This is a genomic window from Pantoea sp. Tr-811 (assembly GCF_011752535.1).
Classification (GTDB): Bacteria; Pseudomonadota; Gammaproteobacteria; order Pseudomonadales; family Pseudomonadaceae; genus Aquipseudomonas.
Map to the genome: position 1 here is coordinate 114,758 of NZ_VWXJ01000014.1, position 56,498 is coordinate 171,255.

The 56,498-nt window shown below is 63.5% G+C and carries 54 protein-coding genes and 1 tRNA gene (1 of these 55 cut by a window edge); 20 read left to right on the top strand and 35 right to left on the bottom strand.

Going from position 1 to position 56,498, the window contains the following annotated elements; translation table 11 throughout:
* The 4 genes in view from F3J44_RS20580 to F3J44_RS20595 are tightly spaced (at most 10 nt apart) and all read left to right on the top strand, a layout consistent with a single transcriptional unit that may run on beyond the window.
* Window positions 1-409, top strand: the end of a protein-coding gene (locus tag F3J44_RS20580) for an ABC transporter permease subunit (protein WP_167275481.1). Its footprint begins 602 nt before the window's first position; only the last 409 of its 1,011 coding nucleotides appear in the window; its start codon lies off the left edge, out of view; it ends in the stop codon at window positions 407-409.
* A 10-nt stretch (window positions 410-419) separates the two neighbouring features.
* A complete protein-coding gene (locus F3J44_RS20585; protein ID WP_167060603.1) occupies window positions 420-1,346 on the top strand; it encodes an ABC transporter permease subunit in 927 nt (308 codons plus the stop codon).
* A gap of 10 nt (window positions 1,347-1,356) precedes the next feature.
* On the top strand, window positions 1,357-2,325 hold the full coding sequence (locus F3J44_RS20590) for an ABC transporter ATP-binding protein (RefSeq protein ID WP_167275484.1): 969 nt from the start codon (window positions 1,357-1,359) through the stop codon (window positions 2,323-2,325).
* Complete coding sequence (locus F3J44_RS20595) at window positions 2,325-3,293, top strand: peptide ABC transporter ATP-binding protein (RefSeq protein ID WP_167060609.1); 969 nt, start codon at window positions 2,325-2,327, stop codon at window positions 3,291-3,293. The genes F3J44_RS20590 and F3J44_RS20595 overlap by 1 nt, the downstream gene beginning before the upstream one ends.
* A gap of 221 nt (window positions 3,294-3,514) precedes the next feature.
* Here the strand turns inward: F3J44_RS20595 and F3J44_RS20600 are convergent, their stop codons facing one another.
* Window positions 3,515-4,603 (bottom strand): hypothetical protein, encoded by a 1,089-nt coding sequence (locus F3J44_RS20600; RefSeq protein WP_370526770.1) that lies wholly within the window; start codon window positions 4,601-4,603, stop codon window positions 3,515-3,517.
* A gap of 27 nt (window positions 4,604-4,630) precedes the next feature.
* Here F3J44_RS20600 and F3J44_RS20605 point away from each other — a divergent pair, with 27 nt between their 5' ends.
* The 4 genes from F3J44_RS20605 to F3J44_RS20620 all read left to right on the top strand — a co-directional run bounded on the left by F3J44_RS20605 (window position 4,631) and on the right by F3J44_RS20620 (window position 8,408).
* A complete protein-coding gene (locus tag F3J44_RS20605) occupies window positions 4,631-5,431 on the top strand; it encodes a nuclear transport factor 2 family protein (RefSeq protein WP_167060612.1) in 801 nt (266 codons plus the stop codon).
* 64 nt (window positions 5,432-5,495) lie between these two features.
* Entirely contained in the window at window positions 5,496-6,902 is a 1,407-nt protein-coding gene (locus F3J44_RS20610; protein WP_167275486.1) for an FAD-binding oxidoreductase, read from the top strand.
* Window positions 6,903-6,934: 32 nt separating this feature from the next.
* A complete protein-coding gene (locus F3J44_RS20615; RefSeq protein ID WP_167060620.1) occupies window positions 6,935-7,276 on the top strand; it encodes a cupin domain-containing protein in 342 nt (113 codons plus the stop codon).
* Window positions 7,277-7,328: 52 nt separating this feature from the next.
* Window positions 7,329-8,408 carry a polyamine ABC transporter substrate-binding protein gene (locus F3J44_RS20620; protein WP_167060623.1) on the top strand — a complete coding sequence of 360 codons (1,080 nt, stop codon included), beginning with the start codon at window positions 7,329-7,331 and terminating at the stop codon, window positions 8,406-8,408.
* A 116-nt stretch (window positions 8,409-8,524) separates the two neighbouring features.
* On the opposite strand, the gene F3J44_RS20625 is transcribed toward F3J44_RS20620, so the two are convergent.
* The gene (locus F3J44_RS20625) at window positions 8,525-10,108 is read right to left on the bottom strand and encodes a peptide chain release factor 3 (RefSeq protein WP_167060626.1); all 1,584 of its coding nucleotides are present in this window, start codon (window positions 10,106-10,108) and stop codon (window positions 8,525-8,527) included.
* A 537-nt stretch (window positions 10,109-10,645) separates the two neighbouring features.
* On the opposite strand from F3J44_RS20625, the gene F3J44_RS20630 reads away from it, so the two are divergent.
* Genes F3J44_RS20630 through F3J44_RS20645 form a run of 4 tightly spaced genes read left to right on the top strand, consistent with a single transcriptional unit; the run spans window position 10,646 to window position 14,091 of the window.
* Window positions 10,646-11,359, top strand: coding sequence for an ABC transporter permease (locus F3J44_RS20630; protein ID WP_167060629.1), 714 nt, complete (start codon window positions 10,646-10,648; stop codon window positions 11,357-11,359).
* Between the two features lie 13 nt (window positions 11,360-11,372).
* The gene (locus F3J44_RS20635; protein ID WP_167275489.1) at window positions 11,373-12,287 is read left to right on the top strand and encodes a glycine betaine ABC transporter substrate-binding protein; all 915 of its coding nucleotides are present in this window, start codon (window positions 11,373-11,375) and stop codon (window positions 12,285-12,287) included.
* Entirely contained in the window at window positions 12,284-12,937 is a 654-nt protein-coding gene (locus F3J44_RS20640; RefSeq protein ID WP_167060635.1) for an ABC transporter permease, read from the top strand. Before F3J44_RS20635 ends, F3J44_RS20640 begins: the two co-directional genes overlap by 4 nt.
* A complete protein-coding gene (locus tag F3J44_RS20645; protein WP_167060638.1) occupies window positions 12,934-14,091 on the top strand; it encodes a betaine/proline/choline family ABC transporter ATP-binding protein in 1,158 nt (385 codons plus the stop codon). The genes F3J44_RS20640 and F3J44_RS20645 overlap by 4 nt, the downstream gene beginning before the upstream one ends.
* 108 nt (window positions 14,092-14,199) lie before the next feature.
* Here the strand turns inward: F3J44_RS20645 and F3J44_RS20650 are convergent, their stop codons facing one another.
* The 3 genes from F3J44_RS20650 to F3J44_RS20660 all read right to left on the bottom strand — a co-directional run bounded on the left by F3J44_RS20650 (window position 14,200) and on the right by F3J44_RS20660 (window position 18,202).
* Complete coding sequence (locus F3J44_RS20650; RefSeq protein WP_167275491.1) at window positions 14,200-16,626, bottom strand: TonB-dependent siderophore receptor; 2,427 nt, start codon at window positions 16,624-16,626, stop codon at window positions 14,200-14,202.
* Window positions 16,627-16,733: 107 nt separating this feature from the next.
* Entirely contained in the window at window positions 16,734-17,696 is a 963-nt protein-coding gene (locus tag F3J44_RS20655; RefSeq protein ID WP_167275493.1) for a FecR family protein, read from the bottom strand.
* 17 nt (window positions 17,697-17,713) lie between these two features.
* A complete protein-coding gene (locus F3J44_RS20660; RefSeq protein WP_167275495.1) occupies window positions 17,714-18,202 on the bottom strand; it encodes a sigma-70 family RNA polymerase sigma factor in 489 nt (162 codons plus the stop codon).
* A 506-nt stretch (window positions 18,203-18,708) separates the two neighbouring features.
* On the opposite strand from F3J44_RS20660, the gene F3J44_RS20665 reads away from it, so the two are divergent.
* Window positions 18,709-19,872: a type III PLP-dependent enzyme gene (locus F3J44_RS20665; protein ID WP_167060650.1), complete on the top strand. Its 1,164-nt coding sequence runs from the start codon at window positions 18,709-18,711 to the stop codon at window positions 19,870-19,872.
* Between the two features lie 45 nt (window positions 19,873-19,917).
* On the opposite strand, the gene F3J44_RS20670 is transcribed toward F3J44_RS20665, so the two are convergent.
* The 3 genes from F3J44_RS20670 to F3J44_RS20680 all read right to left on the bottom strand — a co-directional run bounded on the left by F3J44_RS20670 (window position 19,918) and on the right by F3J44_RS20680 (window position 22,015).
* On the bottom strand, window positions 19,918-20,430 hold the full coding sequence (locus tag F3J44_RS20670) for a hypothetical protein (RefSeq protein ID WP_167275498.1): 513 nt from the start codon (window positions 20,428-20,430) through the stop codon (window positions 19,918-19,920).
* 151 nt (window positions 20,431-20,581) lie between these two features.
* Complete coding sequence (locus tag F3J44_RS20675; protein WP_167275500.1) at window positions 20,582-21,331, bottom strand: tetratricopeptide repeat protein; 750 nt, start codon at window positions 21,329-21,331, stop codon at window positions 20,582-20,584.
* A gap of 3 nt (window positions 21,332-21,334) precedes the next feature.
* Window positions 21,335-22,015 carry a Fe2+-dependent dioxygenase gene (locus tag F3J44_RS20680; RefSeq protein WP_167060659.1) on the bottom strand — a complete coding sequence of 227 codons (681 nt, stop codon included), beginning with the start codon at window positions 22,013-22,015 and terminating at the stop codon, window positions 21,335-21,337.
* Between the two features lie 220 nt (window positions 22,016-22,235).
* On the opposite strand from F3J44_RS20680, the gene F3J44_RS20685 reads away from it, so the two are divergent.
* Complete coding sequence (locus tag F3J44_RS20685) at window positions 22,236-24,533, top strand: TonB-dependent siderophore receptor (RefSeq protein WP_167060662.1); 2,298 nt, start codon at window positions 22,236-22,238, stop codon at window positions 24,531-24,533.
* 222 nt (window positions 24,534-24,755) lie between these two features.
* On the top strand, window positions 24,756-27,308 hold the full coding sequence (locus tag F3J44_RS20690) for a sulfite reductase flavoprotein subunit alpha (RefSeq protein ID WP_205300020.1): 2,553 nt from the start codon (window positions 24,756-24,758) through the stop codon (window positions 27,306-27,308).
* 76 nt (window positions 27,309-27,384) lie between these two features.
* Here the strand turns inward: F3J44_RS20690 and F3J44_RS20695 are convergent, their stop codons facing one another.
* The 21 genes from F3J44_RS20695 to trmJ all read right to left on the bottom strand — a co-directional run bounded on the left by F3J44_RS20695 (window position 27,385) and on the right by trmJ (window position 46,188).
* Complete coding sequence (locus F3J44_RS20695; protein WP_205300030.1) at window positions 27,385-28,158, bottom strand: amidohydrolase; 774 nt, start codon at window positions 28,156-28,158, stop codon at window positions 27,385-27,387.
* A gap of 5 nt (window positions 28,159-28,163) precedes the next feature.
* On the bottom strand, window positions 28,164-29,312 hold the full coding sequence (locus F3J44_RS20700; RefSeq protein ID WP_167275507.1) for a pyridoxal phosphate-dependent aminotransferase: 1,149 nt from the start codon (window positions 29,310-29,312) through the stop codon (window positions 28,164-28,166).
* A gap of 283 nt (window positions 29,313-29,595) precedes the next feature.
* A complete protein-coding gene (gene der / locus F3J44_RS20705) occupies window positions 29,596-31,059 on the bottom strand; it encodes a ribosome biogenesis GTPase Der (protein ID WP_167060674.1) in 1,464 nt (487 codons plus the stop codon).
* 117 nt (window positions 31,060-31,176) lie between these two features.
* The gene (bamB, locus tag F3J44_RS20710) at window positions 31,177-32,319 is read right to left on the bottom strand and encodes an outer membrane protein assembly factor BamB (RefSeq protein ID WP_167060677.1); all 1,143 of its coding nucleotides are present in this window, start codon (window positions 32,317-32,319) and stop codon (window positions 31,177-31,179) included.
* Window positions 32,320-32,961, bottom strand: a complete 642-nt coding sequence (locus tag F3J44_RS20715) for a tetratricopeptide repeat protein (protein WP_167060680.1) — start codon at window positions 32,959-32,961, stop codon at window positions 32,320-32,322.
* Between the two features lie 38 nt (window positions 32,962-32,999).
* Entirely contained in the window at window positions 33,000-34,289 is a 1,290-nt protein-coding gene (gene hisS / locus F3J44_RS20720; protein ID WP_167060683.1) for a histidine--tRNA ligase, read from the bottom strand.
* Between the two features lie 24 nt (window positions 34,290-34,313).
* Window positions 34,314-35,423 (bottom strand): flavodoxin-dependent (E)-4-hydroxy-3-methylbut-2-enyl-diphosphate synthase, encoded by a 1,110-nt coding sequence (ispG, locus tag F3J44_RS20725; protein WP_167060686.1) that lies wholly within the window; start codon window positions 35,421-35,423, stop codon window positions 34,314-34,316.
* A 3-nt stretch (window positions 35,424-35,426) separates the two neighbouring features.
* Window positions 35,427-36,452: a RodZ domain-containing protein gene (locus F3J44_RS20730; RefSeq protein ID WP_167275509.1), complete on the bottom strand. Its 1,026-nt coding sequence runs from the start codon at window positions 36,450-36,452 to the stop codon at window positions 35,427-35,429.
* Window positions 36,449-37,210: a type IV pilus biogenesis/stability protein PilW gene (pilW, locus tag F3J44_RS20735; protein WP_167275512.1), complete on the bottom strand. Its 762-nt coding sequence runs from the start codon at window positions 37,208-37,210 to the stop codon at window positions 36,449-36,451. Before pilW ends, F3J44_RS20730 begins: the two co-directional genes overlap by 4 nt.
* An 11-nt stretch (window positions 37,211-37,221) precedes the next feature.
* Window positions 37,222-38,367, bottom strand: a complete 1,146-nt coding sequence (gene rlmN, locus F3J44_RS20740; protein ID WP_167060696.1) for a 23S rRNA (adenine(2503)-C(2))-methyltransferase RlmN — start codon at window positions 38,365-38,367, stop codon at window positions 37,222-37,224.
* 28 nt (window positions 38,368-38,395) lie between these two features.
* Window positions 38,396-38,821 carry a nucleoside-diphosphate kinase gene (gene ndk / locus F3J44_RS20745; RefSeq protein ID WP_023533373.1) on the bottom strand — a complete coding sequence of 142 codons (426 nt, stop codon included), beginning with the start codon at window positions 38,819-38,821 and terminating at the stop codon, window positions 38,396-38,398.
* Window positions 38,822-38,910: 89 nt separating this feature from the next.
* Entirely contained in the window at window positions 38,911-39,111 is a 201-nt protein-coding gene (iscX, locus tag F3J44_RS20750; protein ID WP_167060699.1) for a Fe-S cluster assembly protein IscX, read from the bottom strand.
* A 10-nt stretch (window positions 39,112-39,121) separates the two neighbouring features.
* A complete protein-coding gene (gene fdx, locus F3J44_RS20755; RefSeq protein ID WP_110735783.1) occupies window positions 39,122-39,463 on the bottom strand; it encodes an ISC system 2Fe-2S type ferredoxin in 342 nt (113 codons plus the stop codon).
* A gap of 3 nt (window positions 39,464-39,466) precedes the next feature.
* Window positions 39,467-41,329: a Fe-S protein assembly chaperone HscA gene (gene hscA, locus F3J44_RS20760; protein WP_167275514.1), complete on the bottom strand. Its 1,863-nt coding sequence runs from the start codon at window positions 41,327-41,329 to the stop codon at window positions 39,467-39,469.
* Window positions 41,330-41,371: 42 nt separating this feature from the next.
* Window positions 41,372-41,893, bottom strand: a complete 522-nt coding sequence (gene hscB / locus F3J44_RS20765) for a co-chaperone HscB (protein WP_167060705.1) — start codon at window positions 41,891-41,893, stop codon at window positions 41,372-41,374.
* Between the two features lie 8 nt (window positions 41,894-41,901).
* The gene (gene iscA, locus F3J44_RS20770) at window positions 41,902-42,225 is read right to left on the bottom strand and encodes an iron-sulfur cluster assembly protein IscA (protein WP_003248536.1); all 324 of its coding nucleotides are present in this window, start codon (window positions 42,223-42,225) and stop codon (window positions 41,902-41,904) included.
* Window positions 42,226-42,260: 35 nt separating this feature from the next.
* Window positions 42,261-42,647 (bottom strand): Fe-S cluster assembly scaffold IscU, encoded by a 387-nt coding sequence (gene iscU, locus F3J44_RS20775; RefSeq protein ID WP_007929523.1) that lies wholly within the window; start codon window positions 42,645-42,647, stop codon window positions 42,261-42,263.
* Window positions 42,648-42,693: 46 nt separating this feature from the next.
* Window positions 42,694-43,908, bottom strand: coding sequence for an IscS subfamily cysteine desulfurase (locus F3J44_RS20780; protein WP_167060708.1), 1,215 nt, complete (start codon window positions 43,906-43,908; stop codon window positions 42,694-42,696).
* A 46-nt stretch (window positions 43,909-43,954) separates the two neighbouring features.
* Entirely contained in the window at window positions 43,955-44,446 is a 492-nt protein-coding gene (gene iscR / locus F3J44_RS20785) for a Fe-S cluster assembly transcriptional regulator IscR (protein WP_008092572.1), read from the bottom strand.
* A gap of 179 nt (window positions 44,447-44,625) precedes the next feature.
* Complete coding sequence (gene cysE / locus F3J44_RS20790; protein ID WP_167060711.1) at window positions 44,626-45,414, bottom strand: serine O-acetyltransferase; 789 nt, start codon at window positions 45,412-45,414, stop codon at window positions 44,626-44,628.
* A 3-nt stretch (window positions 45,415-45,417) separates the two neighbouring features.
* Window positions 45,418-46,188, bottom strand: coding sequence for a tRNA (cytosine(32)/uridine(32)-2'-O)-methyltransferase TrmJ (trmJ, locus tag F3J44_RS20795; protein ID WP_167060714.1), 771 nt, complete (start codon window positions 46,186-46,188; stop codon window positions 45,418-45,420).
* Window positions 46,189-46,339: 151 nt separating this feature from the next.
* Between trmJ and suhB the strand changes: the two genes are divergently transcribed.
* A complete protein-coding gene (gene suhB, locus F3J44_RS20800) occupies window positions 46,340-47,158 on the top strand; it encodes an inositol-phosphate phosphatase (protein WP_152956689.1) in 819 nt (272 codons plus the stop codon).
* A 169-nt stretch (window positions 47,159-47,327) separates the two neighbouring features.
* Here suhB and F3J44_RS20805 read toward each other — a convergent pair whose 3' ends face one another.
* The 6 genes from F3J44_RS20805 to queA all read right to left on the bottom strand — a co-directional run bounded on the left by F3J44_RS20805 (window position 47,328) and on the right by queA (window position 53,393).
* Window positions 47,328-47,870 carry a glycine zipper 2TM domain-containing protein gene (locus tag F3J44_RS20805; RefSeq protein ID WP_167275517.1) on the bottom strand — a complete coding sequence of 181 codons (543 nt, stop codon included), beginning with the start codon at window positions 47,868-47,870 and terminating at the stop codon, window positions 47,328-47,330.
* Window positions 47,871-47,989: 119 nt separating this feature from the next.
* The gene (gene secF / locus F3J44_RS20810; RefSeq protein ID WP_167060720.1) at window positions 47,990-48,898 is read right to left on the bottom strand and encodes a protein translocase subunit SecF; all 909 of its coding nucleotides are present in this window, start codon (window positions 48,896-48,898) and stop codon (window positions 47,990-47,992) included.
* A gap of 10 nt (window positions 48,899-48,908) precedes the next feature.
* Complete coding sequence (gene secD, locus F3J44_RS20815; protein ID WP_167060723.1) at window positions 48,909-50,771, bottom strand: protein translocase subunit SecD; 1,863 nt, start codon at window positions 50,769-50,771, stop codon at window positions 48,909-48,911.
* Window positions 50,772-50,835: 64 nt separating this feature from the next.
* The gene (gene yajC, locus F3J44_RS20820) at window positions 50,836-51,171 is read right to left on the bottom strand and encodes a preprotein translocase subunit YajC (protein ID WP_056795769.1); all 336 of its coding nucleotides are present in this window, start codon (window positions 51,169-51,171) and stop codon (window positions 50,836-50,838) included.
* A 42-nt stretch (window positions 51,172-51,213) separates the two neighbouring features.
* Window positions 51,214-52,329, bottom strand: a complete 1,116-nt coding sequence (tgt, locus tag F3J44_RS20825) for a tRNA guanosine(34) transglycosylase Tgt (RefSeq protein WP_205300035.1) — start codon at window positions 52,327-52,329, stop codon at window positions 51,214-51,216.
* A gap of 14 nt (window positions 52,330-52,343) precedes the next feature.
* On the bottom strand, window positions 52,344-53,393 hold the full coding sequence (gene queA, locus F3J44_RS20830; protein ID WP_167060728.1) for a tRNA preQ1(34) S-adenosylmethionine ribosyltransferase-isomerase QueA: 1,050 nt from the start codon (window positions 53,391-53,393) through the stop codon (window positions 52,344-52,346).
* A 108-nt stretch (window positions 53,394-53,501) separates the two neighbouring features.
* Between queA and F3J44_RS20835 the strand changes: the two genes are divergently transcribed.
* The 4 genes from F3J44_RS20835 to F3J44_RS20850 all read left to right on the top strand — a co-directional run bounded on the left by F3J44_RS20835 (window position 53,502) and on the right by F3J44_RS20850 (window position 56,193).
* A tRNA-Leu gene (locus F3J44_RS20835) sits at window positions 53,502-53,586 on the top strand.
* A 207-nt stretch (window positions 53,587-53,793) separates the two neighbouring features.
* A complete protein-coding gene (locus tag F3J44_RS30400) occupies window positions 53,794-55,014 on the top strand; it encodes an integrase arm-type DNA-binding domain-containing protein (protein ID WP_167275522.1) in 1,221 nt (406 codons plus the stop codon).
* On the top strand, window positions 55,001-55,855 hold the full coding sequence (locus F3J44_RS20845; protein ID WP_167275525.1) for a hypothetical protein: 855 nt from the start codon (window positions 55,001-55,003) through the stop codon (window positions 55,853-55,855). Before F3J44_RS30400 ends, F3J44_RS20845 begins: the two co-directional genes overlap by 14 nt.
* A gap of 113 nt (window positions 55,856-55,968) precedes the next feature.
* Window positions 55,969-56,193, top strand: a complete 225-nt coding sequence (locus F3J44_RS20850; RefSeq protein WP_205300021.1) for an AlpA family transcriptional regulator — start codon at window positions 55,969-55,971, stop codon at window positions 56,191-56,193.
* The last annotated feature ends 305 nt before the right edge of the window (window positions 56,194-56,498 follow it).

Genomic DNA, 56,498 nt, shown 5'->3' on the forward strand with positions numbered 1-56,498 from the left:
CCTGATCCTGCCGGCCATCGTGCTCGGCACCATCCCGCTGGCGGTGATCGCCCGCATGACCCGCTCCTCAATGCTTGAAGTGCTGCGCGAGGACTACATCCGTACCGCCCGCGCCAAGGGCCTGTCCCCGGCCCGGGTGGTATTCGTGCATGGCCTGCGCAATGCGCTGATCCCGGTACTGACCGTGTTCGGCCTGCAGGTCGGCACGCTGCTGGCCGGCGCCGTGCTGACCGAAACCATCTTCTCCTGGCCGGGCATCGGCAAATGGCTGATCGAAGCCATCGGCGCCCGTGACTACCCCGTGGTCCAGAACGGCATCCTGTTGATCGCCTGCCTGGTGATCCTGGTCAACTTCGTCGTGGATATCCTCTACGGCCTGGCCAACCCACGCATCCGTCATCAGCGCTGAGGCCTTCGCCATGACTACCCCGATTGCAAAATCCGTCACACCGGCAAGCCCGGTGGACCAGAGCCTGCTCTACCCCTCGCCGTACAAGGAATTCTGGCAGGCCTTCGCCCGCAACAAGGGCGCGGTAATGGGCCTGGCCTTCATGTGCCTGGTGGTGTTCTGCGCACTGTTCGCGCCATGGGTCGCCCCGCATGACCCCAGCGAGCAGTACCGCGACTTCCTGCTGACCCCGCCGGTGTGGCTGGACGGCGGCACCTGGCAATTCATCCTCGGCACCGACGAGTTGGGCCGCGACCTGCTGTCGCGGCTGATCCAGGGCGCACGGCTGTCGCTGCTGATCGGCCTGTCGTCGGTGGTGATCTCGCTGATTCCGGGCATCCTGCTGGGCCTTCTGGCCGGCTTCTTCCCGCAGGTGCTGGGCCCCTCGATCATGCGCCTGATGGACGTGATGCTGGCACTGCCATCGCTGCTGCTGGCCGTGGCCATCGTCGCTATCCTCGGCCCTGGCCTTATCAACACCGTGATCGCCATCGCCATCGTGTCCCTGCCTTCCTACGTGCGCCTGACCCGCGCCGCGGTAATGGGCGAGCTGAACCGCGACTATGTGACTGCCGCCCGCCTGGCCGGCGCCGGGCTGCCCCGGCTGATGTTCGTCACCGTGCTGCCCAACTGCATGGCGCCGCTGATCGTGCAGGCCACCTTGAGCTTTTCCTCGGCAATTCTCGACGCCGCCGCCCTGGGCTTCCTGGGCCTTGGCGTACAGCCGCCAACCCCGGAGTGGGGCACCATGCTGGCCTCGGCCCGCGACTACATCGAGCGCGCCTGGTGGGTGGTAAGCCTGCCCGGCCTGACCATTTTGCTCAGTGTGCTGGCAATCAACCTGATGGGCGACGGCCTGCGCGATGCGCTGGACCCGAAACTCAAGAACGCCGCCTGAGGAGAACGCCATGTCACTGTTGCAGATCAACAACCTGAACGTGCGCTTCGGCGACGCCAACGCGGTGCCTGTGGTCGACGGGCTGGACCTGGCCGTGGACGCCGGCGAGATCCTGGCCATCGTCGGTGAGTCTGGCTCGGGCAAGTCGGTCACCATGATGGCCCTGATGGGCCTGATTGATGCCCCCGGGCGCATCACGGCCGATGCCCTGACCTTCGACGGCACCGACATGCTCAAGCTCAGCGGCCGCCAGCGGCGCAAGGTGGTGGGCAAGGACATCGCCATGGTCTTCCAGGACCCGATGACCGCCCTGAACCCCAGCTACACGGTCGGCTACCAGATCGAGGAAGTGCTGCGCCAGCACCTGGGCCTCAAGGGCAAGGCGGCGCGCCAGCGTGCCCTGGAGCTGTTGAAGAAAGTCGAGATCCCGGCTGCCGAAAGCCGCCTGGACGCCTACCCGCACCAGCTGTCCGGCGGCATGAGCCAGCGCGTGGCGATCGCCATGGCGATTGCCGGCGAGCCCAAGCTGCTGATTGCCGACGAGCCCACCACAGCGCTGGACGTGACCATCCAGGCGCAGATCATGGAACTGCTGGTGAACCTGCAGAAGGAGCGCAACATGGCGCTCATCCTGATCACCCACGACCTGGCCGTGGTCGCCGAAACCGCCAAGCGGGTGTGCGTGATGTACGCAGGCCAAGCCGTGGAAGTGGGCCAGGTGCCCGAGCTGTTCGATGTGCCCGCCCACCCCTACAGCGAAGCGCTGCTGGCGGCGATTCCCGAGCACAGCATTGGCGCCGAGCGCCTGGCTACCCTGCCCGGCATCGTGCCGGGCCGCTACGACCGGCCGGTGGGCTGCCTGCTGTCACCGCGCTGCCCGTATGTGCAGGACAACTGCCGGCGCCAGCGCCCGTCCCTCGATCCCCAGGCCCATGGCCTGGTGCGTTGCTTCTACCCGCTGAACCAGGAGGTGGCGTGATGGCCGTCGTTCTCACTGCCCGGGAACTGACCCGGCATTACGAAGTGTCTCGCGGGCTGTTCAAGGGCCATGCCACGGTGCGCGCGCTCAATGGCGTGTCGTTCGAACTGGAGGCTGGCAAGACCTTGGCGGTGGTAGGTGAATCCGGTTGCGGCAAGTCGACCCTGGCGCGGGCCCTGACCCTGATCGAGGAACCCTCTTCCGGCTCGCTGCAAATTGCCGGCACCGAGGTCAAGGGCGCCAGCAAGACCGAGCGCAAGCAACTGCGCCGCGACGTGCAGATGGTGTTCCAAAGCCCCTACGCCTCGCTCAACCCGCGGCAGAAGATCGGCGACCAGCTGGCTGAGCCGCTGTTGATCAACACCTCACTGAGCAAGGCCGAACGCCGCGAGAAAGTGCAGAAGATGATGGAGCAGGTGGGCCTGCGCCCCGAGCATTACCAACGCTACCCGCACATGTTCTCCGGTGGCCAGCGCCAGCGCATCGCCCTGGCCCGGGCAATGATGCTGCAACCGAAGGTGCTGGTGGCCGATGAGCCGACCTCGGCGCTGGACGTGTCGATCCAGGCCCAGGTGCTGAACCTGTTCATGGACCTGCAGAAGGAGTTCAACACCGCCTACGTGTTCATTTCGCACAACCTGGCGGTGGTGCGGCATGTGGCGGATCAGGTGCTGGTGATGTACCTCGGGCGGCCGGTGGAGATGGGGCCCAAGGAGGATATCTACGACAAGCCTCTGCATCCGTATACCCAGGCATTGCTGTCGGCGACGCCGGCAATTCACCCGGACCCGTTGAAGCCGAAGATTCGCATTGCCGGGGAATTGCCTAACCCGCTGAACCCGCCGGATGGGTGCGCGTTTCACAAACGCTGCCCGCATGCGACCGAGCGCTGTGCTGCCGAGGTGCCGGTGTTGCGGCAGGTGAGCAGCCGGCAGGTGGCTTGCCATTATGCCGAGCAGTTTCTCTAGGCGTTAGATTGCGGGGCTGCTGTGCAGCCCATCGCGACCTGCGGTCGCTCCTACCAAAAACCGCGATCAACATGATGATCCCTGGTAGGAGCGACCGCAGGTCGCGATGGGCCGCAAAGCGGCTCCCTATGTCAATGCATGAAAATCGCGATCAGGATGATGACGGGAATAGGCACCCCAAGCATCCACAGCAGTAATGAGCGCATGTCGGTTCTCCTGGCTTAACGTTGAACGGTACGGTGAGTCACATATTCCCCTTCCAGCCACAGCACGTGGTCGCGACGACGGCCACCGAACAGCGCTGCAAGGCTTGCGAAGAACGCGCCGCACAGCAGCGCGACAAAGGTCCACAGGGCTGTCCACGCGGCCACCTTGGCTGCCTTGTCAGCCGCCTGCTTGGCATCCACTTTCAGCTGCTGCACCTGGGCCATCACCTGATCGACACGCGCCTCTGCTTCCGGCACGGTCAGGCGGGTGCGCTGCGCCACCAGTTGCGCAAGGTAGGCACGGTCCTCTGCCGGCAAGGCACCGTCACTGGCAAAGCCCTTGGCCAAGATGCGCGCGGCTACGCCGTTGGCCGCATCCTCGCTCACCGGTGCAGGCCCGTCGCCACGGAACAGGCTGTCGACGAAATACCCCATCGAATTGCTGTTCTTGTCTGCGGCTGCGGCGCCCCCTGCGGCGGCTGTGACAGTCGCTGCCTGCGACGCCGCACTAGCGCCCGCACCGACCAGATTGCCCGCGGTTCCCAGTACCAGCATCGCTGCCACCAGGGTCGCCACCGCCCAGGACAGGAAGCCGTGTGCAGTGTCGCGGAAATACACCTCATCGCCATGCAGGTTCGCCCACTTCACCCGTAACCGGCCCGCCATGTAGCCACCCAGGCCCGAGGCGATGATCTGCGTGAGCAGCAGCCAGACGATGGTGGAAATGCCCAAGGCCTTGGCGCTCGCACCTTCACCGGCCCAAGGGGAGGTGGCTGCAAAGCCCAATCCCGCCCCCAGCACCACAAGGATCAGGGACAAGGCAGCGGCCGCGGCAGCACCAGCGAAGATCGCCGCCCAGGACACGCCTGAGCGGCTTTGGGAATCGACAACGGGGTAGTCGGCAGAGGGGATCATGATGTGTTCGCCTGTATTTGGGTTGTTAGCGAGAATTCCATTCGCGCAGTAACCATTGCAGCGGCTATGCCAGTTGTGACAAAAAATGACATTCAAGAAAATCAATGAGTTAGCACTCAAGATCGCATCACAACCGTGCAAAATGCGCGAATCGCCAATCTGCATCAGGTGTTCTGCATTCTTGTCCACGCCCCCAAGCCAAGGCATGATTCGCTCATGACCCTGCCCGACACCCCCGCCCAGACCCCGCTCACTGCCGACACCGTGCTGCGCTACCACCTGTGCTGGAAACACCGCGACCTCGACGGCGTGATCGCGCTTTACCACCCCGAGGTGCAGTACCACGATTTCTTCCAGAACCGCGTGCTCGGCCATGGCGAACTGCGCGACTACGTGCGCGCCTGCCTGCCCCGTGAAGCGGGCGAGGACATCGTCCACAGCGACCGCATCCGCGTCGACGGCTGCACGGCGTTCATCCAGTACCAGGTCACGGTGCAGGGCGGTGACGGCCTGGTGGCGTTCCAGTCCAGTGAAGCGATCACCGTCAAGGACGGCCTGATCTGGCGGGTCAACGAGTACGCCACCCTGGTGCGCCAGGGCGGCCAGGGCCTGGCCAGCAGCGGCCCGCGCCCGGCCACCAGCCGCCTTGGGTTGTCGCCACGGCAACTGTCGACCATGGCCCAGGACCTGGAGCACTACTTCCTGCGCCAGCGCCCCTACCTCGACCCGGAACTGGACCTGCAGCAAGTGGCCGACGCCAGCGGCTACAGCCGCAACCAGATCTCCTACCTGCTCAACCAGGTGCTGGGGCAAAGCTTCTACCGCTACGTCAACCAGGCGCGCCTGCAGCATCTGATGGCCAGCCTCGACGACGACAGCGTCGAAGCGCCCATCGACGAGCTGGCGTTCAACGCAGGCTTCAATTCGCTGTCGGCGTTCTACAAGTGCTTCCGCGAACACACAGGCCTCACCCCCAAGGCTTACCTCAAGCAAATTTCCCTGCGTGCACGCACGTAAGACAGCCATCGGCCAACCCTTCTAGGATCGCCCACAGACCTTGACGGATGTGGAGCAAAACCCGATGCAACCCCTGCGCACGCTCAGCCTGTGGATGGACCAGCTCGACGAGCCGCTGTGTGCGCGGCCGGCCCTGCGCCAGGACCTTGAAGTCGATGTGTGCATCATCGGCGCCGGCTACACCGGCCTGTGGACGGCCTACTACCTCAAGCGCCAGGCGCCGCAGCTGAACATCGCGGTGATCGAGGCCAACATTGCAGGCTTCGGCGCCTCTGGGCGCAACGGCGGTTGGCTGATGGGCAACCTGCTGGGCGAAGACCGCCTGCTCGCCACCCTGTCGCCGCAACAGCGCCGCGCCAGCATCGACTTGCTGCATGGCATTCCCGATGAAGTGCACAGCGTGCTGCAACGCGAAGGCATCGACTGCGACTACCGCAAAGGCGGCGTGCTGTACTGCGCCGCACGCTACCCTGAGCAGGAGCGCGGCCTACGGGCCTACCTCGACGACCTCTATCGCCAGGGCATGACCGAGGACGACTACCGCTGGTTGCGCCCTGAACAGCTGGATGCGCAGCTTCGCGTCAGCAATGCCTATGGCGCCATCTACAGCCCGCACACCGCGACCATCCACCCGGCCAAGCTGGCCCGTGGCCTGGCCCGGGCGGTGCAAGCGCTGGGCGTGCCCATCTACGAAAACACCCCGGCCGTCGACTGGCAGCCCGGTGAAGTGCGTTCGCCGCTGGCGCGTATCCGCTGCCAGTGGATGGTGCCCGCCGTCGAGGGTTACGCCGCCAGCCTACCGCCCCTGGGCAAGCACCAGTTGCCGGTGCAGAGCCTGCTGGTGGCCACTGAGCCGCTGCCGGAATCCACCTGGGAACAGATCGGCCTTTCCCAGGGCCAGGCCTTCAGTGAAAGCAGCCGCCAGGTCACCTACGGCCAGCGCACGGCCGACAACCGCCTGGTATTCGGCGCCCGTGGCGGCTACCGCTTCGGCGGCCGCCTGCGCGAGCAGTTCAATTTGAACGAGCAGGAGATCGAGCTGCGCCGTTACTTGTTCGGCGAACTGTTCCCGCAGCTCAAGCATGCCCGCATCACCCATTCCTGGGGCGGCAACCTGGGCATGGCGCGGCGCTTTCGCCCGCACATGCTGTGCGACCGCCAGCGCGGCATTGCCCTGGCCGGCGGCTATGGCGGCGAAGGGGTGGGCGCCACCAACCTCGCTGGCCGCACCCTGGCGGCGTTGATGCTCAACCAGCACAACGCCCTGACCGCACAGCCCTGGGTGCTCGACAACCGCCCACTGTCGAGCCTGGCCAGCTGGCCGCCCGAGCCGTGCCGCTGGCTGGGCTACAACGCGATCATCCAGAGCTTCGTCCACGAGGACCGGACCCTCGCCAACCCCGCCAGCGCGCCCTGGAGGCGGCGCCTGGCCAGCTCGCTAGCGGACTTCATGGAAGGCTTCATGCACTGATTTCCCTAACCCCGATACAGGATCCACCGGCCATGAGCATCACCCAGTTCAAACACACAGACAGCGCCGTGCTCGACAGTTCCAGCCCGGTCGCGGTGCCCCTCGGCGAGCCTGTCGCGGTGACCTCGGTCACCTGCGTGGAACGCAGCGACGGCGTCGAAACCGGCATCTGGGAGTGCACCCCCGGGCGCTGGCGGCGGCAGATCGTGCAGCAGGAGTTCTGCCATTTCATCAAGGGCCGTTGCACCTTCACCCCAGACGGTGGCGAGCCCCTGGTCATAGAAGCCGGAGACGCCCTGATGCTACCGGCCAACAGCACTGGCACCTGGGATATCCAGGAAACCGTGCGCAAGACCTACGTACTGATTTTCTGATCCGCTGATCGCCTGCCTTCGATAACAACAGACAAAGCAAGGTAAACCCGACATGCGCACGCTCCTCCTCGCCCCCCTGATGCTGGCCGCCAGCATCGCCAGCGCCGCCGAAACGGTAAAGATCTACAACTGGTCCAGCTACGTCGCCCCCGACACGCTGAAAAACTTCCAGCAGGCCAGCGGCATCGTGCCGACCTACGACGTGTACGACAGCAACGAAACCCTCGACGGCAAGCTGATGACCGGCAACTCTGGCTACGACGTGGTGTTTCCTTCCAACCACTTCATGGCCCGGCAGATCCAGGGCAAGGCCCTCAAGCGCCTGGACAAGTCGCAGTTGCCCAACTGGCACAACCTCAACCCGGTGCTGCTCAAGGCGCTGGAGGTCAACGACCCGGGCAACCAGTACGGCTTTCCGTACCTGTGGGGCAGCACCGGCATTGGCTACAACATCGACAAGGTCAAGGCAGTGCTAGGCGATAACGCGCCGGTAGACTCCTGGGACCTGATCTTCAAGCCTGAATACATGAGCAAGCTGAAAAGCTGCGGCGTCGCCGTGCTCGACAACGGCCCCGAGTTGCTACCGATCGCCCTGCACTACCTGGGCTTGCCGCACCACAGCCAGAACCCGGCCGACTACGACAAGGCCAAGGCGCTGCTGATGCAGGTGCGGCCGTACATCAGCTACTTCCATTCCTCGAAGTACACCGGCGACCTGGCCAATGGCGATATCTGCGTGGTGGTGGGGTTCTCGGGCGATGTGCTGCAGGCGAAGAACCGCGCCGAAGAGGCCAGGAACGGGGTGAAGGTGGGGTATTCGATCCCCAAGGAGGGTGCGCCAATGTGGTTCGACATGGTGGCCATGCCCGCCGATGCGCCGGATGAGAAAGCCGGGTATGCCTACATGAACTACCTGCTTGAGCCGCAGGTGATGGCCAATATCAGCAACCACGTGCAGTACGCCAACGGCAACCTCAAGGCAGACGGCCTGGTGGAGCCAGCGATGAAGGGCAATACGATGATTTACCCGAGCGAGGATGTGATGGGCAAGCTGTATGCCCTGGAAGCGATGCCGGCGAAGATCGACCGTATCAGGACGCGGATCTGGACCAGTATCAAGGCCGGGAATTGAAATGGGGCTGCTTTGCAGCCCTTCGCGGGGCAAGCCCGCTCCTACAGAGGTTCATATTCCCCTGTAGGAGCGGGCTTGCCCCGCGAAGGGCCGCAAAGCGGCCCCCGCTTCACTTATTAATGGTGCTCGCGGGTAGCGCGGAACTTGATATCCGGCCAGCGCTCTTCCATCAGCGCCAGGTTGACCCGGGTCGGCGCCAGGTAGGTCAGGTGGCCGCCACCGTCGATGGCCAGGTTTTCCATGGCCTTGTTCTGGAATTCCTCAAGTTTCTTCTTGTCGTCACAGGCGATCCAGCGCGCCGACCACACGGTGATCGGCTCGTAGGCGCACTCGACCTTGTACTCTTCCTTCAGGCGGCTGGCGACCACGTCGAACTGCAGCACACCGACCGCACCGAGGATGATGTCGTTGCTGCGCTCGGGGAAGAACACCTGGGTCGCGCCCTCTTCTGCCAGCTGCTGCAGGCCCTGGCGCAGTTGCTTGGATTTCAGCGGGTCTTTCAGGCGCACGCGGCGGAACAGTTCCGGGGCGAAGTGCGGAATACCGGTGAAGCCCAGCGCCTCGCCTTCGGTGAAGGTATCGCCGATCTGGATGGTGCCGTGGTTGTGCAAGCCGATGATGTCGCCAGCGAAGGCCTCTTCCAGCTGCTCACGCTCGGACGAGAAGAAGGTCAGCGCATCGCCGATGCGCAGGTCCTTGTTCAAGCGCACATGGCGCATCTTCATGCCCTTCTCGTACTTGCCCGAGCAGATGCGCATGAAGGCGATGCGGTCGCGGTGTTTCGGGTCCATGTTCGCCTGGATCTTGAACACGAAGCCGGTGAATTTCTCCTCGACCGGCTCCACGGTACGCTCGTGGGCGACACGGCCCAGCGGGCGCGGCGCCCAATCGACCACCGCGTCGAGCACGTGGTCGACGCCGAAGTTGCCAAGCGCAGTACCGAAGAACACCGGGGTCAGCTGGCCGTTGATGAACTCGTCCTGGTCGAACTCATGGCAGGCACCTTGCACCAGCTCCAGCTGCTCGACGAACGAATCGTACTGGTCGCCCAGGTGGGCACGGGCTTCGTCGGAGTCCAGTTTCTGGATGATCTTCGCTTCGGTGCGCTCGTGGCCGTGGCCCGGGGTGTAGACGATGATGTAGTCACCGGTGAGGTGGTACACGCCCTTGAAGTCGCGGTAGCAACCAATCGGCCAGGTGATGGGCGCCGCCTTGATCTTCAATACCGCTTCGATCTCGTCGAGCAGTTCGATCGGGTCGCGGATGTCACGGTCGAGTTTGTTGATGAAGCTGACGATCGGCGTGTCGCGCAGGCGGCACACGTCCATCAGGGCGATGGTCCGCGGCTCTACACCTTTACCGCCGTCAAGCACCATCAGCGCCGAGTCCACCGCGGTCAGGGTACGGTAGGTGTCTTCGGAGAAGTCTTCGTGGCCGGGGGTGTCGAGCAGGTTGATCATGTGCTCGCGGTACGGGAACTGCATCACCGAGGTGGTGATGGAGATGCCGCGCTGCTTCTCCATTTCCATCCAGTCGGAGGTGGCGTGGCGGTCGGACTTGCGCGACTTCACGGTACCGGCGACGGCAATGGCCTTGCCCATCAGCAGCAGCTTCTCGGTGATGGTGGTCTTACCGGCGTCGGGGTGGGAAATGATTGCGAAAGTGCGGCGCTTCGCGACTTCGGCGGCCTGGTTGGTCATGGGAAATCGCCTGACTGGGGGATTTAAAAGGGGCGATATCATACCTGAACTTGGGCCTGGACCAAAATCGGCCGCATCAGCGGTTGCAGGCCCGGCCTCTTCGCGGGGCAAGCCCGCTCCTACAGGTTGACGATCCCCTTGTAGGAGCGGGCTTGCCCCGCGAAGAGGCCGGACCTGCAAACGAATTCAGCAAACAATCGCTTTATCACGACAAAAGGCCACAGGGCAGTTATTTCAACGCCTACAGCGCATTAACCCGCTGTTTTCTCGCGCCAGATTTCCACCTCCCCAGTGATTAACGCTGGCCAAATGCCGCCTCAGATGGGAACCTTTACGCCCACGGAGACGTCCACTCCCCTGCAACCCGCTTCGGTTGGGGACTGGTTTCATCAGCATTTTCGGGCCCGACGGGGTTCGGCTCATGGCCTGATCGCAGCCTTCGGTTGCTTCACGCTGCTACTCGCGAACACACCACCTGCCGCCAGGATTGGCCGGCTACCAAGAAGTGTGCTCGCCGACAACACAAGGAGTCCGCCTGTGGCTAAACGCTACGGAAAGGGGCTGTTGGGATGCGCCACCGTGCTCGTCATCCTGGCCCTGCTGGTCCACTGGATCGGCATCGACACGATCGCGCGGTATCGCGACGATCTTGGGTTCTACCTGCAAGCGCACCTGGTACTGGTGCTGGCTTCGATGGCGGCGGCGTTGGCCGTGGGCATCCCCGCTGGCATTGCCTTGAGTCGACCGCACCGGGTCGACAAAGCCGAGCGCTTCATGCAGTTCTTCAACGTTGGCAACACCATTCCCCCCCTGGCCGTTCTGGCCATCGCCCTGAGTATCCTGGGCATCGGCGCCGGGCCCGCGATCTTCGCGCTGTTCCTCGCCTCCCTCCTGCCCATCGTGCGCAACACCTACGAGGGCCTGAAAAATGTCCCCGCCTCGCTCAAGGAAGCCGCCACCGGCATCGGCATGACCCCGCGCCAGCAACTCTGGCAGGTGGAGCTGCCCAACGCCGTGCCGATCATCGTTGGCGGTGTGCGCGTGGCCCTGGCGCTGAACGTCGGCACCGCACCGCTGGCCTTCCTGATCGGCGCCAACAGCCTGGGCAGCCTGATCTTCCCCGGCATCGCCCTGAACAACCAACCGCAGCTGCTGCTCGGCGCCGCCTGCACCGCCCTGCTGGCGCTGGCGCTGGATGCGGCGGTGAGTTTCGCCAGCAAGCGCTGGCTGGAACGTGGCCTGGCGGGATAACGAGAGGGAACCCATGAAAAAGACAATCGCCTTGCTGCTGGGCGCGGCCCTGCTGTTCGCAGGGTTTGCCCAGGCGGCGCAAAAACCGCTGATTCGCATCGGCGCGCGGGTGTTCACCGAACAGACCGTGCTCGCCGAAATTACCGCGCAATACCTGCGTGCCAATGGCTTCGAGGTGCGCGTTACCAGCGGCCTTGGCAGCAGCATTGCACGCCAGGCCCAGGAAACCGGCCAGCTCGACCTGATGTGGGAGTACACCGGCGTGTCGCTGGTGTCGTACAACCATATCGACGAGCGCATGCCCGACGCTGCGGCCACCTATGCCAGGGTCAAGGAACTGGATGCCAAAAAGGACCTGATCTGGCTGACCCCGTCGAAGTTCAGCAACACCTACGCCCTGGGCCTGCCCAAGCAGGTGGCCGAGGCTTATCCACAGATCAACACCATCAGCGACCTGAACCAGGTGCTGCGTGACGAAAGCCAGCGCAAGCACCTGGTGGCGCTGGACACCGAGTTCGCCAACCGCCCGGATGGCCTGGTGGGCCTGAAGCAGATGTATGGCCTGCAAGTGGGCCGCGCCAACATCCGCCAGATGGACGCCGGGCTGGTCTACACCGCCATGCACAACAACCAGGTGTTCGCGGGCCTGGTGTACACCACCGATGGGCGCCTGAATGCGTTCAACCTCAAGCTGCTCGAAGACGACAAGCACTACTTCCCCGACTACACCGCCGCCCCAGTCGTGCGCAAGCCAGTGCTCGACGCCAACCCGCAACTGGTCGGCCTGCTCAAGCCACTGGCCGAACAGCTCGATGACGAAACCATGCGCCAGCTCAACGCCAAGGTCGACGTCGAACACCAGAACCCGAGCGCAGTGGCCGCGGCCTTCCTGCGTGACCACCCCCTGACCGCCGAGGTACAGCCATGAGCCTGCTCGACACGTTCGCCCACCTCGACTGGGCCCAGGTGCTGCAGCTGACCTGGCAGCACATCATGCTGGTCGGCGTTGCCGTGGGCCTGGCGATCGTCGTTGGCGTGCCGCTGGGCATCCTGATGACCCGCTTCCCGGCCGTCGCCGGCCCGCTGCAGGCCAGTGCCACGGTGCTGCTGACCATTCCGTCGATCGCCCTGTTCGGCCTGCTGCTGCCGTTCTACTCCAAGTTCGGCCAGGGCCTGGGGCCGCTGCCGGCGATCACCGCGGTGTTCCTCTATTCATTGCTGCCGATCCTGCGCAACACCTACCTGGCCCTGACCAACGTCGAGCCCGGCATCCGTGAAGCGGCGCGCGGTATCGGCATGACCTTCGGCCAGCGCCTGCGCATGGTCGAGCTGCCGATTGCAGTGCCAGTGATCCTCGCCGGCGTGCGCACCGCCGTGGTGATGAACATCGGCGTGATGACCATCGCCGCCACCATCGGCGCCGGCGGCCTTGGCGTGCTCATTCTCACCTCCATCAGCCGCAGCGACATGTCGATGCTGCTGGTCGGCGCGGTATTGGTCAGCCTGCTGGCAATCATCGCCGACCTGCTCCTGCAAACCCTGCAACGTGCCCTGACTCCAGAAGGACTGCGCTCATGATCGAACTCAAGCACCTCAGCAAAACCTTCGACGTCAACGGCAAGGCCGTGAAGGCCGTCGACTCGGTCAGCCTGACCGTCAACGAAGGCGAAATCTGCGTGTTCCTCGGCCCCTCGGGCTGTGGCAAGAGCACCACGCTGAAGATGATCAACCGCCTGATCACGCCAACCTCCGGCCAGGTGTTCATCAATGGCGAGGACACCAGCGCCCTGGACGAAGTGACCCTGCGCCGGCAGATCGGCTACGTGATCCAGCAGATCGGCCTGTTCCCCAACATGACCATCGAGGAGAACATCACCGTGGTCCCACGCCTGCTCGGCTGGGACAAGCAAAAATGCCACGAACGCGCCCGCGAGCTGATGCACATGATCAAGCTCGAACCCAAGCAGTACCTGCAGCGCTACCCGCGCGAGCTGTCCGGTGGCCAGCAGCAGCGTATCGGGGTGATTCGCGCCCTGGCGGCCGAGGCGCCGGTGCTGTTGATGGACGAGCCGTTCGGTGCGGTCGACCCGATCAACCGCGAGATGATCCAGAACGAGTTCTTCGAAATGCAGCGGGCGCTGAACAAGACCGTGATCATGGTCAGCCACGACATCGACGAGGCGATCAAGCTGGGCGACAAGATCGCCATCTTCCGCGCTGGCAAGTTGCTGCAGCTGGACCACCCGGACACCTTGCTGGCGCACCCGGTGGATGATTTCGTGAGCAACTTCGTTGGCCAGGACAGCACCTTGAAACGCCTGCTGCTGGTGCGCGCCGAGGACGCGGCAGACAACGCGCCGTCGGTGAGCCCGCAAACGCCGGTGAGCGATGCGCTGGAACTGCTCGACGAGCATGACCGCCGCTACGTGGTGGTGACCGACGAACAGAACAAGGCGCTGGGCTATGTGCGCCGGCGTGACATGCACCGCCAGCAAGGCACGTGCGGGGAGTTCCTGCGCCCGTTCAATGCCACGGCATCGCATGACGAGCATTTGCGCATCCTGCTGTCGCGGATGTACGAGTTCAACCGCGCGTGGTTGCCGGTGCTCGATGCCGAACAGGTGTTCCTCGGCGAGGTGACCCAGGAGTCGATTGCCGCTTACCTGAGCTCGGGGCGTTCGCGCGGGGCCAAGACCAGCATCGTTTCCCCGGCTGAGGTGGTGGCTTCCTGAATTGCTGGGGGCGCTTTGCGCCCCAATCGCGACCTTTGGTCGCTCCTACATTGGCCCGGTAGGAGCGACCGGAGGTCGCGAAGGGCCGCACAGCGGCCCCGGCTTGGCTCAGAACCCTACACTGGCCTGCACATAGAAGGTACGCGGTTCACCCACATACAGCCCGGCATTGTTGTCGCTGGAGCGGGTAAAGTACTGCTTGTCGAACAGGTTCTTCACCCCCGCCGCCAACTTCAGGTTGGACAGCTGCGGCCCGAAGTCATACCCACCACGGGCATGCCAGGTCACGTAACCCGGAATATCGCCATACTGCCCATCGGCACTCGGCTCAGTGATGTAGTCGCCGCTGAAGCTGCCATCGGCATTGATCCCGGTGCCCGGCGCACGCTGCTTGCTCTGGGCATAGGCATCGAGGTTCCAGGTCCAATGGTTCACCGCGTAACGCACGCCGGCCGTGGCCACCTGGCGTGAATAGAACGGCAGGTCGCGGCCCTTGAAGCCGGGGATGTCGCCCTCATAGGTGGCGCGGGTAAAGGTGTAGCCCCCCGACACCGACAGCCCTTCCAGGCGCGGGTCCAGCGCGGCCAGGTCGTAGCGCACCGAGGCCTCGATGCCCTGGTGCTTGGTCGCCCCCAGGTTGGTCCAGCCCACATCGTTACTGATGTACTGCAGCTCGTCATCGAAGTCGATGTAGAACGCCGTCAGCTCACCGGCGAAGGCGCCGTTGTCGTAGCGCGTACCCACCTCATAGGTCTTGGCCTTCTCCGGCTCCAGGCCATTGGCCGTGCTGTCGCCCGCGCCGCCCTGGCCCAGCTGGAAGTACTGCAGGCTGCCGAACGACGTCTCGTAGTTGGCGAACACTTTCCAGGCATCGGAGAGGTGGTACATCACGCTCAGCGCCGGCAGCGGCTCGTTGCTGGTGATGCTGCGGTTCTTCTCCGGCACCGGCTTGCCGTTGGTGCCCAGCACCGGGCGGTCGCGCCAGTCGGTGTTGATGTGCTCGAAACGGATGCCGGGGGTGATGGTCCAGTTGCCGACGTCGATCTTGTCATCGATGTAGTAGGCGCTGGCCTCGGTGCCGCCGCTGCGGTCCTGGAACACATGGCCGTCGGAGGTTGGCGTTACGGTCGGCACGTTGTCGATCAGCGCCAGGCGCGAAGACTGCTCGCGCATGGCTTCCTTGAGGTAGCGGTAGCCAACGCTGACTTCCTGGGTGGTGGGGCCGGCGAAGAAGATCCGCGACACCCGCGGCTCGATGGCGAAGGTGTGGTAGTTGCGCGGGTACGACGACAACGTCTTCATGTCGCGCGCGGCGATGGCGCTGCCGCGAAAACTGTCGGTGTAGTAGGTCAGCACCTCGAACTGGGTGGCCTCGTCGAGCTGGCGCTGCCACTTGAACGACACATCCTTGCGCCGCCCGGCGAAGTAGTCGTAGTCGCGCAGCGACTGGTACGGGTTGCGGTCGTACTGGGCCTGGGTCAGGCCGCCGGGCATGTCGGCGCGGCCATCGTAATAATGAAAGTTGAGCCAGAACTCGTCGACGTCGGTGGGCGCCCAGTGGGTCTTGAGGATGACGTCGTCGATGTCGTTGCCGTTGTTGCTCTGGCGGTAGCCGTTGCCGTTCACCCCGGTGTACAGCAAGGCCACGCCCATGCCGTTGTCGGCCGTGCCGCCAACGAACGCCGACTCGGTGTGTTTCCAGCCGCCATGGCGGGAGGTTTCCAGGGTGGTGCCCAGCTCAGCCGAGGCCTTTTCCGGAATGGCCCGGGTCACGAAGTTGATCACCCCGCCGACGTTCTGCGGGCCATAGCGCACGGAACCGGCGCCGCGTACCACATCGATGCTGTCGAGGTTGCCCGAGGAAATCGGCGCCATCGACAACTGCGGCTGGCCATAGGGGGCGAATGCCGCCGGAATGCCGTCGATCAGCACCGTGGAGCGTGGCGACAGGCGCGAGGTCAGGCCGCGCACGCCAACGTTCAGCGACAGGTCGCTGCCGCCGGTGCCGTTGGAGTCCTGCACCTGCACACCGGGGATGCCGCGCAGCACATCGCGCACGTTCATCGCCCCTTGCTCGACCATGGCCTCGCGGCGCACCACGGTGCGCGCACCGGGGTGGTTCTGCACCACGGCCTGGTCGGCATCGCCCAGCCAGTCACCGACCACCTTGATGTCGGTGGGCGCCAGCTCCAGGCTGGCGCTGCCAAGGTCGAGCGCAGGCAAGGGCTTGATCACCACGGTGTCCTGGGACATTTCAAAGGTCAGGCCACTGCCTTGCAGCAACTGCTGCAGCGCTTGTACCGGGGCCAGGCTGCCCGACACCGCCGGTGCCTGCTTGCCCGCCACCAGTTCAGGGCTGAAGAACAGCTGGAGGTTGGTTTGCTGGCCCAGTTGGTTCAGCGCCGAAGCCAGCGGCTGGGCCTGGATCTGCAGGGTGCCGCCGGCTTGCTCGGCATGGCTGTTGACGGCCACGGTGCTGACGGCCAGGGCCAGCGCCAAGGCGCTCAGGCGTGGAAAAGGTTTGTTGTTGTTCACGTCGTCGAAACATCCACAAGAAGGAATAAACGCCAACCGCATGCGAATGGAAATGCTTGGCAGTTGCAGCTGGCGGGGAAGACGAACGAGCGGAAAAAAACCTGAATCTATTTCGCGATTATTTCGCGCGAGCCATCGGCATGGGCCTTGATCGCCACCGGCAGGATGCTCGGCAGGGCGCGCAGCAGCGCGTCGGTGTCGTCGGTGCTGAAGGTGCTGGATAGGCGCAGCTGGGCCACCTTGCCCGGGGCGACCCGCAGCGGCTCGGCACGGTAGCGGGAAACCTCAGCCACCACCTCGGCCAAGCTGGCGTTGTCGAACACCAGTTTGCCCTGGCGCCAGGCCGTCAGGGCACCGGCGTTGACGGAATAAGGCGCACTCACCGTGCCGTGGGCATCGATGGCCGAGCCCTGCCCTGCGCCCAATTGCGCCACCGAAGTAGCACTGCCCTGCACCCTGACCGAACCTTGCTCCACCACCACCCGGGTGGCGGCCGGGTCCAGGCGCACATCGAAGCGGGTGCCGGTCACGGTCACGCTGCCCTGGGCGGTGTCGACCACGAATGGCCGGCTGCTGTCGTGGGCAACGATGAACATGGCTTCGCCAGCATCGAGCCGAACCTGCCGGCGCCCGGCGCTGAACGCCACCTGCAACTGCGTGGCGCCGTTGAGCTCCAGGTGCGAGCCGTCGGGCAGTTCCACCTGGCGGCGTTCGCCCAAGGCCGTTTGAAGGTTGGCGTGATGGTTGAGCTGCTGGTAGTGCCAGCCACTCCAGCCCAGCCCCAGCGCCAGCACCGCCACACTGGCCGCCAGGGCCTGGCGCAGCAGGCGCCGGCGCGGCAGTTGCGCCACCGGGTCAGGCTCGCACAAGGCCTCCAGGCGCTGGCGCGGAATCAGGCTGGCGGCGCTCCACAGCGTGGCCAGCGCATCGTATTCGGCGCGGTGCGCCGGGTCGGCGGCCAGCCAGGCGCGCAGCTGTTGTTGCAGCGCCGCGTCGTGGGGGGCGTCCTGCAGGCGGACGAACCAGGCCGCCGCCTGTTCACGGGCGGTGTCGCTGCCGTGCGGTTTCATGGAAAAGCTCTCCTGACTCATCGTGCCGACACATCCAGGTGCTCGCGCAGATGCCGGAGCGTGCGAATCATATACTTTTCCACCATGTTCTTGCTCAAGCCCATGCGCTCGGCGATTTCCGCCTGGGTCAGGCCTTCGAGCTTCTGCCAGATGAACACCCGCCGACAATTGAGTGGCAACTCGGCCAGGGCACGCTCGACGCTATCGGCCAGTTCCAGGGCATGCACGTAGGCTTCGGGGTCATCGCTTGCCAGCGCGCCCTGGGCGAAGGCTTCCTGCTCCAGGGCCTGGCGCCGGTCCTCGCGGCGAAAGCCGTCGACGGCGATGTTGCGCGCGGTCTGGTGCAGGTAGGCACGCGGCTGCTCGACCTGCTCGCGCGGGTTTTCCAGCACCCGGACGAAGGCATCGTGAGTGAGGTCCTCGACCTGCTGGCGACTGCGCAACTTGCGCGTCCAGGTGCCGATCAGCTCATGGTAATGGTCGAGGAAGCCTTTGTGTCCGGACACGGTCTGGGTCGTCAGGGAGGCGGGAAAGGGTGCGAATAGTAATGTTTCTCATCCATAACGGCAATTCTGCCCGACGGTAACAAAAAATTTATCGTCTTTTTCATGCACGGCAGTGCCAGGAACATGTGGCCATAAATATGAACACCACAGGCCCTTTCGCGGGCAAGCCCGCTCCTACAAGGAATGCGAAAACCCTGTAGGAACGGGTTTACCCGCGAGGGGGCCAAGGTGGTCCATTCCACAATTTTTTACGCTTGAAACACCGTGGGGAACATCAGGCGGTCACGCGAGTCGGTTATTCAAATGGCAGGGCGTCGATCCACGGCGATCACGCCCGGATTGCCTGTTGATTCTGCATTCTTCACGCCCTAAAGTGCGCGCCGAACGTCCATGCTGGAAACGATCCATCCGGCTCAAGTACTGAGTAGGCGAACCAAAGTGGGGATACGGAGGACGTTCAGTTTGCAGCCACTTAATCTTTCAGTTTGCCAATGGAGTCCCTGAGCATGTCGATCCAGGTCGAAGACTATTTCGCGCGTGACACCTTCCAGAAAATGAAGGCGTTCGCCGACAAGCAGGAAACCCCGTTCGTACTCATCGACACCCAGATGATCAGCCAGGCCTATGACGACCTGCGCGCCGGGTTCGAATTCGCCAAGGTTTACTACGCGGTCAAGGCCAACCCGGCCGTCGAAATCATCGACCTGCTCAAAGAGAAAGGTTCGAGCTTCGACATCGCCTCGATCTACGAGCTGGACAAGGTGCTGAGCCGCGGTGTCAGCGCCGACCGCATCAGCTACGGCAACACCATCAAGAAGTCCAAGGACATCCGCTACTTCTTCGAGAAGGGTGTGCGCCTGTTCGCCACCGACTCCGAGGCCGACCTGCGCAACATCGCCAAGGCCGCGCCGGGTTCGAAGGTGTACGTGCGTATCCTCACCGAAGGCTCGACCACCGCCGACTGGCCGCTGTCGCGCAAGTTCGGCTGCCAGACCGACATGGCCATGGACCTGCTGATCCTGGCCCGTGACCTGGGCCTGGTGCCCTACGGCATTTCCTTCCACGTAGGCTCCCAGCAGCGCGACATCAGCGTGTGGGACGCGGCCATCGCCAAGGTCAAGGTGATCTTCGAGCGCCTGAAGGAAGAAGACGGCATCGAGCTCAAGCTGATCAACATGGGTGGCGGCTTCCCGGCCAACTACATCACCCGGACCAACAGCCTGGAAACCTACGCCGAAGAAATCATCCGCTTCCTCAAGGAAGACTTCGGTGACGACCTGCCGGAAATCATCCTGGAGCCAGGCCGTTCGCTGATCGCCAACGCCGGTATCCTGGTCAGTGAAGTGGTGCTGGTAGCACGCAAGTCGCGTACCGCCGTCGAGCGCTGGATCTACACCGACGTGGGCAAGTTCTCCGGCCTGATCGAAACCATGGACGAAGCCATCAAGTTCCCGATCTGGACCGAGAAGAAAGGCGAAGCTGAAGAAGTGGTCATCGCCGGCCCTACCTGCGACAGCGCCGACATCATGTACGAGAACTACAAGTACGGCCTGCCGCTGAACCTGGCCATCGGTGACCGCCTGTACTGGCTGTCGACCGGCGCCTACACCACCAGCTACAGCGCCGTGGAATTCAACGGCTTCCCGCCGCTGAAGGCTTACTACCTGTAACGCAAGAACGGGGCCGCAAGGCCCCGTTCTTTTATCGGCGCAGGCTCAAAGCACGCGATAATCCTTCACCTCGAAGCTGAACGCAGGATTCGAGCCACGGGTACCCACATACCCTTTGTCGACATGCTTCACATCGTTGCCCTTGTGGTCGGCGATCTGAATCACCATGCCCTCGCCTGGCTGCCCACTGATGATCTTCAAGGCCCAGGCAACATGGTCGCCTGTATTACCGTAAAAACCCAGGTAGCCATTCCTGCTGGTGTCCAGCCGCTTGCCCGCATAGGACTTCGGGCTCTGGCAGCTGATTCTGAACTGCTGGGTAGCTTCATCAAGCAGCTCGAAGCGCAACGTGACATCAGACGCTTTGGAAAAATCAGCGTCGAACTCCTTTACCAGCCACCCCGCCCCCGCCATATCCAAACCGCCCGAGGCATAATCATCTTCGATCACCATCAACCTTGAGTCGGCCGAAAGCCCACTCCAGTAATCGCTACTACTCGGTTGCCCCAAAATTTTGAGGCTGGCAGTGAAAGACTGTTTCAACTTGGATTCATTCACGACGTAACTCCCGTTGCATTGCAGTGGCGAGCGAAGCGCTACAGGGGCACAAGCGCCTGTCTCTTCGCGCTATGGATGAGCGACCATCCTCACTGCCAACTGCGCAACAGGTAACCCGGAAAACTGCCCGCAATGCCACGGGTGCACAGGCTCAAACACCCCGCCGCTCAACCTCCTCGGCATAACGCGCGGCAAAGCTCATCAGCAGCGGCCCGGCGCCCTGCAAGGTCACCAGGGCGCTGCGCAGGAAGTTCAGGTTCCCTTCGACCCGCGCCCGCTCCAGCCAAGCGCCGGCCTCGGCCATCTCGCCGCGCTCGGCCAGCACCATGGCCAGGCTGAACATCCCGCGAAAATCCCCCGCCTCGGCCGAGCGGCGATACCAGCGCACCGCCCGCACCGGGCTGGCGGCGGTGGCGATGCCGTGCTCCAAGTAGCGCCCGTACAAGTTCATCGACTTGGCGTGGCCCATTTGCGCGGCCTTCTCGTAGCAAGTCAGCGCCTGGGCCTGGTTGGCCGGCAAGCCACGCCCGGTGGCCAGCAGGTTGCCCAGGTTGTAAAGGCCCCAGTCCAGGCCTGCGTCAGCTGCCTGGGCATAATGGATGGCCGCTTGCGACGGATTCTGCTCGCCGCCCCAGCCATGCTCCAGGCAGCGCCCGAGCATGTTGTGCGCCATGGCGCTGCCGCCCTGGGCGGCGATGCCGAACCAACGCCGGGCGACGCCGGCATCCTGCTCGATGCCACGGCCATCGAGCAGGATCTGCCCGAGCAGCAGCTGCGCCTCGACCACGCCCTGCCCCGCCGCTGCCAGAATCGCCTGGGCGGCCTTGCCGGGGCTTTCTTCGAGCATCGCTTGCAGGCCCGCCACATCCACCACTTCTTCACGTCGCAACTGATAGGACACGGTTCAGACCTCGGCCCAGCGGCGCAGCAGGTTGTGGTAGGTGCCGGTCAGTTGCAGCAGGGACGGGTGGTCCGGCACGTCGGCGGTGAGTTGCTGGATGGCGTTGTCCATCTCGAACAACAGCGCCCGCTGGCTGTCCTCGCGCACCAGGCTTTGGGTCCAGAAGAACGCGGCATAGCGCACGCCACGGGTCACCGGGTTGACCTTGTGCAGGCTAGTGCCGGGGTACAGCACCAGGTCACCGGCGGCCAGCTTCACCTGTTGTTCGCCATAGGTGTCCTGGATCACCAGCTCACCTCCGTCGTAGCTGTCCGGGTCGCTGAGAAACAGCGTGGAGGACAGGTCGGTGCGCACCCGCTCCGGGCTGCCCTTGGGCTGGCGCAGGGCGTTGTCGATGTGGAAACCGAAGTTGCCGCCTTCGCGGTAGCAGTTGATCAACGGCGGGAACACCTTGTGTGGCAACGCCGCGGACATGAAACGCGGGGTCTGCCACAGGCGGTCGATCAGCGCGCTGCCGATCTCCTTGCCCAGCGGGTGGCCTTCGGGCAGTTGCAGGTTGTGCTTGGCCTTGGCCGACTGGTACCCGGCGGTAACCTTGCCATCGGCCCAGTCGGTCTGCTCCAGGGCCTCGCGAATACGGGCCAGTTCAGCGGCGTCGAACAACCCTGGGATATGAAGCAGCATGGCGGCCCACCGTTAAGATCTGTAAAGACGTCAATGATATTGATTCCCTTTTACGCGGCACAAGCCCTTGGCGTGCCTTAGACGATTCAGCGTCGGTAAAACGTAAAGAGAATTTGTAAAGATTGTAAATTTCTAGCGAATGGTAACGAGTCTCAATTGTGCCTTACAATCCCTTACATTAACATCCGCGGCCTTCACACCTTGGGGAAGGTCTACAACAATGCGTCAATACGTACCATCTGCAGTCAGCTCGCCACGCCTGATCGTGACCGCCATCGGCGTCGCCCTCAGCGCTTCGACCGTTTACGCCGCCGAACCGGCCGCCACCAGCGCCATCACCCTCGACGCCACCAGCGTCAATGGCAAGGCTGAGCAGGCCAGCACCGACTACAAGGTCGATAAAGCCGCTTCGCAGAAGTACACCGCACCGTTGGTGGACACCCCGCGCTCGGTGACCGTCATCCCGCAGCAAGTGATCAAGGACACCAACGCCCTGACCCTGCAGGACGCCCTGCGTACCGTACCCGGCATCACCTTCGGCGCCGGCGAAGGCGGCAACCCGCAAGGCGACCGCCCGTTCATCCGTGGCTTCGACGCCCAGGGTGATACCTACCTGGACGGCGTGCGCGACACTGGCGCGCAAACCCGCGAAATCTTCGCCATTGAATCGGTAGAAGTGGCCAAGGGCCCGAACTCGGCCATCGGCGGCCGTGGCGCTGCCGGCGGCACCATCAACCTGGTGAGCAAGCGCGCACACCTGGGCAACTCGCTGGACGGCGCCTGGACCTGGGGCAGCGACCAGACCCAGCGCTACACCTTCGATGGCAACTACCAGTTCAGCGACACCGTTGCCGGCCGCCTGAACCTGATGACCCACGAAAGCAACGTTGCCGGCCGCGACAAGGTCAACTACGACCGCTGGGGCATCGCCCCGTCCCTGGCCTTCGGCCTGGGCACCGCCACCCGCGTGAACCTTGACTACTACCACCTGGAAAGCGACGACCTGCCGGATTCGGGCATTCCTTACAGCATTCCAACCGCAGGCAGCGGCGCGCGCACCTCGGCGCACCCGAGCAAGCCGAACGACGGCGGCGACAGCGACAACTTCTATGGCCTGACCGGGCGCGATTTCCGCAAGACCCGCGTCGACATCGCCACGTTCGCCTTCGAGCACGACCTGACCGACTCGCTGACCATCAAGAACACCCTGCGCCACGGCAACAGCATGCAGGACTACATCCTGACCCAGCCCGACGACAGCAAGGGCAACGTCAACAACGGCAGCGTCTGGCGCCGTGCCAACAGCCGTGTCGGCAACACCGCCACCACCACCAACCAAACCGACCTGTTCGGCGAGTTCTACGTGGGCGGCCTGAAGAACAGCTTCTCCACCGGTATCGAACTGAGCCGTGAAGAGAGCGACCGTTCCTCGTACAACGTCAACACCGACACCACCCCAGGCTCGCCAGCCAGCTCCAGCACCAACTGCACCCCGGGCATGATCGGCGCCAGCAGCGGCTACAACTGCACCTCGCTGGGCAACCCGAACCCGGACGATCCTTGGAACGGCGCGATCTCGCGCAACTACGCCGGCACCACCACCAACAGCAAGACCCGGGCGATCTACGTGTTCGACACCCTGGAGCTGACGCCTGACTGGCTGTTGAACATGGGCCTGCGCTACGACCACTTCGACACCGACTACAAGACCTTCAACGCCGCCGGCACCACCACTGCCAAAGGCAAGGACGTCAGCGAGTTCGTCACCGGCCAGCTGGGCCTGGTGTGGAAACCGGCCGAGAACGGCAGCATCTACGTGTCCTATGCCACCTCCGCAACGCCGCCAGGCGCCCTGCTCGGCGAAGGTATGGAAGGCAACCCACTGGGCGGCACGCCAGACCGTAACGGCAACCTGCTGGGCAGCGACATGGAGCCGGAAGAAACCACCAACTATGAAATCGGCACCAAGTGGAACCTGCTGAACGAGCGCCTGTCGCTGGCAGCCGCGCTGTTCCGCACCGAGAAGGAAAACGCCCGCGTCCAGGTGAACACCAACACCTACGAAAACATCGGCGAAACCCGCGTACAGGGCATCGAGTTGTCGGCCAGCGGCAAGATCACCGACAAGTGGCAGGTGTTCGCCGGCTACACCTACATGCAGGCTCGCCAGATCGACGGCGGCCCGCTGGGCAAGGCCAACGACGGCAACCAGCTGCCGAACACGCCGAACAACAGCGCAAGCCTGTGGACCACCTATTCGATCACGCCGAAGCTGACGGTCGGTGGCGGTGCGTTCTACGTGGATGACGTGTACGGCAGCGTGGCCAACACCACCATGGTCGACAGCTACGTACGCTACGACGCCATGGCCGCCTACAAGCTGACCAAGAACGTCGACCTGCAGCTGAACGTGCAGAACCTGACCAACGAGGTGTACTACGACAAGGCCTTCTCCACCCACTTCGCCAACCAGGCGGCCGGGCGGACTGCACTGTTGACCACCAGCGTGCACTTCTGATGATGGGCCTGGGCTAGCCTGCCCGGGCCTCTTCGCGGGACAAGCCCGCTCCTACAATGGGTTCCCTTTGTAGGAGCGGGCTTGCCCCGCGAAGAGGCCGGCACAGGCAACCCCTAAAAGAAATCACCCCCCGCCCCGTTCATTCCCGTGAGCGGGGCGTTTGCGTATCAAGGCATAATGCAGGTCGCGCAGGACGCGGCGGTTTACAAGGTGAGAGATGTGGTGAAGAAGACGCTGTTCCAACTGCACTGGTTCTTTGGCATCACCGCTGGCCTGGTGCTGGCCTTGATGGGCATTACCGGCGCCCTGTACTCGTTCCAGGAAGAGCTGCTGCGTGCATTCAACGCCGACGTGCTCAAGGTCGAGGTGCGCGCCGAAGGCGTGCTGCCCCCTGCCGAACTGGTACGCCGGGTAGAAGCCGAGCAAGGCGAGAAGGTGTCGATGCTGTGGGTGGATGTACGCGAAGGCAATGCCGCACGCATCTTCTTCACCCCACCACCCGGTGAACGCCGTGGCGAGCTGCGCTACGCCGACCCGTACACCGGCGCGCTCAAGGGCGAGGCCAGCGGGCAAGGCTTCTTCAACCTGATGCTCAACCTGCACCGCTTCCTTGCCATCGGCGACACCGGGCGGCAGATCACCGGCGCCTGTACCCTGATGCTGGTGTTCTTCTGCCTCTCTGGCCTGTACCTGCGCTGGCCGCGCAAGGCCCTGAACTGGCGCACCTGGCTGACCCTCGACTGGGCCAAGAAAGGCCGCGCCTTCAACTGGGACCTGCACGCCGTGGCCGGCACCTGGTGCCTGCTGTTCTACCTGCTGTTCGCCCTTACCGGGCTGTTCTGGTCCTACGAGTGGTACCGCGCCGGCCTGAACAAACTGCTGGCCGACGAACCTGCGGCCGGGCAGCAACAGAAACGCGGTGAAGGCCGCGGCCGCCACGGCCCGCCCCAGGCCGACAAGAATGCCCCGGCGCTGGTAGTGGACTACGACGCCATCTGGGCCAGCCTCAAGAACGCCGCAGGCCCGAACCTTGCTGCCTACAACCTGCGCCTGCCACCGGCAGGCGGCCAGCCGGCCAACCTGTTCTACCTGCAGGAAGACGCAGCCCACCCGCGCGCCTTCAACACCCTGGTGCTGGACCCGGCCACCGGCCAGGTGAAAAGCCATGACCGCTACACCGACAAGTCCTTCAAGGCGCAGCTGCTGCAAAGCGTGTACGCCCTGCACGTGGGCGAATACTTCGGCCTGCCTGGGCGCATCATCGTCACCGTCGCCAGCCTGACCATGCCGCTGTTCTTCGTCACCGGCTGGCTGCTGTACCTCGACCGCCGCCGCAAGAAGCGCCAGGTGCGTGCTGCCCGTGGCAACGTGGCCAGCGCCAAGGCCGCCGGCGACAGCTGGCTGATCGGCTTCGCCAGCCAGAGCGGCCTGGCCGAGCAGCTGGCCTGGCAGAGTGCCGGCCAGTTGCAAGCCGCTGGCGTGCCCGTGCAGGTCCGCGCCCTGGCCGAACTGGGTGAGCACGAGCTGCGCCAGGCTCGCCGTGCGTTGTTCGTGGTCAGCACCTTCGGCGATGGCGAAGCCCCCGACAGCGCCCGTGGTTTCGAACGCAAGGTGCTTGGCCAACCGTGGGCACTGAACCACCTCGACTACGCCCTGCTCGCCCTGGGCGACCGCCAGTACCCGCACTTCTGCGGCTTCGCCCGGCGCCTGCAGGCCTGGCTTGGCGAGCGCGGCGCCAGCACGGCGTTCAGCCCGGTGGAAGTGGACAACGCCGACCCGGCCGCCCTGCAACAATGGCAGCAGGAACTGGCGCAACTGACCGGCGCCCAGCCGGTAGCGGCCTGGCAGCCGCCAAGCTACGGCAACTGGACCCTCGTGCGCCGCGAGCTGTTGAACCCTGGCAGCCAGGGCCAACCGGTGTACTTGCTCGGCCTGTGCCCACACGCGCCTGCCAGCTGGGAGGCCGGGGACCTGGTGGAGGCCCTGCCGCTCAATGGCCAGCCACGGATCGACGCCTTCCTCAAAGGCATGGCGCTGGATGTGAATGCCAAGGTGCAGGTCGAAGGCCTTGCCGAATCCCTCGGCCAGGCCCTGGCCGGCCGCCAGTTGCCAACTCGCCGCGATCACCTGATCGGCCTGCAGCCCCAGGCGCTGGTGGATGCCCTGGTGCCGATCGGCAGCCGCGAATATTCGATCGCCTCGATCGCCAGCGATGGCGTGCTGGAGCTGATCGTGCGCCAGGAGCGCCACGCCGATGGCCACCTGGGCCTGGGCTCTGGCTGGCTCACCGAGTACCTGCCGCTCAACGGCACTTTGAACCTGCGCCTGCGCCGCAACAGCAGCTTCCACCTGCCAGACAGCGCCGCGCCGATGATCCTGATCGGCAACGGCACGGGCCTGGCCGGCCTGCGCAGCCTGATTCGCGCGCGGGTGAATGCCGGCGAGCAGCGCAACTGGCTGCTGTTTGGCGAGCGCAATCGAGCCCATGACCTGCTGTGTAGCCAGGAGCTGCAGGCGTGGGTCGAGCGTGGTGATCTTGCACGACTGGACCTGGCCTTCTCACGGGATCAGGCCGAGAAGGTGTATGTGCAGGATGTGTTGCTGCAGCACGGCGAGGAATTCAAACGCTGGGTTGCCGACGGGGCCTGTGTGTATGTCTGCGGCAGCCTGCAAGGCATGGCGGCTGGCGTGGATGCGGCGCTCAATGGCTTGCTGGGGGAAGACGCCGTGCAGCAGTTGATCGAGGATGGGCGGTATCGGCGGGATGTGTATTGATTCGAGTTTGATTTGAACAGGGCCGGCCCTTTCGCGGGGCAAGCCCGCTCCTACAACGAATGGGCCGGCCCTGCTTTCAATGCAACTCGAAGGTATCGGCATCCAGGTTGGCCGGGAACTTGGCGCGGTACGCTGCCAGTTCCGCCGCGCTCAATACCGCCGTGAACACTCCATCGGCCTCCCCTGCACTGAGCAGGCTCTCGCCCTGGAAGTCCAGCACCTGGCTGTCCCCGGAATAGGCAAAGCCCTTGCCGTCCGTCCCCACCCGGTTCACTGCCGCCACATAGCACAGGTTCTCGATGCCCCGCGCCGGCAGCAGCCGGTTCCAGTGCTGGCGGCGCGCTGCCGGCCAGTTGGCGGTGTACAGCAACAGGTCAGTGTCCTGGGCATCACGGCTCCACACCGGGAAGCGCAGGTCGTAGCAGATCAACGGCCGCACCCGCCAACCCTTGATCTCGAACTGCACCTGGCGCTCGCCCGGGGTGTAGTGCTTGTGCTCACCGGCCATGCGGAACAGGTGGCGCTTGTCGTAGTGCAGGATCTCGCCATCGGGCCGCGCCCACAGCAGGCGGTTGCGGTGGCTGCCGTCGGCGGCCTGGATAATTACGCTGCCGGTCACCACCGCATCGATACGCTTGGCCTGGGCCTTGAGCCACTTGTAGGTCGGGCCGTTCTCAGGCTCGCAGAGGCTTTCCGACTGCATCGAGAACCCGGTGGTGAACATTTCCGGCAGGATCACCAAATCAGCCCCGCGGGCTTGGTCCAGCAACACCTCGAAATGCGCGTAGTTGGCCTCGCGGTCATGCCAGGCCAGGGTGGTCTGCACCAGGGCGACATGCAGGTTGGGCAGGGTACTCAGATCGCGCATAGTTTTTCCGCTGCCTGGCGCAGCGTCTCCTCTCGTTTGGCAAAGCACAGGCGGACCAGGCGTTGCTCGGGAATGGGCTGCTGGTAGAACACCGACACCGGAATGCTGGCCACGCCGTGCTCGCGGGTGAGCCACAGGGCCATGTCGACGTCGTTCAGGTCCGGGCGAATCTGCGAATAGTCCACCAGCTGGAAGTAGGTGCCAGCGGTGCGCGTGAAGCGCAAGCGCGACCCTTCGAGCAGGTCGCAGAACAGGTCACGCTTGGCCTGGTAGAAGCCCGGCAACTCATCAATGTGCTCGGGATGCTCGGCCATGAAATCGGCCAGGGCACATTGCAGGGGCGTAACACCACAGAAGTTGACGTACTGGTGCACCTTGCGCAGTTCGGCGCTCAGGGCAGGCGGTGCGATCACGTAGCCGGTTTTCCAACCGGTGACGTGGTAGGTCTTGCCGAACGAACTGATCACGAAGGCGCGCGAATACAGCTGCTCGTGGGCCAGCACGCTGGCGTGGCGCACGCCGTCGTACACCAGGTGCTCATACACCTCGTCGCTGACCAGGTAGATATCCCGGTCGGCAATCAACCGTGCGAGCTGGTCGAGGTCGTCGCGGGTGATCAGCGCACCGCTTGGGTTGTGCGGCGAGTTGAGGATCACCATGCGTGTGCGCGGGCTCAGGGCATCGCTGAACTTCTGCCAGTCGATGCGGAAATCGCCGTCGCTCAACTGCACATGCACGCAGCGGCCGCCGGCCAGTTCCACGGAAGGTTCGTAACTGTCGTAGCACGGGTCGAAGACGATCACTTCGTCACCGGCGTGGATCACTGCCTGGATGGCGCAGAAGATGGCCTCGGTGGCACCGGGGGTGATGGTCACCTCCTGGTCGGCATCCACCTGCGCGCCATACAGCCGCGCGACCTTGGCCGCCACTTGCTGGCGCAGGGCTGGCAGGCCGGTCATTGGCGAATACTGGTTATGCCCGGCGGCCACGTGCCGGCCTACTGCATCGAGCAGGGCCTGGGGGCCGTTGAAGTCGGGGAAACCCTGGGACAGGTTGAGCGCGCCGGTTTGCACGGCGAGCTGGGACATGGTGGTGAAGATGGTCGTGCCGACATTCGGCAGTTTGCTGCGGATCATGGAGCCCTCTTTCCTGGGGTGTATCCGGCACGGGGTAGAGTCCGAGCATAGCGGATCGAGCAGTCAGGAAAAAGGTTGAAACAATAGGGGGATTGCGCTGGATCAACAGCCCATTGCAAGAGCAACTGCCTTGTTCGGCAGGGTAGGAGCGAGCGTTGCTCGCGATGGGTCGCGCAGCGGCCCCAGGTTCTCAGCTTCGCAGCCGATATTGCCGGGGCTGCGTTGCAGCCCATCGCGAGCAAGGCTCGCTCCTACAGGGATTGCGCCCGCTTTTGAAGGTTGTTTAGCGCTTGTCACGGCGCTTCTTCTCGGCCTTCTTGTGGTGCGACATCAAGCGGCGTTTCTTGTTGACCTGGCGATCGGTGAGGGTGTTCTTCTTGCCCTCGAACGGGTTCTCACCGCCCTTGTACTCGATGCGGATCGGCGTACCGACCAGCTTCAGCACACGGCGGTAGGTGTTCTCCAGGTAACGCGAGTAAGACCTCGGCATCTTGTCGGTCTGGTTGCCGTGAATCACGATCAGCGGCGGGTTGGCACCGCCCAGGTGGGCATAGCGCAGCTTGATGCGGCGACCATTGACCAGCGGCGGCTGGTGCTCGCTCACGGCGTCTTCGAGGATCTGCGTCAGGCGGCTGGTTGGCCAGCGGGTCACCGCCGACTTGAACGCGGCCTGCACCGACTTGTACAGGTGGCCCACGCCGGTGCCGTGCAAGGCGGAAATGAAGTGGATGTCGGCGAAGTCGACGAAGAACAGCCGGCGCTCCAGCTCGGTCTTCACGTAGTCACGTTCGCCCGACTCCATGCCATCCCACTTGTTCAGGGCGATGACAATGGCGCGGCCAGCGTCCAGGGCGAAGCCCAGCAGGTTGAGGTCGTGGTCCACCACACCTTCGCGGGCGTCCATGACAAAGATCACCACGTTGGCGTCCTTGATCGCCTGCAGGGTCTTCACCACCGAGAACTTCTCGACTTCCTCGTGGATTTTGCCGCGCTTACGCACGCCGGCGGTGTCGATGAAGGTGTACTTCTCGCCATCACGCTCGAACGGGATGTAGATACTGTCGCGGGTGGTGCCCGGCTGGTCATAGACCACCACGCGCTCTTCGCCGAGCATGCGGTTGACCAGGGTCGACTTGCCCACGTTCGGGCGGCCGATGATGGCGATCTTGATGCCATCCTTCTCGCTCGGGCCAGGGATGCGAACCGCTTCCTCGCCTTCGGCGACTTCGGCGTCCAGCGCCTCTTCCACCGCGTCACGCGGGATGTGGCCGAGTACCGACTCCATCAGCGCGTTGATGCCACGGCCCTGGGAGCCGGCCACCGGAATGGCGTTGCCCATGCCCAGCGGCGAGAACTCGGCGCGGGCGACATCGGCATCGATGTTGTCGATCTTGTTGGCCACCAGGATGGCTGCCTTGTTGCGCTTGCGCAGGTGCTCGGCAATCATCTGGTCGGCGGCGGTCATGCCGGCGCGGGCGTCCACCAGGAACAGGACGTAGTCGGCTTCCTCGATGGCCATCAGCGACTGCTCGGCCATCTTCTCGTCCATGCCCACTTCGTCACCGGTGATACCGCCGGTGTCGATCAGGATGAAGGAACGACCCTGCCAGCTGGCATCACCATACTGGCGGTCACGGGTCAGGCCCGACAGGTCACCGACGATGGCATCGCGGGTTTTGGTCAGGCGGTTGAACATGGTGGATTTGCCGACGTTCGGCCGTCCCACCAGGGCGATTACGGGAACCATGCGGCTCTCCACTCTTGAATTCTTGAAAATGCAAAGGCCGCTGCAAGGCAGCGGCCGGAGTTCGGGCGGCGTTTCCTACGCCGCGGCCTGAAGCCCGCCAAGGCTTCAAGCATAGCTTCAGCGGATGGTCAGTGCCTCGAGCTTGCCGCTGTTGCCAAAGACGTAGATGGTGTCGCCGACCACAAGTGGGCGGGCGCGCAGGCCATCGCTGTCGATACGCTCACGGCCGACGAAGCGGCCATCGACCTGGCTCAGCAGGTGCAGGTAACCCTCGAAGTCACCCACGGCCACGTAGCTGGAGAACACCTCGGGGGCGGTCAGCTGGCGGCGGGCCATCGAGTCGTTGGTCCACAGGGCGCTGGAAGAGCGCTCGTCGACACCTTCGACACTGCCCGACGCTTCACTGACGTAGACGTTGCCAAAGCCCTGGGCGACACCCACGTAGCTGGAGGCATCACGCTGCCACAGCACGCGGCCGCTTTCCAGGTCCAGGCCCGCGACGCGGCCCTGGTAGGTGCTGACGTACAGGGTACCACCGGACAGCAGCAGGCCGCCGTCGATGTCGACCACGCGGTCCAGCTCGGAACGGCCCTGCGGGATGGCCACGCGGCTCTCCCACACGGGCACGCCGTTGTTGATGTCCACCGCCACCACCTTGCCGGTGGACAGGCCGGCGACGGCCAGGCGGTTGGTGGCGATTGGCGCGCCGGTGCCACGCAGGGTCAGCACGGCCGGGGTGTTTTCGTAGATCCAGCGGCGGTTGCCGGTGGCGGCGTCGAGGCCGATCAGGCGGTCGTCCTGGGTTTGCACCACCACAACGTCACCGTTGTTGGCCGGCGGGGCCAGCACTTCGCTGGTCACGCGCGAGCGCCAGCGCTCCTCACCGGTGCTGGAGTCCAGGGCGACCACTTCACCCTTGAGGGTGCCGAGCATCACCAGGCCGTAGCCCACGCCGACAGCGCCGGAAACCGGCAGCTCCAGGTCCTTCTTCCACACCACGTCACCGGTGATGCGGTCGAGGGCGAAGACTTCGCCGTTGACGTCGGAGGCGTAGATGCGGTCGTTCTCGATGGCCGGCACCAGGGTGTTGTAGGTTTCACCCTGGCCGTCACCGATCGAACGGCTCCACTGCTTCTTCAGCACCACTTCCTCGGTGAACTTGGTCAGCTCGGCCGGAGGCAGTTCCTTCTTGCTGTTGCTGCTGCAACCTGCGGCCAATACGGCCAGGGTCAGCACTGCTGCATGTTTCCAACCGATCACTTACGCATCCCCTTTGGCCAGGTCATCCAGCTTCAGTTGCAGGCCACCGACCGCTGCTTCGTCAGACAGCGCGGCCTTGGCTTTTTCGTAGGCACTGTGGGCATCGTCGGCGCGGCCCAGTTGCACCAGCAGGTCGCCCTTCAATTCCTCACGGCTGGCCAGGAAGGCTTTGTCGGCGTCACCGTCGAGCAGCTTCAGGGCATCTTCGGCCTTGTCTTGTGCAGCGAGCACGCGCGCCAGGCGCTGGCGCGAGATCTCGCCCAGGGTGACGTCGGCCGGCTTGTCCAGCACGCTCTTGAGCTCGGCAGCGGCGTCGTCGAGCTTGCCGCTCTCGACCGCGACCTTGGCCACGAACAGGCTGCCGTATTGGGCATAGGCGGTGCCGCCGAACTCGCTCTTGAGCTTGCCGGCCAGTTCCGCAACCTTGGTTGCGTCAGGCTGGCCGTTCGGCGTCAGGCTGGTTTCCAGCAACGCCTGGTACAGCTGCGAGGCGCCTTGCGACTGGTTGCTCTGGTACTTGTGCCAGGTGTTCCAGCCCAGCACCACCACACCGGCCAGCAGGGCACCGGTGAGCAACGGCTTGCCGTTGCGGTTCCACCAGTCCTTTACGCCTGCCAGTTCATCATCATCGGTACTCGACACCCCAATACTCCTTTTCGCCTATTCGTTGTTGAACCGCGTTACGCCTGGGCGATCGCGGTTTCCAGGTGCTCAGCCAGAGCATCCCAGGCAATGTTCTGTTGTTCGCCCTGGCCACGCAGGGGCTTGAGGCCAATTTCCTGCTTGGCCAGCTCGTCGTCGCCGAGAATCAGGGCGAACAGCGCGCCGCTCTTGTCGGCCTTCTTGAACTGGCTCTTGAAGCTGCCGCCACCGGCATTGACCGCCAGGCGCAGGCCCGGCAAGCGGTCACGCAGGCTTTCCGAAAGGCGCAGGCCGGCCAGCTCCGCCTGCTCGCCGAAGGCGCACAGGTAGACATCGATGGTGCGGTTGATGGCCTCGGGCACCTTGCCGAGGGTTTCCAGCAGCAGGATCAGGCGCTCGATGCCCATGGCGAAGCCGACGCCAGTGGTGGGCTTGCCGCCCATCTGCTCGACCAGGCCATCGTAGCGGCCACCGGCGCAGACGGTGCCCTGGGCGCCGAGCTTGTCGGTGACCCACTCGAACACGGTCTTGCTGTAGTAGTCCAGGCCACGCACCAGCTTGGTGTTGATCACGAACGGAATGCCAGCAGCCTCCAGGCGGGCCTTCAGGCCCTCGAAGTGCACGCGGGATTCTTCGTCCAGGTACTCTTCGAGCTTCGGTGCGCCAACCAGCACCGCCTGGGTGTTCTGGTCCTTGCTGTCGAGAATGCGCAGCGGGTTGCTCTTCAAGCGGCGCTGGCTGTCTTCGTCCAGCTGTTCCAGGCGCGCCGAAAGGAACTCGACCAGCGCATCACGGTAGCGGGCACGGGCTTCGCTGGTGCCCAGGCTGTTGAGTTCCAGCTTGACCGCGTCCTGGATGCCCAGCAGGCCCCACAGGCGCCAGGTCAGCATGATCAGCTCGGCGTCGATGTCCGGGCCGTCGAGGTTGAACACTTCCACACCGATCTGGTGGAACTGGCGGTAGCGGCCTTTCTGTGGGCGCTCGTGGCGGAACATCTGGCCGATGTACCACAGTTTCTGCACCTGGCCATTGCCGGTGATGCCATGTTCGAGCACGGCGCGCACGCAGGCGGCGGTGCCTTCAGGGCGCAGGGTCAGCGAATCGCCGTTGCGGTCCTCGAAGGTGTACATCTCTTTTTCGACGATGTCGGTGACTTCGCCGATGGAGCGCTTGAACAGCTCGGTGAACTCGACGATCGGCGTGCGGATCTGGCTGTACCCGTAGGTATCCAGCAGGCCGGCCACGGTGCCTTCGAAGTAGCGCCACAGCGGTGACTGCTCTGGCAGGATGTCGTTCATGCCACGGATGGCTTGCAGCGATTTGCTCACGAAAAGTCCTTTCGAATCTGTGTGTCAGCTGCGGGCGATCAGCGCCGCGTCAGCCTCGACCTTTTCGGCCGCTTTCTGGCGGATGAGCTTCTCCAGCTCATCGACCAGGTTGTCATTGGTCAGTTTCTGCGCAGGCTTGCCGTCGATGTAGATCAGGTTCGGCGTGCCACCGGTCAGGCCCACGTGGGCTTCCTTGGCTTCGCCAGGGCCGTTGACCACGCAACCGATCACCGCCACGTCCAGCGGCACCAGCAGGTCTTCCAGGCGCCCTTCCAGCTCGTTCATGGTCTTGACCACATCGAAGTTCTGCCGCGAGCAGCTTGGGCAGGCGATGAAGTTGATGCCACGCGAACGCAGGTGCAAGGACTTGAGAATGTCGTAGCCGACCTTCACTTCCTCGACCGGGTCGGCCGCCAGCGAAATACGAATGGTATCGCCAATGCCCTCGGCCAGCAGCATACCGAGGCCGACGGCGGATTTCACCGTTCCCGAGCGCAGGCCACCGGCTTCGGTGATGCCAAGGTGCAGCGGCTGGATGATCTGCTTGGCCAGCAGGCGGTAGGCTTCGACGGCCATGAACACGTCCGAGGCCTTGACGCTGACCTTGAAGTCCTGAAAGTTCAGGCGGTCAAGGTGCTCTACATGGCGCAGGGCCGACTCGACCAGGGCGGCCGGGGTTGGCTCGCCGTATTTCTTCTGCAGGTCTTTTTCCAGCGAGCCTGCGTTGACCCCGATGCGAATCGGGATGCCGCGGTCGCGGGCGGCGTCGACCACCGCGCGCACGCGGTCTTCACGGCCGATGTTGCCTGGGTTGATACGCAGGCAGTCGACGCCAAGTTCAGCCACGCGCAGGGCGATCTTGTAGTCGAAGTGGATGTCGGCAACCAGCGGCACGCTGACCAGCTGCTTGATCTTGCCGAATGCCTCGGCGGCGTCCATGTCTGGCACCGAAACACGCACGATGTCGACGCCGGCGTCGACCAGGCGCTGGATTTGCGCCACGGTGGCCATCACGTCGTTGGTGTCGGTGTTGGTCATGCTCTGCACCGCGATGGGGGCATCACCACCCACCGGCACATTGCCGACCCAGATTTTGCGGGATTCGCGACGTTTGATCGGAGATTCGCCGTGCATGACTTACTGTCCCAACTTCAGGCGAGCGGTTTCGCCACTGGTGAACGGGGCAATATCGACGGCCTGGCCGTTGTAGCTGACCTGGGCGCCCCGGGCAAAGCCCAGGCGTACCGCGAACGGCGGCTTGCCAGTCAGCTCCAGGCTGTCGCCCTTGCGCTTGATGGCGCTGAACAGCACCTTGCCGTTGCCGTCGGACACCTGGGTCCAGCAATCGGCGGTGAATTGGATGGCAACCTTGGCGCTGCCGGCCGGCACGGCCACGGGGGCGGCAGGCTCGGCGGCGGCAACGGCTGGCACGCTGGCCACTGGCGCTGCAGGTACTACCGGGGCGGCGGGCGCCGGGGTGGTGGTTGCGGCATGGGCCTGGGGGGCGGTTGCCGGGGCTTGTGCCGGCGCCGGGGTTGGCGCGGCGGCAGTGGCAGCCGGCGCGGTTTCGCTGCTGGCAGCGGCGCTCGCCTGCGCCTGCTCCAACGGCAGCGGTGCGCTTTCCGGCTGTTGGCCCGCGGTCACGGCCTGGTCTTCAGGCTCGTCCAGCGGGTGAATCTGGGTGGTGCCGTCGGCACTTTCGACTTCCACGTGCTCCAGGGCCATCTTCGCCAGGTCCTTGCCCTTGAGGCTGCCCTGGTCCTGCCACCAGATGAAGCTGCCGCCCACCACGGCCACCAGCAGCAACAGGGTGACGCCACGCATGATGTTGTGCGACAGGCGCACCGGCTCTTCGATACGGCCCAGCGAATGCACTTCGCTGCCCTTGGCGTGGGTACCGGTGTATTGGTCGAAGGCCTCGACCAGTGGCGCCTGGTCCATGTCCATCAGCTTGGCATAGGCACGGATATAGCCACGGGCGAAGGTATGCCCTGGCAGCTTGTCGAAGGCGCCGGTTTCCACGTGGTTCAGCGAACTTACGGTGAGGTTGAGCTTGCGGGCCACCTCGGCTTGCGACCACTCGCGTTTCTCGCGGGCCTGGCGCAACAGCTCGCCGGGGTTCTGGCCAGTCGCTGCTGCTACTTCGGGATGCGCGGCTTTCATCGTTGCTCCGACAGGTATTGCTGATATTCCGGCGTACCGGGATAAAGTCGTTGTAATTGCTGGCCGCTATCGGCCAGGGTGCCCTGCTCGTCGAACACCCGGGCAAGACGGCTGCCCAGCAGCAGGCTGCGGGCATTGTGATCGCTCAACTTGCTGAAACGATCGTGGTACTCCCGGGCCGGCACATAATGCCTGTTTTCAAAGGACAACTCAGCCATTTCCAGCAACGCCCGGGGTTGCCGCGGGTTCAGTTGCAGGGCCTTGGTCAGGTACGCCTGGGCCTGGTCGCGGTTGTCGAGCTTGCGGGCCGTCAGGCCCAGGTTCTCGTACACCCGCGAACGTTCAGGATACAGGGTATCGGTGCTGGCAAGACCAAACATCTGCTCGGCTTCGGCAAAACGTTGCTGAGCATATAGGAAACTGCCGTAGTTGTTGCGAATTCGCGTATCACCCGGGCGGGCTGCGAGGGCCTTTTCGAAGTGCGCCTGGGCCAACGCCGGCTCGCCTTGTGCCTGGAACACCAGGGCCAGCGCCGCATGGGCGTCGGCATCCGCGGCATTGAGCGCGAGGGCCTTGCCCAGTGGCGCCTTGGCCTGTTCGGTCAAACCTTGTTGCAAATAACCCAGGCCCAGCTGGGTGTAGGCCCGCGCCGCGTCGGCCCTGCCCTGGCGGCTGGCCAGGGGGTCGCCCGCGCCGCCCGACACACAGCCGGCCAGCAGCGAAAGCGCAAGGATCGACAGCGCGGCGCGCAGGCTCATGGGGCCGGGACTCAGTGGCGCACGGCGCTGTCTGCGAGCTCAGCGTCAGCGGACAGCTGGCGCACGGCGATGTAACGCTCGCTGCGGCGGGTGCGGTCATTGACCTGGCCGACCAGCTGGCCACAGGCGGCATCGATGTCGTCGCCGCGGGTGGTGCGGGTAGTAACGTTGAAACCACCGTGGTGCAGCAGGTCCTGGAAGCGGCGGATCGCGTTGTTGCTCGGCCGCTCGTAGCCCGAGTGCGGGAACGGGTTGAACGGGATCAGGTTGATCTTGCACGGCACGTCGCGCAGCAGCTCGATCATCTGCGCGGCATGTTCAGGCTGGTCGTTCACGTCCTTGAGCAGGGTGTACTCGATGGTCAGCACGCGCTTGCCACCGAGGGTCGACATGTAGCCCATGCACGATTCGAGCAGCATCTTCAGCGGGTACTTCTTGTTGATAGGGACCAGCTTGTTGCGCAGCTCGTCGTTCGGCGCGTGCAGCGACAGGGCCAGGGACACGTCGATGTGCTTGGCCAGCTCGTCGATCATCGGCACCACGCCCGAGGTGGACAGGGTGACGCGGCGCTTGGAAATGCCATAGCCCAGGTCATCCATCATGATGTGCATGGCGGCGATGACGTTGTCGAAGTTCAGCAGGGGCTCGCCCATGCCCATCATCACCACGTTGGTAATCGCGCGGTCGATCTTGGCAGGAACGGTCCCGAAGGATTTGTTCGCAAGCCACACCTGGCCGATCACTTCGGCGGCGGTGAGGTTGCTGTTGAAGCCTTGCTTGCCGGTGGAGCAGAAACTGCAGTCCAGGGCGCAGCCGGCTTGCGACGAAACGCAGAGGGTGCCGCGGTCGTCGGTAGGAATGTAGACGGTCTCGACGCAGCTGCCGGAGGCAACGCGGATCACCCATTTGCGGGTGCCGTCGGCGGAAATGTCTTCACTGACCACTTCCGGGGGGCGAATCTCGGCAACGGCCTCGAGCTTTTCGCGCAAGACCTTGCCTACGTTGGTCATGGCCGCAAAGTCGGACACGCCAAAATGGTGAATCCATTTCATCACCTGCCCGGCACGGAAGCGCTTCTCCCCTATCGAGTCGAAGAATTTTTCCATTTCCGGCTGGGTCAGCCCCAACAGGTTGATTTTGCCAGTAGATGTCGTCATGGATTCACCCTCACCCGTAAGCTTTCGCTTAGCGAGTGGTTACCTCGGTAGCAGCGAAGAAGTAAGCGATTTCGCGAGCAGCGGCAGCTTCGGAGTCCGAACCGTGAACGGCGTTGGCGTCGATCGACTCGGCGAAGTCAGCACGGATGGTGCCGGCAGCAGCTTCTTTAGGGTTGGTAGCGCCCATCAGCTCACGGTTCTTGGCGATGGCGTTCTCACCTTCCAGAACCTGAACAACGACTGGACCGGAAGTCATGAAGGCAACCAGGTCACCGAAGAAGCCGCGCTCGCTGTGCTCGGCGTAGAAGCCTTCGGCTTCGGCTTTGGACAGTTGCTTGATTTTCGAGGCAACGATTTTCAGGCCAGCTTCTTCGAAGCGGGTAGTGATCTTGCCGATTACGTTCTTGGCAACGGCGTCAGGCTTGATGATCGAGAAAGTACGTTGAACAGCCATGGAAAACTCCAGAATATGAGTGTTACGAAAAATTAAACCCGCGAATTATACGCGGGTTCCAGGGGATTGCCTAACCTGCAGCGTCACGCTTAGTCGGCTTCTTCGATCCAGGCCGCCTGGATGGCCTCCAGCACTTTCTCACCGCCACGTGACGGATCGTCGCTGAATTCTGGCAAGGCCAGCACCCAACGGTGCAGATCGACGAAATTCACATATCTAGGATCGACTTCCGGCTTGCTATCTGCAAGCTGGATGGCGATCTCAAGTACATCAATCCATTTCAGGCTCATCAGGCAAACCTCAGTGCGGCGCTTCGGCAGCGTGGTTGAGCGAATACTTCGGAATCTCGATGGTCAGGTCTTCGTCCGCCACCACCACCTGGCAACCGAGGCGCGATTGGGCCTCCAGGCCCCAGGCCTTGTCCAGCATGTCTTCTTCCAGCTCATCGGCCTCTTCGAGCGAGTCGAAGCCCTTGCGCACAATGCAGTGGCAAGTGGTGCAGGCCTTGACGCCACCGCAGGCGCTTTCCATCTCGATGTGATGGTCGTGGGCCAGCTCCAGGATGTTGGTCCCGGCAGGCACCTCCACGGTCAGCCCTTCGGGGCAGAACTTCTCGTGCGGCAGGAATGTCACCAGCGGCATCGGTTACTCCTCGATCTCATTCAGGTTGCGCCCGGCCAGTGCGGCTTTGACCGTCGAATCAAGGCGACGGGCGGCAAATGCATCGGTCACCTGCGACAGACGCTTGGTCTGTTGCTCGATGGCGGCGCCATCGGTGCCGGCCAGCAAATCACGTAGTTCTTGCATCTGGAATTCGATGGCGTCGCGCTCGTCGCTGCTGAGCAAGCGCTCGCCGTCGGCGTCCAGGGCGCCCTGTACTGCTTCGAGCAGGCGCTCGCCGTCCACCTGGTGCTCACGCAGCTGGCGGGCCTGCTTGTCGGAGCCTGCGTGCTCGAAGGAGTCCTTGAGCATGCGGGCGATCTCGCCATCGGTCAGGCCGTAGGACGGCTTGACCTGAATGCTGGCTTCCACGCCCGAACCGAGTTCGCGGGCGGCCACGCTGAGCAGGCCGTCGGCATCCACCTGGAAGGTGACGCGGATTTTCGCAGCGCCCGCCACCATGGCCGGAATGCCGCGCAGCTCGAAGCGCGCCAGGGAACGGCAGTCGCTGATCAATTCGCGCTCGCCTTGCAGCACGTGGATCATCATGGCCGACTGGCCATCCTTGTAGGTGGTGAACTCCTGGGCACGAGCCACCGGAATGGTGGTGTTGCGCGGAATCACCTTCTCCATCAGCCCGCCCATGGTCTCAAGGCCCAGGGACAGCGGGATGACATCGAGCAGCAGCAGTTCGCCACCTTCGCGGCGGTTGCCGGCCAGGGTGTCGGCCTGGATGGCGGCGCCGATGGCCACCACCTGGTCCGGGTCGATGGAGGTCAGCGGGGTGCGGCCAAACAGCGCGCCCACGGCTTCACGCACACGTGGCACGCGGGTCGAACCACCGACCATCACCACGGCAGCGACTTCCTCAAGCTCCACGCCGCTGTCACGCACGGCGCGGCGGCAGCTCTTCAGGCTGCGGGCGATCAGCGGCTCGATCATCGCCTCGAACGCGGCGCGGCTCAGCTCGCCCTGCCAGGCACCGTGGCTGACGCTGACGGTGTCGGCATCGGTCAAGGCTTCCTTGGCTGCGCAGGCGGCCTGCAGCAACTGGCGCTGGGTGGCCGGGTCGAGGTCGGCGGACAAACCGGCCTGCTCGATGATCCAACCGGCAATCGCGTGGTCGAAGTCATCGCCGCCCAGGGCGGTGTCGCCACCGGTGGCCAGCACTTCGAACACGCCCGCCGTCAGGCGCAGGATGGAAATATCGAAGGTGCCGCCACCCAGGTCATAGATGGCCACCAGGCCTTCAGCATTCTGGTCCAGGCCGTAGGCCACGGCAGCGGCAGTCGGCTCGTTCAGCAGGCGCAGCACGTTCAGGCCGGCCAGGCGTGCAGCGTCCTTGGTGGCCTGGCGCTGGGCGTCGTCGAAATAGGCCGGCACGGTGATCACCGCCCCCACCAGCTCGCCACCCAGGGTGGCTTCGGCGCGCTCGCGCAGCACCTTGAGGATGTCGGCGGACACTTGCACCGGGCTTTTCGGGCCCTGCACGGTGTCGATGAACGGCATGTGCGATTCACCGCCAACGAAGCGGTACGGCAGCTGCTCACCGAGCTGCTTGACGTCTGCCAGGCCACGGCCCATCAGGCGCTTGACCGACAGCACGGTGTTCAGCGGGTCGCGTGGCGCGGCTTCGCGCGCCGCCAGGCCGACCTCGTTGTGGTCCGCCAGGTAACGCACTGCGGAGGGCAGAATGACGTTACCCTGCGCATCGGGCAGGGGCTCGCTGCGACCGCTGCGCACGGCAGCGACCAGAGAATTGGTGGTACCCAGGTCGATCCCCACCGCCAGGCGGCGCTGGTGCGGCTGAGGGCTTTGACCGGGTTCGGCGATCTGCAGTAGGGCCATGCTTATCTGAATACCTTAGGCGTCATCACGGGCGACACCGGGTTAATCGTCGAGGCGCTCTTCGAGTTGGCGCACTTCTTGGGCGAGCTTGTCGAGGAACTGCATGCGGCGCATCAGGCGCTCGGCCTGTTCACGCTCGGCAGGCACATCCCAGCAGGCAGCGAAGTCCTCGTTGAGGCGGTCCTGGGCAACCTTCAGGCGCTTCTTGAACACGGCCACGCCATCGAGGTCGGCTTCGTCCTGCAGCTCTTCGAGCTCTTCGCGCCACTGCATTTGCTGCAGCAGGAAGTCGGGGTCGTGAACCGTGACTTCCTGAGGCACTTCGTGGCCACCGATGGCCAGCAGGTAGCGGGCACGGCGCGGTGCGCTGCGCAGGGTCTGGTAGGCATCGTTGAGGGATGCGGACTTCTCCAGCGCAACGCGCTGCTCGCGCTCGGAAGCGTCGGCGAAGCGGTCCGGGTGAACCTCGCGGGCCAGCTCGCGGTAGCGCGCGGCCAGCTTGTCGAGGTCCAGGCGGAAGCTCGGCTGGAGGTCAAACAGGGCGAAATGACAAGGAGTACCCACAGCCAGCCTCAAACGTTGAAGCTTTCGCCGCAGCCACACTCACCGCGCACGTTGGGGTTGTTGAACTTGAAGCCTTCGTTCAACCCTTCCTTGACGAAGTCCAGCTCGGTGCCATCGAGGTACACCAGGCTCTTGGGATCGATGATCACCTTCACGCCGTGGTTCTCGAACACCTGGTCCTCATCGGCCAGCTCGTCGACGAACTCCAGCACGTAGGCCAGGCCCGAGCAGCCGGTGGTGCGCACGCCCAGGCGAATGCCCTCACCCTTGCCGCGCCCGTCGAGGGAGCGGCGAATGTGGTTGGCGGCGGCTTCTGTCATGCTGATAGCCATCGGAACTCCTTGACTCTTACCTTGCAACGGGCGGCTTAGATCAAGCCTTTCTTCTGCTTGTAGTCGCGAACGGCTGCCTTGATGGCATCTTCGGCGAGTACCGAGCAGTGGATCTTCACTGGCGGCAGGGCCAGTTCTTCCGCCAGCTGGGTGTTCTTGATGGTTTCGGCTTCGTCCAGGGTCTTGCCCTTCATCCACTCGGTGGCCAGGGAGCTGGAAGCGATGGCCGAACCGCAGCCGTAAGTCTTGAACTTGGCGTCTTCGATGATGCCTTGCTCGTTGACCTTGATCTGCAGACGCATCACGTCGCCGCACGCCGGAGCGCCGACCATGCCGGTCCCGACGTCCGGGTCCTCGGCGTTCATCTTGCCGACGTTGCGTGGGTTTTCGTAGTGGTCGATGACCTTTTCACTGTATGCCATGGTGCAATTCCTTCCTCATCAGGGAGCCGCTCTTGCCGGCGACTGCTTAGTGGGCGGCCCACTCGATCTTGGAGATGTCAACGCCGTCTTTGTACATGTCCCACAGCGGCGACAGCTCACGCAGTTTGTTGACGGCCATGCAGACTTGCTGCGCGGCGTAGTCGACTTCTTCTTCAGTGGTGAAGCGGCCGAAGGAGAAGCGGATCGAGCTGTGCGCCAGCTCGTCGTTGCGGCCCAGTGCACGCAGCACGTAGGACGGTTCGAGCGAGGCGGAGGTGCAGGCCGAACCGGACGATACGGCGATGTCCTTCAGGGACATCAGCAGCGACTCGCCTTCGACGTAGTTGAAGCTCAGGTTCAGGTTGTGCGGCACGCGGGCAGTTTGGCTGCCGTTGACGTACAGCTCTTCAAGGTCCGAGACCTGCTTGAAGAAGCGGTCGCTCAGGGCCTTGATGCGCACGTTCTCGGCGGCCATTTCCTGCTTGGCGATGGCGAAGGCTTCGCCCATGCCGACGATCTGGTGGGTCGGCAGGGTGCCCGAACGCATGCCGCGCTCATGGCCACCGCCGTGAATGATGGCTTCCAGGCGCACACGCGGCTTGCGGCTGACGTACAGCGCGCCGATGCCTTTAGGGCCGTAGACCTTGTGCGCGGAGAACGACATCAGGTCGACTTTCAGCTTCTGCAGGTCGATTTCCACCTTGCCGGCCGACTGGGCAGCGTCGACATGGAACAGCACGCCGCGCGAACGGGTCAGTTCACCGATGGCAGCGATGTCGTTGATCGAGCCCACTTCGTTGTTCACGTGCATCAGCGACACCAGGATGGTGTCGTCGCGCAGCACGGCCTCGACCATGGCCGGGGTGACGATGCCGTCTTCGCCCGGTTCCAGGTAGGTGACTTCGAAACCTTCACGCTCCAGCTGGCGAGCGGTGTCCAGGACCGCCTTGTGCTCGATCTTGGAGGTGATGATGTGCTTGCCTTTGGTCTGATAGAAGTGCGCCACGCCTTTCAGGGCGAGGTTGTCGGACTCGGTGGCACCGCTGGTCCAGACGATTTCGCGCGGGTCGGCGTTGATCAGCTCGGCAACCTGGCGACGGCCATTCTCTACCGCTTCCTCGGCCTTCCAGCCGAACACGTGGGAGCGCGAGGCCGGGTTACCGAAGTTGCCGTCGACCAGCAGGCAGTCGGCCATCTTCTGGGCGACACGTGGGTCGACCGGCGTGGTAGCGGAGTAATCGAGGTAGATCGGCAACTTCATGGGTATCTCCTATCAGGCGGTGGCGTCGCTCGTCACTATTAATCGGTCAGTCGACGGCGGACGTCTCAATCTTGTCCAGCTGGGCGGTACGGCCTGCGACACGCCGCAGGTCCTGGCGCTGGGCGACTTCCTGCACCTCACGGCGCATGACGAGGTCGGCCAGGCTGATGCCGCTGAGGAATTCGTGAATCTGCTGGCTGAGGTCGCACCACAGGTGGTGGGTCAGGCAGGTGTCACCGGCATGGCAATCCCCGAGGCCCTGGCAACGGGTGGCATCGACCGATTCGTTGACCGCATCGATGACCTGGGCCACCTGGATGGTTTCCATACCCCGCGACAGCTGGTAGCCACCGCCTGGGCCGCGCACGCTGGATACCAGGCTGCTGCGGCGCAGCTTGGCGAACAGCTGCTCCAGATAAGAGAGGGAAATGCCCTGGCGCTCGGAAATGTCGGCCAAAGACACCGGCCCATGCTGCGCGTGCAATGCCAGGTCGAGCATGGCAGTGACGGCGTATCGGCCTTTGGTAGTCAGTCGCATGGCTAATGGGTACCACGGGAGTTACGGGATGTGTACGAGTATGCGATTCCCGAGCATTTAAGTCAACTATAAGACCTACTGCTTTAGTCGGGTTTGCAGCGGGAAAGCGGCCGCGAGTGTAGCAGCAATGGGGCGTGAGCACACGCCCCATATGTCAGCACGCCATCAGCGCGGCGCAATCAATGCGACTGAGTGTCGCGCTGCGCCGCCTGGGTTTCGACGGCAAAGTCGTCTTCAGGCAGCTTCGGCAGCTCCTTGGCGCAGTAGTCGCTGCCCATCCGGGTCAACGCGCCACACATGCCCTCCAGGCGCTCGTCAACGGCCTGCAGGTGGTCAAGCATCTGGCCGATGGCGCGGGCCACGGGGTCTGGCATGTCGCCACTGACGCCATAGGCATCGAAGCCGATCTTCTCGGCCATGGCCTTGCGCTTGGCCTCGACGCCATCGTCCTCGCTGCTCTTGACGATGATCCGCCCTGGGATGCCGACCGCGGTGGCGCCAGCCGGCACCGCCTTGGTCACCACCGCATTAGAACCGATCTTGGCGCCGGCGCCGACGGTGAACGGGCCGAGCACCTTGGCCCCTGCCCCGACCACCACGCCATTTTCCAGGGTTGGGTGACGCTTGCCTTTGTTCCAGCTGGTGCCACCCAAGGTCACGCCCTGGTACAAGGTGACGTCGTCGCCGATCTCGGCGGTTTCGCCAATGACGATGCCCATGCCATGGTCGATGAAGAAGCGCCGGCCAATGGTGGCACCTGGGTGGATCTCGATACCGGTCATCCAGCGGCCAAAGTTCGACACCAGCCGCGCCAGCCACTTGAACTCGCGCTTCCACAGGGCATTGCCCAGGCGGTGCAGCCAGATGGCGTGCATGCCGGGGTAGCAGGTCAGCACCTCGAAGGCATTGCGCGCCGCCGGGTCACGGTGGAACACGCTTTGAATATCTTCACGCAAACGCTCGAACATCTATCAGTCCTTCCGTTTATGCGGCTCGCCCCGGACCACTTTCTGGGTCTCGGTGAGGATGCCGCGCAAAATGCTCATTTCCGAACGATCGACCGAGCTGCGCCCATACAGCCTGCGCAGGCGCGGCATCAGGTGCCGGGGCTTCTCGGGGTCGAGGAAGCCGATGTCCACCAGGGTTTTCTCCAGGTGGTCATAGAACAGCTCCATTTCGTCCATGGTCGCCAGCTCGCTGCCACGCTGGGCGTTGGCATCGGGCGCTTCGCCCCCCGAGGCTTCGCCTTCGCTCGCCAGCCACGCCATGCGCACCTCGTAGGTGAGCACCTGGACAGCGGCGGCAAGGTTCAGCGAGCTGAAGCCGGGGTTCGAGGGAATGTGCACGTGGAAGTGACATCGCTGCAGTTCTTCGTTGGTCAGGCCGGCGTGCTCGCGCCCGAACACCAGGGCGATTTCTTCACCACCAGCGGCGTGCTCCACGGCCTTGGCCCCGCACTCGCGCGGGCCGATCAGCGGCCAGGGGATGCTGCGCTCACGGGCACTTGTGCCCATGACCAGGTTGCAGCCAACCAGCGCCTCTTCAAGGCTGCCGACCACCTGGGCACTGGCCAGGATATCGTCGGCACCCGAGGCGCGAGCACTGGCCTCGGCGCACGGGAACTCTTTCGGCTGCACCAGCACCAGACGCGACAAGCCCATGTTTTTCATGGCACGCGCAGCGCCGCCGATGTTGCCGGGGTGGCTGGTATTGACCAGAACAACACGAATATTTTGCAGCAAGGTGTTGTGCTCTCAGATGCAGGTTTGGGGGCTATCGATCTTACAGAACCGACCAGCGTAACGCCATGAAAGCAAATGTGACACTTCTGCCGCCAAACTTTTCTGCTAGAATGTTCGGCTTTCTTCTTTAACATCTCCAGGTGACCCGCCCATGCAGCCTATGCTGAATATCGCCCTGCGCGCCGCTCGCAGCGCCAGTGAACTGATTTTCCGCTCCATCGAACGCCTGGATACCATCAAGGTCGACGAGAAAGAGGCCAAGGACTACGTCTCCGAAGTAGATCGCGCTGCCGAACAAAGCATCGTCAACGCCCTGCGCAAGGCCTACCCGAACCACTCCATCCAGGGCGAGGAAACCGGCCTGCACGCGGGCACCGGCGAGGAAGGCAAGGACTACCTGTGGATCATCGACCCACTGGACGGCACCACCAACTTCCTGCGCGGCATCCCCCACTTCGCCGTCAGCATCGCCTGCAAATACCGCGGCCGCCTTGAGCACGCCGTGATCGTCGACCCGGTTCGCCAGGAAGAATTCACCGCCAGCCGTGGCCGTGGCGCCCAGCTCAATGGCCGTCGCCTGCGCGTCAGCTCGCGCACCAGCCTGGACGGCGCCCTGCTGGGCACCGGCTTCCCGTTCCGTGACAACCAGATGGCTGACATGGACAACTACCTGGGCATGTTCCGCGCCCTGACTGGCCAGACCGCCGGCATCCGCCGCGCCGGCTCCGCCAGCCTCGACCTGGCCTACGTGGCCGCTGGCCGCTTCGACGCCTTCTGGGAATCGGGCCTGTCCGAGTGGGACATGGCAGCCGGCGTGCTGCTGATCCAGGAAGCCGGTGGCCTGGTGAGCGACTTCAACGGTGGCCACGATTTCCTCGACAAGGGCCACATCGTTGCAGGCAACATCAAGTGCTTCAAGGCCGTGCTGACCGCTATCCAGCCGCACCTGCCAGAGCACATGAAGCGCTAAGCGCGGATTGCAGGCATGAAAAAAGCACCCCTCGGGGTGCTTTTTTTGTGCCTGGGGTTTGGCGCCGCTGGGCGGCGCATCGCGAGCTATGCTCGCTCCTACGGGATGCGCGAACGACTGGTAGGAGCGAGCGCAGCTCGCGATGCGACGCCCCGCGGCGCCGGAAACCTCACTGCCCCACTTCGCTAAGCATCAGCTTGCCGTTCTTATCCAGCGGAATGGTCGACCCCGGCTCGCGATCCATCTTCACCTGCCCCACCTGGTCACCGATGGTGTACTTGACGTTATAGCCCACCACCTTTTCGCTGATGTCGTTGACCGTGTTGCAGCGGGTTTGCGTGGTGGTGTAGGTGTCACGCTGCTGCATGCCTTCCTGCACCTTGTTACCCGCATAACCACCACCGACCGCACCGGCCACGGTGGCGATCTTCTTGCCAGTACCGCCGCCGATCTGGTTGCCCAGCAGGCCACCGGCCAGGGCACCGACCACGGTCCCGGCGATCTGGTGCTGGTCCTTGACCGGCGCCTGGCGGGTGACCGTGACATCCTTGCAGACCTCACGCGGGGTCTTGACCTGTTGCTTGATCGGTTGCACGTCGGTGACCTGGGCGTATTCAGGCCCCTTGTTCACCAAGCTGTAGGTGGCAACAGCACCTCCGGCAGTGACACCGACAGCACCCAGCACAGCGCCTACGAGCATTGATTTGTTCACATGAACCTCCTGTTGTACCCGCAGGGGTTACCCTGCTTTCTCCCAGCCTTGGAGCCAAAAAAAAGGCGCGAGTTCAACACTCGCGCCTTTCGGGTCGCCCAACGGCGTAGGAAAAACCCTTATGGACGGTCGTCCACACCCTCGGCTTTCGCCGGCGGAATCAGGTCTTCACTGCTCAGGTTCAGCCAGATCAGCACCACGTTGGCGATGTAGATCGACGAGTAGGTACCCGCCATTACACCGATGAACAGCGCCAGGGAGAAGCCGAACAGGTTGTCGCCACCGAAAATCAGCAGCGCGGCAATCGCCAGCAAGGTCGACACCGACGTGGCGATGGTGCGCAGCAGGGTCTGGGTGGTCGAGACGTTGATGTTCTCGATCAACGAGGCCTTGCGCATCACCCGGAAGTTCTCACGCACCCGGTCGAACACGACGATGGTGTCGTTCAGCGAGTAGCCGATGATCGCCAACACCGCCGCCAGCACCGTCAGGTCGAAGGTGATCTGGAAGAACGACAGGATACCCAGGGTCACCACCACGTCGTGGATCAGCGAGACGATCGCACCCACGGCGAACTTCCACTGGAAGCGGAAGGCCAGGTAGATGAGGATGCCGCCCAGGGCCAGGAGCATGCCGAGGCCGCCCTGGTCGCGCAGCTCTTCACCCACCTGCGGGCCAACGAACTCGACGCGCTTGAGGGTGGCCGGGTTGTCGCCGCCGGCCTTCTGCAAGGCCGCGCCTACCTTGGCGCCCAGTTGCGGGTCATCGCCGGGCATGCGCACCAGCAGGTCGGTGGTGGCGCCGAAGCTCTGCACCACGGCTTCGTGGAAGCCGGAGTCGACCAGCTCGGCACGCACCGCCTTGAGGTCGGCCGGGCGTTCGTAGGTCAGCTCGATCAGCGTACCGCCGGTGAAGTCCAGGCCGAAGTTCAGGCCCTTGTGCCACCAGCTGAACAACGCCAGCACGGTGAGGAGCACGGTAATGGCGAACGCGACATTGCGCACGCCCATGAAGTTGATGGTTTTCATCGCAACTCCCTCAAACCCACAGCTTCTTGATGTCACGCCCGCCGCAGGTCAGGTTGACCATTGCGCGGGTCACCATGACGGCGGTGAACATCGAGGTGAAAATCCCGAGGGACATGGTGACCGCAAAGCCCTTGACCGGGCCGGTACCCATGGCGAACAGGATGCCGCCGACCAGCAGGCTGGTCAGGTTGGCGTCGATGATCGCGGTGTAGGCGCGGTTGAAGCCTTCGTGGATCGCACGCTGCACCGACATGCCAGCCGCCAGCTCCTCACGAATACGCGAGAAGATCAGCACGTTGGCGTCCACCGCCATACCCATGGTCAGCACGATACCGGCAATACCCGGCAGGGTCAGGGTAGCGCCCAGCAGCGACATCAGCGCCAGCAGCAGCACCATGTTGCCCGCCAGGGCGATGGTGGCGATCACGCCGAAGCCGCGGTAGATGGCGATGATGAACAGCGAGACGAACAGCATGCCCCACAGCGACGCATCGATACCCTTGGTGATGTTGTCGGCACCCAGGCTTGGGCCAATGGTACGTTCTTCGGCGAAGTACATTGGCGCGGCCAGACCACCGGCACGCAGCAGCAGCGCAAGCTCCGACGACTCACCCTGGCCATTGAGGCCGGTGATGCGGAACTGGCTGCCCAGCGGCGACTGGATGGTCGCCAGGCTGATGATCTTCTTCTCTTCCTGGAAGCTCTGCACGGCCACGTCTTTCTCGACGCCGTCGACAGTCTGCTTGACGTAGCGGGTAACCGGCTTCTGCTCGATGAAGATCACCGCCATGCTGCGGCCAACGTTGCTGCGCGTAGCGCGGCTCATCAGCTCGCCGCCATGGCCATCCAGGCGGATGTTCACCTGCGGGCGGCCGTGCTCGTCGAAGCTGGCCTGGGCGTCGGTTACCTGGTCACCGGTGATGATCAAGCCGCGCTCGACCTGGGCGGAACGGTTGCCCTCACGGAACTCGAAGGTTTCAGTGGTGGCCTTGGACGCACCCGGCTCGGCGCCGAAGCGGAACTCCAGGTTGGCGGTCTTGCCGAGAATACGCTTGGCCTCGGCGGTGTCCTGCACGCCTGGCAGCTCGACCACGATGCGGTTGGCGCCCTGGCGCTGCACCAGCGGCTCAGCCACGCCCAGCTCGTTCACACGGTTGCGAACGGTGGTGAGGTTCTGCTTGATCGAGTATTCGCGGATCTCGGCGACTTTCGCCTGGGTCAGCGCCAGGCGCAGCACGGCAAGCTCGTTGCGCTCGGTGGTGGTCAGGTCGAAGTCATTGAAATTCTTGCGGATCAGGGCACGTGCCTGTTCGCGGGTGGCATCGTCAGCGAAGCCCAGCATTACCCCGCCATCCTGCTGCGGCAGGCTGCGGTAGCGGATGCGCTCTTTGCGCAGCAAGGTCTTGACCTCGCCTTCGTAGACTTTCATGCGGGCGCTCATGGCCTTGTCCATGTCCACTTCCAGCAGGAAGTGCACGCCACCGGACAGGTCCAGGCCCAGCTTCATCGGGCTTGCACCCAGGTTCCGCAGCCATTGCGGGGTCGTCTGGGCCAGGTTCAGGGCCACGACGTAATCATCGCCCAGTGCCTTGCGCACGACATCCTTGGCTGGCAGTTGATCTTCCTGGTTGGTCAGGCGGATCAGGCCACTGCCCTTCTCACCCAGGCTCGCGCCTTTGACGGTGATACCGGCATCGACCAGCGCCTTGCTGACGCGATCGAGGTCGGCCTGCTTGACCTGCAGCGCCGAGCTGGCACCGCTGATCTGCACCGCCGGATCATCCGGGTAGAGGTTGGGAGCGGAATAAATGAAACCGATCGCCAGTACCACCAGGATCAGTGCGTATTTCCACAGAGGGTATTTGTTCAGCATCACGCCGCCCGTTCAAGACGCGGGGCGCTTTGCGCGCCCCGACTGGAAAAATGAAACCGGTAACTCAGATAGCCTTGAGCGTACCTTTTGGCAGGGTCGCCGCGATGGCGCCCTTCTGGAACTTCAGTTCGACGGTGTCGGACACTTCCAGAACCACGAAGTCATCGGAAACCTTGACGATCTTGCCGGCGATGCCGCCGTTGGTGACAACTTCGTCACCTTTTTGCAAGTTGCCCAGCAGGTTCTTCTGCTCTTTGGCGCGCTTGGCCTGTGGGCGCCAGATCATCAGGTAGAAGATGACCAGGAAACCGACCAGGAAAATCCACTCGAAGCCGGTACCGGCTGGGCCGGCGGCGGGTGCAGCTGCGTCCGCGTATGCGGCGGGGATCAAGAAGCTCATTGGGCACTCCTAATGTAATTTTCTAATAATGTATGCGAACAGTCAGGCCAACGGCGGCACAGGAAGCCCGCGTTTGGCATAGAAGGCGTCGACAAAGGCGGCCAATTTACCCTGTTGAATAGCCTCGCGTAAACCGGCCATCAAGCGCTGGTAATGGCGCAAGTTGTGGATGGTATTCAGCATGCTGCTCAGCATTTCGCCGCACTTGTCCAGGTGGTGCAGGTAAGCGCGGGAGAAGTTGGTGCAGGTGTAGCAATCACAGGTCGGATCCAGCGGCGAATCATCGTGACGATGGAACGCGTTGCGGATCTTGATCACCCCTGTATCGACGAACAGGTGGCCGTTGCGCGCGTTGCGCGTGGGCATCACACAGTCGAACATGTCGACGCCGCGGCGCACACCCTCAACCAGATCTTCCGGTTTGCCTACCCCCATAAGGTAACGAGGTTTGTCAGCCGGCATCTGGTCAGGCAGGTAGTCGAGCACCTTGATCATCTCGTGCTTGGGCTCGCCCACCGACAGGCCGCCGATGGCCAGTCCATCGAAGCCGATGTTTTCCAGGCCTTCCAGCGAACGCATGCGCAGGTCCTGGTACATGCCACCCTGAACGATGCCGAACAGCGCAGCGGTGTTGTCGGCGTGGGCGTTCTTCGAGCGCTGGGCCCAGCGCAGCGACAGCTCCATGGAGGTGCGCGCCACGTCGTGCTCGGCCGGGTACGGGGTGCACTCGTCGAAAATCATGACCACGTCCGAGCCCAGGTCACGCTGAACCTGCATGGACTCCTCAGGGCCCATGAACACCTTGGAGCCGTCGACTGGCGATGCGAAGGTCACCCCTTCCTCCTTGATCTTGCGCATGGCGCCCAGGCTGAACACCTGGAAACCACCGGAATCGGTGAGGATAGGGCCTTTCCATTGCATGAAATCGTGCAGGCCGTTGTGTTTCTTGATGACTTCGGTGCCTGGGCGCAGCCACAGGTGGAAGGTGTTGCCCAGGATCATCTCGGCGCCGATGGCCTCGATGTCGCGCGGCAGCATGCCCTTGACCGTGCCATAGGTGCCCACCGGCATGAAGGCCGGGGTTTCCACGGTGCCACGCGGGAAGGTGATGCGGCCGCGACGGGCCTTGCCGTCGGTGGCCAGCAGTTCGAACGACATTCGACAGGTGCGACTCATGCTTGATCCTCTGGGCCGCGTGGCGCCGGATTGCGGGTGATGAACATGGCATCACCGTAACTGAAGAAGCGGTAACCGTTGTCGACCGCCGCCGCGTAGGCAGCCATGGTCTCGGGGTAACCGGCGAAGGCCGAAACCAGCATCAGCAGCGTGGACTCCGGCAGGTGGAAGTTGGTGACCAGGCAATCGACCACATGGAACGGCCGGCCTGGGTAGATGAAGATGTCGGTGTCGCCGCTGAAGGCCTTGAGCACGCCGTCGCGCGCCGCGCTTTCCAGCGAGCGCACGCTGGTGGTGCCCACCGCGATCACCCGGCCGCCACGGGCGCGGCAGGCCTCGATGGCGTCGACCACCTCCTGGCTCACTTCGAGCCATTCCTTGTGCATGTGGTGGTCTTCGATCTTGTCGACCCGCACCGGCTGGAAGGTGCCAGCACCCACGTGCAGGGTAACGAAGGCGCGCTCGACGCCCTTGGCGGCGATTTTTTCCAGCAGCGCCTCGTCGAAGTGCAGGCCTGCGGTGGGCGCGGCCACGGCGCCGGCACGCTCGGCGTAAACGGTCTGATAGCGCTCGCGGTCGGCGCCTTCGTCCGGGCGGTCGATATACGGCGGCAGCGGCATGTGGCCGACGCGGTCGAGCAGCGGCAGCACCTCTTCGCTGAAACGCAGTTCGAACAGCGTATCGTGGCGGGCGACCATCTCGGCCTCGCCACCGCCGTCGACAAGGATCACTGCGCCGACTTTCGGCGCTTTGCTGGCACGCACATGGGCCAGCACGCGGTGGCTGTCGAGCACGCGCTCGACCAGCACTTCCAGCTTGCCGCCGGAGGCTTTCTGGCCGAACAGGCGCGCCGGAATCACCCGGGTGTTGTTGAACACCATCAGGTCACCGGGGCGCAGGTAGTCGAGCAGATCCGGGAATTGCTTGTGCGCCAGCGCCCCGCTCGGCCCATCGAGGACCAGCAGACGGCTGCCATGGCGCTCGGCCAGTGGGTGGCGGGCGATCAGGGAATCGGGGAGTTCGAAGGAAAAATCGGCGACGCGCATGATGATGTTCGGGTTCGACAGGGCCGGGAAGTTTAGCCCAATGTGTGAAAATTGACCATGAAAGCCGATTGACCGGCTTGGGCGACCTCTCTATACTGCGCGCCACAAGCCCTGATGGCGGAATTGGTAGACGCGGCGGATTCAAAATCCGTTTTCGAAAGGAGTGGGAGTTCGAGTCTCCCTCGGGGCACCATCACATAGTTCCAAGCGGTCCCTACCAGACCCGGAACACCAGAGAAACCGGCCACTGAGCCGGTTTTTTTGTGTCCATCGTTCCCAGTGATTCCCTTGTAAGCCCCAAAGTATGTGAGTAGATTTGTGAGTAGGACGAGTTCGGTCCAGAATCCTACTCACACACCGACCGCAATCCAGCGCGGTTCGGCACTGCAAGGGAATAGCCGTGGCGCTCACAGATACCGCCATCCGCACCGCCAAACCCCGCGACAAGCTCTATCGCCTCGCTGACGCCCAGGGCCTTTGCCTTGAAGTGACGACCGCTGGCGGGAAGCTCTGGCGCCTTCGCTACCGTTTCGAGGGCAAGGCCAAGATGCTGGGCTTGGGCGCCTACCCCGCCGTCACACTTGCCCAAGCCCGCGAGCGCCGGGATGCTGCGCGAAAGTTGCTGGCACAGGACATAGACCCAAGCGCACATAAACAGCAGGAAAAGGCCGCTGCCGCCGCCCAGGTGCTGACGCTCGAAGTGCTAGCGCGGGAATGGTACGACTACAACCACCCACGATGGGCGCCAGCCACCGCATCGAAAGCGCTGCAGTATCTGGAGTCGGACATATTCCCGGTGATTGGCAAACGGCCCGCTGCCGAGGTGCAACGTCCTGAGCTGGTTGACCTGGTGCGCAACATCGAGCGGCGCGAGGCATTCAACGTCGCCCGCAAGGTTCGCCAGTGGCTGAGCCAGATATTCCGTTTCGGCTTGGCCAAGGGCGTGGTACCCGGCAACCCCGCCACCGATCTGGACGTGGTAGCCGCGCACGCCCCGCGCACTCGCCACCATCCGCACGTATCAGAAGGCGAACTGCCAGATCTGCTGGAGAAACTGGACGCGGCCCAGTGTGATATCACCAGCAAGATCGCCATTCGCCTGCTAATGCTGACAGCAGTGCGACCCGGTGAGCTGCGGCTGGCGCCCTGGGACGAGTTCGACCTGGAGTCAGCTACCTGGACGATCCCTGCAGCACGGATGAAGGCACGGCGCCCTCACATCGTCCCGCTCCCACGCCAGGCCGTGGTTCTGCTGCGTGCCCTGCATGAACTGACCGGCTCCTATCCCCTCGCCTTTCCTGGGCGCAACAACCGGGCCAGACCAATGAGCGAGAACACGGTGAACAAGGCGCTTTCCTCAATGGGTTACGAGGGGCGCCAGACTGGCCACGGTTTCCGCCATCTGCTGAGCACCAGCCTGAACACCCGAGGCTACAACCGGGACTGGATCGAGCGGCAACTGGCCCATGGCGATCAAGACTCGATCCGCGACACTTATAACCATGCGCACTACCTGGAGCAACGCCGGGTCATGATGCAGGCATGGGCCGATGAGATAGATGCGCTCTGCGCAGGCGCAGATGTGACCGCGATAAGGAGGTCTACGCATGATAAGCCTTGAAACAGCAAGTGACCGCTACCGAAAAATCGACAGCTTTGCCGAACTGGCCCAGCTTAAAAATCAGATACTGGAACTCAAAGATTTCGGTGTCCTCCAGCTGTCCCTCAGGCGAGCTGCTGAGCTTATGTCATTGGAGGTCTTTACCAGTGGCGACCTCGACGTAGAGGCCGATCCACAGGAATGGATCGACATTTATGACGAATCTCTGCTCGCCGCTTTAAAACCCAGCACCGACGAATACCTCGAAATTCTAAAGAATGGAGTAGATATTGGAAGGCTTCCGACCACTCTTATCAAGCGAGATCTAGATGAGAGTATTGACGAAGATAAAACATTCGTCGACTTAACCGACTTCGAGGTTTGGTTAAACGAGCGAGACTTCCCCCCTGGTGATATCTTCCAAGATTATTTCGACAAAGAGCTAAGCATCAGCGTAAAAATCTCTGAAGAGATTATCTGGCTAAGGTCAAAAGCGTATAGAGATAGCGGAAAGTCTGCATACTCGAAAGTGAACATAACGCCTCTATCGGACAATTGTACAATTGAAGAAATTCGGTCTGCATATCAAGCCCTTCAGTTAGAAAATGAACGACTGAGCCTAGCACTATCCACATCCACTAACGCTGCACCCTCAAGAAACGAGGCACCGGCATCTCCTAAGCATAGGAAAACCCTGCTCATATTGATCGCCGCGTTGTGTGAGGAGGCAAAAATCAATCCACAAGCAAGAGGTGCCGCGCAACGCATCGAGAAACTCACCGAGAAACTGGGCGCTCGTGTGGATGACGAGACCATCCGCAGAGTTCTAGGTGCTTTGGTGGACGCCTTGGACAGTCAATAGGGCCAGAAAAAACCTAAGTAGGAATTACGAAAACCTACTTAGGACTCACTCAAATCATTTTCCGCCAGCATTGCCATCGTCGATTACCGAAACCGCCCAAGGAGGCGCAGACGATGGCTATCCCTACCAACATCACCCCATCCGCTCGCCGCTTCATCAAGCGCCAGGACGTTGAGTCGATCACCGGCCTGTCCTGCACCGAGATTTACCGCCGTATCGCCGCTGGCGCTTTCCCCAAACAAGTCACGCTCGGCCCGAAGTGCGTCGTGTGGATCGAGGCAGAGATTTACGCCTGGTGTGATGAGCAGATCGCAGCCAGCCGTGGCGAGGTGGCGTGATGACCTACCCGGCCTCCACTGATTCCCTTTCTCCTTACTCGTGCCCAAATTTCTCACTCGTGCCCACGCACAGGGATGGGCACGAGTGGAAAAAATGGGCACGAGTAGGACTTGCACCCATTCGGCGCTCGCTGTATCGTGCATCTGTCGCTGCAAATTCAGCGACCGGGTTTGGCGACCCGATTACTGTTAGGCGCACAAGCGCCCCCTTGATGATTGCAGGCGCTTTTTTTGTGCCCGCACATCCTGTTTATGGCGGCTGTGCGCGGGAGACCTTCGGGTCTGCCGGGTGCCTAACGTCCCGG

Bases quoted from the DNA above. Each gene is read 5' to 3' on its own strand.
- F3J44_RS20610 (WP_167275486.1), top strand. From the start codon at position 5,496: ATGCAACCCCTGCGCACGCTCAGCCTGTGGATGGACCAGCTCGACGAG.
- F3J44_RS20640 (WP_167060635.1), top strand. From the start codon at position 12,284: ATGAGCCTGCTCGACACGTTCGCCCACCTCGACTGGGCCCAGGTGCTG.
- F3J44_RS20700 (WP_167275507.1), bottom strand. From the start codon at position 29,312: ATGATCCGCAGCAAACTGCCGAATGTCGGCACGACCATCTTCACCACC.
- cysE (WP_167060711.1), bottom strand. From the start codon at position 45,414: ATGTTCGAGCGTTTGCGTGAAGATATTCAAAGCGTGTTCCACCGTGAC.
- hscA (WP_167275514.1), bottom strand. From the start codon at position 41,329: ATGGCCCTACTGCAGATCGCCGAACCCGGTCAAAGCCCTCAGCCGCAC.
- tgt (WP_205300035.1), bottom strand. From the start codon at position 52,329: ATGTCGTTCGAACTGCTGGCCACCGACGGCAAGGCCCGTCGCGGCCGC.
- pilW (WP_167275512.1), bottom strand. From the start codon at position 37,210: ATGAGCCTGCGCGCCGCGCTGTCGATCCTTGCGCTTTCGCTGCTGGCC.
- F3J44_RS20635 (WP_167275489.1), top strand. From the start codon at position 11,373: ATGAAAAAGACAATCGCCTTGCTGCTGGGCGCGGCCCTGCTGTTCGCA.
- F3J44_RS20845 (WP_167275525.1), top strand. From the start codon at position 55,001: ATGATAAGCCTTGAAACAGCAAGTGACCGCTACCGAAAAATCGACAGC.
- rlmN (WP_167060696.1), bottom strand. From the start codon at position 38,367: ATGACGACATCTACTGGCAAAATCAACCTGTTGGGGCTGACCCAGCCG.
- secF (WP_167060720.1), bottom strand. From the start codon at position 48,898: ATGAAAACCATCAACTTCATGGGCGTGCGCAATGTCGCGTTCGCCATT.
- ndk (WP_023533373.1), bottom strand. From the start codon at position 38,821: ATGGCTGTTCAACGTACTTTCTCGATCATCAAGCCTGACGCCGTTGCC.
- secD (WP_167060723.1), bottom strand. From the start codon at position 50,771: ATGCTGAACAAATACCCTCTGTGGAAATACGCACTGATCCTGGTGGTA.
- iscA (WP_003248536.1), bottom strand. From the start codon at position 42,225: ATGGCTATCAGCATGACAGAAGCCGCCGCCAACCACATTCGCCGCTCC.
- F3J44_RS20625 (WP_167060626.1), bottom strand. From the start codon at position 10,108: ATGACCAACCAGGCCGCCGAAGTCGCGAAGCGCCGCACTTTCGCAATC.
- der (WP_167060674.1), bottom strand. From the start codon at position 31,059: ATGGTTCCCGTAATCGCCCTGGTGGGACGGCCGAACGTCGGCAAATCC.
- fdx (WP_110735783.1), bottom strand. From the start codon at position 39,463: ATGCCGCTGGTGACATTCCTGCCGCACGAGAAGTTCTGCCCCGAAGGG.
- F3J44_RS20595 (WP_167060609.1), top strand. From the start codon at position 2,325: ATGGCCGTCGTTCTCACTGCCCGGGAACTGACCCGGCATTACGAAGTG.
- F3J44_RS20590 (WP_167275484.1), top strand. From the start codon at position 1,357: ATGTCACTGTTGCAGATCAACAACCTGAACGTGCGCTTCGGCGACGCC.
- F3J44_RS20605 (WP_167060612.1), top strand. From the start codon at position 4,631: ATGACCCTGCCCGACACCCCCGCCCAGACCCCGCTCACTGCCGACACC.
- queA (WP_167060728.1), bottom strand. From the start codon at position 53,393: ATGCGCGTCGCCGATTTTTCCTTCGAACTCCCCGATTCCCTGATCGCC.
- F3J44_RS20655 (WP_167275493.1), bottom strand. From the start codon at position 17,696: ATGAAACCGCACGGCAGCGACACCGCCCGTGAACAGGCGGCGGCCTGG.
- F3J44_RS20665 (WP_167060650.1), top strand. From the start codon at position 18,709: ATGTCGATCCAGGTCGAAGACTATTTCGCGCGTGACACCTTCCAGAAA.
- yajC (WP_056795769.1), bottom strand. From the start codon at position 51,171: ATGAGCTTCTTGATCCCCGCCGCATACGCGGACGCAGCTGCACCCGCC.
- ispG (WP_167060686.1), bottom strand. From the start codon at position 35,423: ATGCACGGCGAATCTCCGATCAAACGTCGCGAATCCCGCAAAATCTGG.
- F3J44_RS20680 (WP_167060659.1), bottom strand. From the start codon at position 22,015: ATGCTGCTTCATATCCCAGGGTTGTTCGACGCCGCTGAACTGGCCCGT.
- iscU (WP_007929523.1), bottom strand. From the start codon at position 42,647: ATGGCATACAGTGAAAAGGTCATCGACCACTACGAAAACCCACGCAAC.
- iscR (WP_008092572.1), bottom strand. From the start codon at position 44,446: ATGCGACTGACTACCAAAGGCCGATACGCCGTCACTGCCATGCTCGAC.
- F3J44_RS20620 (WP_167060623.1), top strand. From the start codon at position 7,329: ATGCGCACGCTCCTCCTCGCCCCCCTGATGCTGGCCGCCAGCATCGCC.
- F3J44_RS20685 (WP_167060662.1), top strand. From the start codon at position 22,236: ATGCGTCAATACGTACCATCTGCAGTCAGCTCGCCACGCCTGATCGTG.
- F3J44_RS20585 (WP_167060603.1), top strand. From the start codon at position 420: ATGACTACCCCGATTGCAAAATCCGTCACACCGGCAAGCCCGGTGGAC.
- F3J44_RS20615 (WP_167060620.1), top strand. From the start codon at position 6,935: ATGAGCATCACCCAGTTCAAACACACAGACAGCGCCGTGCTCGACAGT.
- iscX (WP_167060699.1), bottom strand. From the start codon at position 39,111: ATGAGCCTGAAATGGATTGATGTACTTGAGATCGCCATCCAGCTTGCA.
- F3J44_RS20645 (WP_167060638.1), top strand. From the start codon at position 12,934: ATGATCGAACTCAAGCACCTCAGCAAAACCTTCGACGTCAACGGCAAG.
- F3J44_RS20730 (WP_167275509.1), bottom strand. From the start codon at position 36,452: ATGAAAGCCGCGCATCCCGAAGTAGCAGCAGCGACTGGCCAGAACCCC.
- F3J44_RS20850 (WP_205300021.1), top strand. From the start codon at position 55,969: ATGGCTATCCCTACCAACATCACCCCATCCGCTCGCCGCTTCATCAAG.
- suhB (WP_152956689.1), top strand. From the start codon at position 46,340: ATGCAGCCTATGCTGAATATCGCCCTGCGCGCCGCTCGCAGCGCCAGT.
- F3J44_RS20780 (WP_167060708.1), bottom strand. From the start codon at position 43,908: ATGAAGTTGCCGATCTACCTCGATTACTCCGCTACCACGCCGGTCGAC.